The organism is Exiguobacterium sp. s150 (genome assembly GCF_018618435.1).
Taxonomy (GTDB): Bacteria; Bacillota; Bacilli; order Exiguobacteriales; family Exiguobacteriaceae; genus Exiguobacterium; species Exiguobacterium alkaliphilum.
This window is the reverse complement of sequence record NZ_JACSMC010000020.1, coordinates 1-50,351: the sequence shown is the minus strand read 5'-3', so window position 1 is coordinate 50,351 and position 50,351 is coordinate 1. Positions and strand designations below refer to the sequence as shown.

General features: G+C 53.0%; 49 protein-coding genes and 1 pseudogene. 20 read left to right on the top strand and 30 right to left on the bottom strand.

What is annotated here, in order from left to right:
• The first annotated feature begins 147 nt into the window (after window positions 1-147).
• Window positions 148-864: a polysaccharide deacetylase family protein gene (locus tag KNP76_RS10510; protein ID WP_214844496.1), complete on the top strand. Its 717-nt coding sequence runs from the start codon at window positions 148-150 to the stop codon at window positions 862-864.
• A 37-nt stretch (window positions 865-901) separates the two neighbouring features.
• Here the strand turns inward: KNP76_RS10510 and KNP76_RS10505 are convergent, their stop codons facing one another.
• The 5 genes from KNP76_RS10505 to KNP76_RS10485 all read right to left on the bottom strand — a co-directional run bounded on the left by KNP76_RS10505 (window position 902) and on the right by KNP76_RS10485 (window position 5,297).
• The gene (locus KNP76_RS10505) at window positions 902-1,300 is read right to left on the bottom strand and encodes a cytidine deaminase (RefSeq protein ID WP_021066236.1); all 399 of its coding nucleotides are present in this window, start codon (window positions 1,298-1,300) and stop codon (window positions 902-904) included.
• A gap of 160 nt (window positions 1,301-1,460) precedes the next feature.
• The gene (locus KNP76_RS10500; protein ID WP_214844495.1) at window positions 1,461-2,492 is read right to left on the bottom strand and encodes a FecCD family ABC transporter permease; all 1,032 of its coding nucleotides are present in this window, start codon (window positions 2,490-2,492) and stop codon (window positions 1,461-1,463) included.
• Complete coding sequence (locus KNP76_RS10495) at window positions 2,489-3,508, bottom strand: FecCD family ABC transporter permease (protein WP_214844494.1); 1,020 nt, start codon at window positions 3,506-3,508, stop codon at window positions 2,489-2,491. The genes KNP76_RS10500 and KNP76_RS10495 overlap by 4 nt, the downstream gene beginning before the upstream one ends.
• Window positions 3,509-3,512: 4 nt before the next feature.
• Window positions 3,513-4,529 carry an iron-siderophore ABC transporter substrate-binding protein gene (locus tag KNP76_RS10490; RefSeq protein ID WP_214844498.1) on the bottom strand — a complete coding sequence of 339 codons (1,017 nt, stop codon included), beginning with the start codon at window positions 4,527-4,529 and terminating at the stop codon, window positions 3,513-3,515.
• 174 nt (window positions 4,530-4,703) lie between these two features.
• Window positions 4,704-5,297, bottom strand: coding sequence for an FMN-binding negative transcriptional regulator (locus tag KNP76_RS10485; protein WP_214844493.1), 594 nt, complete (start codon window positions 5,295-5,297; stop codon window positions 4,704-4,706).
• An 89-nt stretch (window positions 5,298-5,386) separates the two neighbouring features.
• Between KNP76_RS10485 and KNP76_RS10480 the strand changes: the two genes are divergently transcribed.
• The gene (locus tag KNP76_RS10480) at window positions 5,387-6,073 is read left to right on the top strand and encodes a haloacid dehalogenase type II (RefSeq protein WP_214844492.1); all 687 of its coding nucleotides are present in this window, start codon (window positions 5,387-5,389) and stop codon (window positions 6,071-6,073) included.
• On the opposite strand, the gene paiA is transcribed toward KNP76_RS10480, so the two are convergent.
• Window positions 6,048-6,566, bottom strand: a complete 519-nt coding sequence (gene paiA / locus KNP76_RS10475) for a spermidine/spermine N(1)-acetyltransferase (RefSeq protein ID WP_214844491.1) — start codon at window positions 6,564-6,566, stop codon at window positions 6,048-6,050. The genes KNP76_RS10480 and paiA overlap by 26 nt on opposite strands.
• A gap of 13 nt (window positions 6,567-6,579) precedes the next feature.
• Window positions 6,580-7,032 carry a MarR family transcriptional regulator gene (locus KNP76_RS10470; protein WP_214844490.1) on the bottom strand — a complete coding sequence of 151 codons (453 nt, stop codon included), beginning with the start codon at window positions 7,030-7,032 and terminating at the stop codon, window positions 6,580-6,582.
• Window positions 7,033-7,174: 142 nt separating this feature from the next.
• On the opposite strand from KNP76_RS10470, the gene KNP76_RS10465 reads away from it, so the two are divergent.
• Both KNP76_RS10465 and KNP76_RS10460 read left to right on the top strand, forming a co-directional pair.
• Entirely contained in the window at window positions 7,175-7,531 is a 357-nt protein-coding gene (locus tag KNP76_RS10465; protein ID WP_214844489.1) for a DUF2200 domain-containing protein, read from the top strand.
• Entirely contained in the window at window positions 7,531-7,959 is a 429-nt protein-coding gene (locus KNP76_RS10460) for a DUF1801 domain-containing protein (protein WP_211780511.1), read from the top strand. Before KNP76_RS10465 ends, KNP76_RS10460 begins: the two co-directional genes overlap by 1 nt.
• A gap of 43 nt (window positions 7,960-8,002) precedes the next feature.
• On the opposite strand, the gene gtfA is transcribed toward KNP76_RS10460, so the two are convergent.
• The 10 genes from gtfA to KNP76_RS10410 all read right to left on the bottom strand — a co-directional run bounded on the left by gtfA (window position 8,003) and on the right by KNP76_RS10410 (window position 21,654).
• Window positions 8,003-9,466, bottom strand: a complete 1,464-nt coding sequence (gene gtfA / locus KNP76_RS10455; protein ID WP_214844488.1) for a sucrose phosphorylase — start codon at window positions 9,464-9,466, stop codon at window positions 8,003-8,005.
• A 58-nt stretch (window positions 9,467-9,524) separates the two neighbouring features.
• Window positions 9,525-10,352: a carbohydrate ABC transporter permease gene (locus KNP76_RS10450; protein ID WP_251137439.1), complete on the bottom strand. Its 828-nt coding sequence runs from the start codon at window positions 10,350-10,352 to the stop codon at window positions 9,525-9,527.
• Between the two features lie 11 nt (window positions 10,353-10,363).
• A complete protein-coding gene (locus KNP76_RS10445) occupies window positions 10,364-11,236 on the bottom strand; it encodes a carbohydrate ABC transporter permease (RefSeq protein ID WP_114167080.1) in 873 nt (290 codons plus the stop codon).
• 21 nt (window positions 11,237-11,257) lie between these two features.
• Window positions 11,258-12,505 carry an extracellular solute-binding protein gene (locus KNP76_RS10440; RefSeq protein WP_211780508.1) on the bottom strand — a complete coding sequence of 416 codons (1,248 nt, stop codon included), beginning with the start codon at window positions 12,503-12,505 and terminating at the stop codon, window positions 11,258-11,260.
• Window positions 12,502-14,712, bottom strand: a complete 2,211-nt coding sequence (locus KNP76_RS10435) for an alpha-galactosidase (protein WP_214844487.1) — start codon at window positions 14,710-14,712, stop codon at window positions 12,502-12,504. Before KNP76_RS10435 ends, KNP76_RS10440 begins: the two co-directional genes overlap by 4 nt.
• 110 nt (window positions 14,713-14,822) lie before the next feature.
• The gene (locus tag KNP76_RS10430) at window positions 14,823-15,851 is read right to left on the bottom strand and encodes a LacI family DNA-binding transcriptional regulator (RefSeq protein WP_211780506.1); all 1,029 of its coding nucleotides are present in this window, start codon (window positions 15,849-15,851) and stop codon (window positions 14,823-14,825) included.
• A gap of 102 nt (window positions 15,852-15,953) precedes the next feature.
• Window positions 15,954-17,426, bottom strand: coding sequence for a UDP-glucose--hexose-1-phosphate uridylyltransferase (locus tag KNP76_RS10425; RefSeq protein ID WP_214844486.1), 1,473 nt, complete (start codon window positions 17,424-17,426; stop codon window positions 15,954-15,956).
• A complete protein-coding gene (gene galE, locus KNP76_RS10420; RefSeq protein ID WP_211780504.1) occupies window positions 17,423-18,421 on the bottom strand; it encodes a UDP-glucose 4-epimerase GalE in 999 nt (332 codons plus the stop codon). The genes KNP76_RS10425 and galE overlap by 4 nt, the downstream gene beginning before the upstream one ends.
• Entirely contained in the window at window positions 18,418-19,596 is a 1,179-nt protein-coding gene (locus tag KNP76_RS10415; RefSeq protein ID WP_371816211.1) for a galactokinase, read from the bottom strand. Before KNP76_RS10415 ends, galE begins: the two co-directional genes overlap by 4 nt.
• Before the next feature lie 348 nt (window positions 19,597-19,944).
• Window positions 19,945-21,654: a methyl-accepting chemotaxis protein gene (locus tag KNP76_RS10410; protein WP_214844485.1), complete on the bottom strand. Its 1,710-nt coding sequence runs from the start codon at window positions 21,652-21,654 to the stop codon at window positions 19,945-19,947.
• Window positions 21,655-21,824: 170 nt separating this feature from the next.
• On the opposite strand from KNP76_RS10410, the gene KNP76_RS10405 reads away from it, so the two are divergent.
• On the top strand, window positions 21,825-23,351 hold the full coding sequence (locus KNP76_RS10405) for a methyl-accepting chemotaxis protein (protein WP_214844484.1): 1,527 nt from the start codon (window positions 21,825-21,827) through the stop codon (window positions 23,349-23,351).
• Between the two features lie 39 nt (window positions 23,352-23,390).
• Here KNP76_RS10405 and KNP76_RS10400 read toward each other — a convergent pair whose 3' ends face one another.
• Window positions 23,391-24,251 carry an SDR family oxidoreductase gene (locus tag KNP76_RS10400; protein ID WP_214844483.1) on the bottom strand — a complete coding sequence of 287 codons (861 nt, stop codon included), beginning with the start codon at window positions 24,249-24,251 and terminating at the stop codon, window positions 23,391-23,393.
• Window positions 24,252-24,471: 220 nt separating this feature from the next.
• Between KNP76_RS10400 and KNP76_RS10395 the strand changes: the two genes are divergently transcribed.
• The 5 genes from KNP76_RS10395 (at window position 24,472) to KNP76_RS10375 (ending at window position 27,908) form a co-directional block, all read left to right on the top strand.
• Window positions 24,472-25,095 carry a DedA family protein gene (locus KNP76_RS10395; RefSeq protein WP_114167458.1) on the top strand — a complete coding sequence of 208 codons (624 nt, stop codon included), beginning with the start codon at window positions 24,472-24,474 and terminating at the stop codon, window positions 25,093-25,095.
• Window positions 25,096-25,224: 129 nt separating this feature from the next.
• Window positions 25,225-26,142, top strand: coding sequence for a TerC family protein (locus KNP76_RS10390; protein ID WP_214844482.1), 918 nt, complete (start codon window positions 25,225-25,227; stop codon window positions 26,140-26,142).
• Between the two features lie 102 nt (window positions 26,143-26,244).
• Window positions 26,245-26,406: a hypothetical protein gene (locus KNP76_RS10385; protein WP_198662216.1), complete on the top strand. Its 162-nt coding sequence runs from the start codon at window positions 26,245-26,247 to the stop codon at window positions 26,404-26,406.
• Window positions 26,407-26,466: 60 nt separating this feature from the next.
• The gene (locus KNP76_RS10380) at window positions 26,467-26,670 is read left to right on the top strand and encodes a hypothetical protein (RefSeq protein WP_114165113.1); all 204 of its coding nucleotides are present in this window, start codon (window positions 26,467-26,469) and stop codon (window positions 26,668-26,670) included.
• Between the two features lie 131 nt (window positions 26,671-26,801).
• Window positions 26,802-27,908, top strand: a complete 1,107-nt coding sequence (locus KNP76_RS10375; protein WP_214844481.1) for a sensor histidine kinase — start codon at window positions 26,802-26,804, stop codon at window positions 27,906-27,908.
• Window positions 27,909-27,947: 39 nt separating this feature from the next.
• Here KNP76_RS10375 and KNP76_RS10370 read toward each other — a convergent pair whose 3' ends face one another.
• Window positions 27,948-28,274 carry a winged helix-turn-helix transcriptional regulator gene (locus KNP76_RS10370; protein ID WP_214844480.1) on the bottom strand — a complete coding sequence of 109 codons (327 nt, stop codon included), beginning with the start codon at window positions 28,272-28,274 and terminating at the stop codon, window positions 27,948-27,950.
• A gap of 114 nt (window positions 28,275-28,388) precedes the next feature.
• Here KNP76_RS10370 and KNP76_RS10365 point away from each other — a divergent pair, with 114 nt between their 5' ends.
• Window positions 28,389-29,018 (top strand): NAD(P)-dependent oxidoreductase, encoded by a 630-nt coding sequence (locus tag KNP76_RS10365; RefSeq protein ID WP_214844479.1) that lies wholly within the window; start codon window positions 28,389-28,391, stop codon window positions 29,016-29,018.
• Between the two features lie 14 nt (window positions 29,019-29,032).
• Here the strand turns inward: KNP76_RS10365 and KNP76_RS10360 are convergent, their stop codons facing one another.
• Window positions 29,033-29,536, bottom strand: a complete 504-nt coding sequence (locus KNP76_RS10360) for a DUF305 domain-containing protein (RefSeq protein ID WP_214844478.1) — start codon at window positions 29,534-29,536, stop codon at window positions 29,033-29,035.
• A gap of 175 nt (window positions 29,537-29,711) precedes the next feature.
• Here KNP76_RS10360 and KNP76_RS10355 point away from each other — a divergent pair, with 175 nt between their 5' ends.
• From KNP76_RS10355 to KNP76_RS10345, 3 genes are all read left to right on the top strand, one after another.
• Window positions 29,712-31,154, top strand: a complete 1,443-nt coding sequence (locus tag KNP76_RS10355) for a UDP-N-acetylmuramoyl-L-alanyl-D-glutamate--2,6-diaminopimelate ligase (protein WP_214844477.1) — start codon at window positions 29,712-29,714, stop codon at window positions 31,152-31,154.
• 73 nt (window positions 31,155-31,227) lie between these two features.
• A complete protein-coding gene (locus tag KNP76_RS10350) occupies window positions 31,228-31,905 on the top strand; it encodes a response regulator transcription factor (RefSeq protein WP_198662217.1) in 678 nt (225 codons plus the stop codon).
• Entirely contained in the window at window positions 31,902-33,296 is a 1,395-nt protein-coding gene (locus tag KNP76_RS10345; RefSeq protein ID WP_214844476.1) for a sensor histidine kinase, read from the top strand. The genes KNP76_RS10350 and KNP76_RS10345 overlap by 4 nt, the downstream gene beginning before the upstream one ends.
• A 37-nt stretch (window positions 33,297-33,333) precedes the next feature.
• Here the strand turns inward: KNP76_RS10345 and KNP76_RS10340 are convergent, their stop codons facing one another.
• Complete coding sequence (locus KNP76_RS10340) at window positions 33,334-34,290, bottom strand: F510_1955 family glycosylhydrolase (protein ID WP_214844475.1); 957 nt, start codon at window positions 34,288-34,290, stop codon at window positions 33,334-33,336.
• A 59-nt stretch (window positions 34,291-34,349) separates the two neighbouring features.
• Entirely contained in the window at window positions 34,350-36,380 is a 2,031-nt protein-coding gene (locus tag KNP76_RS10335) for a heavy metal translocating P-type ATPase (RefSeq protein WP_214844474.1), read from the bottom strand.
• 108 nt (window positions 36,381-36,488) lie between these two features.
• Between KNP76_RS10335 and KNP76_RS10330 the strand changes: the two genes are divergently transcribed.
• From KNP76_RS10330 to KNP76_RS10315, 4 genes are all read left to right on the top strand, one after another.
• Window positions 36,489-37,988: a multicopper oxidase family protein gene (locus KNP76_RS10330; protein ID WP_214844473.1), complete on the top strand. Its 1,500-nt coding sequence runs from the start codon at window positions 36,489-36,491 to the stop codon at window positions 37,986-37,988.
• A 26-nt stretch (window positions 37,989-38,014) separates the two neighbouring features.
• Window positions 38,015-38,587: a YdhK family protein gene (locus tag KNP76_RS10325; RefSeq protein ID WP_214844472.1), complete on the top strand. Its 573-nt coding sequence runs from the start codon at window positions 38,015-38,017 to the stop codon at window positions 38,585-38,587.
• Window positions 38,588-38,796: 209 nt separating this feature from the next.
• Window positions 38,797-39,498: a peptidoglycan DD-metalloendopeptidase family protein gene (locus KNP76_RS10320; protein ID WP_235193425.1), complete on the top strand. Its 702-nt coding sequence runs from the start codon at window positions 38,797-38,799 to the stop codon at window positions 39,496-39,498.
• A 199-nt stretch (window positions 39,499-39,697) separates the two neighbouring features.
• Window positions 39,698-40,858: a sensor histidine kinase gene (locus tag KNP76_RS10315; protein WP_214844471.1), complete on the top strand. Its 1,161-nt coding sequence runs from the start codon at window positions 39,698-39,700 to the stop codon at window positions 40,856-40,858.
• A 41-nt stretch (window positions 40,859-40,899) separates the two neighbouring features.
• On the opposite strand, the gene KNP76_RS16070 is transcribed toward KNP76_RS10315, so the two are convergent.
• Window positions 40,900-41,148: a helix-turn-helix transcriptional regulator gene (locus KNP76_RS16070; RefSeq protein WP_371816213.1), complete on the bottom strand. Its 249-nt coding sequence runs from the start codon at window positions 41,146-41,148 to the stop codon at window positions 40,900-40,902.
• Between the two features lie 180 nt (window positions 41,149-41,328).
• Window positions 41,329-41,573 (bottom strand): annotated as a pseudogene (locus tag KNP76_RS16065) (AraC family transcriptional regulator N-terminal domain-containing protein); the annotation flags it as partial.
• 307 nt (window positions 41,574-41,880) lie between these two features.
• Between KNP76_RS16065 and KNP76_RS10305 the strand changes: the two are divergent.
• Window positions 41,881-42,960, top strand: a complete 1,080-nt coding sequence (locus tag KNP76_RS10305) for a sensor histidine kinase (RefSeq protein WP_214844470.1) — start codon at window positions 41,881-41,883, stop codon at window positions 42,958-42,960.
• Window positions 42,961-43,107: 147 nt separating this feature from the next.
• A complete protein-coding gene (locus KNP76_RS10300; protein WP_214844469.1) occupies window positions 43,108-44,190 on the top strand; it encodes a GGDEF domain-containing protein in 1,083 nt (360 codons plus the stop codon).
• A gap of 424 nt (window positions 44,191-44,614) precedes the next feature.
• Here the strand turns inward: KNP76_RS10300 and KNP76_RS10295 are convergent, their stop codons facing one another.
• From KNP76_RS10295 to KNP76_RS10270, 6 genes are read right to left on the bottom strand one after another with little or no spacing between them, the layout of a single operon-like run.
• Entirely contained in the window at window positions 44,615-45,292 is a 678-nt protein-coding gene (locus KNP76_RS10295; protein WP_214844468.1) for a glycerophosphodiester phosphodiesterase, read from the bottom strand.
• A 1-nt stretch (window position 45,293) separates the two neighbouring features.
• On the bottom strand, window positions 45,294-46,601 hold the full coding sequence (locus tag KNP76_RS10290) for an ABC transporter substrate-binding protein (protein ID WP_214844467.1): 1,308 nt from the start codon (window positions 46,599-46,601) through the stop codon (window positions 45,294-45,296).
• 15 nt (window positions 46,602-46,616) lie between these two features.
• The gene (locus KNP76_RS10285) at window positions 46,617-47,426 is read right to left on the bottom strand and encodes a carbohydrate ABC transporter permease (protein WP_034807295.1); all 810 of its coding nucleotides are present in this window, start codon (window positions 47,424-47,426) and stop codon (window positions 46,617-46,619) included.
• Window positions 47,423-48,328: a carbohydrate ABC transporter permease gene (locus KNP76_RS10280; RefSeq protein ID WP_214844466.1), complete on the bottom strand. Its 906-nt coding sequence runs from the start codon at window positions 48,326-48,328 to the stop codon at window positions 47,423-47,425. Before KNP76_RS10280 ends, KNP76_RS10285 begins: the two co-directional genes overlap by 4 nt.
• Window positions 48,325-49,416 (bottom strand): ABC transporter ATP-binding protein, encoded by a 1,092-nt coding sequence (locus KNP76_RS10275; protein ID WP_034814553.1) that lies wholly within the window; start codon window positions 49,414-49,416, stop codon window positions 48,325-48,327. The genes KNP76_RS10280 and KNP76_RS10275 overlap by 4 nt, the downstream gene beginning before the upstream one ends.
• Complete coding sequence (locus KNP76_RS10270; protein ID WP_371816209.1) at window positions 49,413-50,000, bottom strand: glycerol-3-phosphate responsive antiterminator; 588 nt, start codon at window positions 49,998-50,000, stop codon at window positions 49,413-49,415. Before KNP76_RS10270 ends, KNP76_RS10275 begins: the two co-directional genes overlap by 4 nt.
• Window positions 50,001-50,351 lie beyond the last annotated feature (351 nt).

Here is a 50,351-nt window from a genome sequence, read left to right as displayed (position 1 = left end):
GATGTTTTTCACATCCGAACTCACGTTCATCCCATGCCTAAAGGCGGGCTATGCCCGGTATGGGCTTTCCTGCTCGTATAATCTGTAATCTATTCTTCACACCGATACCACGTCACCTGACTTTTGGCTCGAGGGAGTTTTGTTCGGATGAAGAAACGCGTCATATTGCCCATATCCATCTTTTTGTTAATCAGCTCCTTGACCCAGGCGGCGATTCCAAAACCGAAAGCTTATAACGACCGCAGCCTTATCTACTTGACGCTCGATGACGGGCCAAATCGGAAGACGGGAGCGCTACTTGACGTCTTAAAGAAGCATCGGGTGAAGGCGACGTTCTTCATCCTCGGTAAGAATATCAAAGGAAATGAGCATCTGCTCCACCGCATTGTCGCTGAGGGACATCTCATCGCCTTGCATGGGATGACACACGTGCGCGAGGAGTTTTATGCGTCGCCGATGACGGCCGTTCGCCAAATGCAAGAAGTCCAAGCGCTCATCTACGACGTGACCGGCATCCATACGAATATGGCCCGCACGATTTACGGGAGTGACGCCGGGATGACGCCTGCGCACTGGCAAGCGATGAATGAAGCCGGTTTCGAGATATGGGACTGGAACGTCGGCAGTCTCGATCACATCTATAAGAAAGACAACGCGCCAATCGAGCAGCGTGTGTTCAATCGGCTCGAGGCGAATTACGAGATGAATATTGCCTCCATCATCTTGGCGCACGATCACTCGATGACACCGCAAGCGCTCGATACGATTATCCGCTACGCGAAAGAACGCGACTATGAGTTCCGGACGCTAGAAGGGGTGCATCCCACATATAACTTTTTCAATCCGTGGGAACCGAATGAATGAAAAAAATGCTGAGCCCACATGGACTCAGCATTTTTGTTTACATCTCGAGTTCTGTGAACGCGAGCGGGACGAGTTCCTCAAGCGTCACTTCTTTCACGTCGGCGTTGCCGTTCGTGAGCAACACTTTGAAGTCCGGGTCGCCGAACTCGACGAGTACTTGGCGACAGATGCTGCATGGCGGCAAGAAGTCGACCGTGTCGCCTGACACCGCGACGGCTTCGAAGTCGCCTTTTTTATAACCTTGCGCGACTGCTGTGAAGATGGCCGTACGCTCGGCACAGTTCGTCGCGCCGAACGAGACGTTCTCGACGTTGACGCCGTCGATGACCGTACCGTCCTTCATGAGAAGCGCCGCTCCGACGCGGAAGTTTGAATACGGCGAGTAGGCGTTCTCTTTCACTTGGCGGGCACGCTCGACTAATTGTTGTTGGTTCATGGGATCATGTTCCTCTCTGACTCATAATGAACTGATGCCAGTTCCCGGCCTCTCTTTTTGGGCAGGATTTTTAGCATACACCCCCCACGAAGCAAAGTCAACGACTTTTTGATGGCGCTTTCACATGAAAAGAGTCACATCCGTAGACGTGACTCTCCGCTTATAACTCCCCTTTTTTGTTCATCCGAATCAAGAGAAAAATCAAATACGGTGCCCCGACCATACCCGTGATGACCCCGACCGGATAGCGCGCCGTGAAGGCGAACTGGCCGATGAGATCGGCCGCGAGTACTAAGACGACACCGACAAGTCCGGCCGGGATGATCGTCGAGCGCCCGTCCCCGACGAGCCGCTTCGCAATCGGTCCCGCGAGAAAGGCGATGAAGGCGATCGGCCCGGTCGTCGCCGTGGCAAGCGCGAGCATAAGCACCGAGGCGATGATGAGGAGCACCCGCGTCTGGTTCGTCCGAACACCGAGCGACGTCGCCGTCATCTCACCGAGCTCTAAAATCTGGAGCTGACGGCTTAGCCAGATGACGACCGGCAGGCAGAGCGCGACCGTGATCATGAGCGGCGGGAGCGTCTCCATCTTGGCGCCGTTCAAGCTTCCGCTCAACCAACGCATCGCCGTCCCGACATCGTTTTGACGACTGATGAGGAGCAGATAGTTGATGACGGCCGTCAGCATCGCCTGGATGCCAATCCCGACCAAGACGAGGCGCCCAATCGAGAACGCGGCGCTCTTCGACAGGAAGTAGATGGCGAGTACGGTCAAGAGTCCCCCGATGACCGAGATGATAGAAACGAACGTGTTGCTCGCCTGTAACACGACGATACCGAACACGGCCGCCGCACTCGAACCGGTCGTGATGCCGATGACGTTCGGGTTGGCGAGCGGGTTGCGGAGCATCGTCTGGAACACGGTACCGGCGACACCGAACGCGATCCCAGCGAACACGCCGGCGAGCATGCGTGGCAGGCGGATCGTGTTGACCGCGAACGACGCGCCCGGCACGTCCGCGCCGAACAAGACACGGACGACGTCCCCGACCGGATAAATCGTGTTGCCGAGCATGAGCATCGTCACGCTCAAGGCGAGCGCGACGATGCTCAGGACGAGCGTCACGACGACGGTCCGTTGCCGACGCCGTCTGCTGTTTTGAATCATCGGTTGATAAGGTTTTTTCATCATAGGTCACGCACCTTCACTTTCATCGTCAACGCGATCAAAATCGGCGCCCCGATAAAGGCGGTGACGATCCCGACTTCGAGTTCGCCCGGGCTACCGAGTAGCCGTCCTGTCACGTCCGCGAATGTGAGCAGGATTGCCCCGGCGAGCGCTGACATCGGGATGACGAGCCGTTCGTCTGGACCAATCGTCAAGCGAATCAAGTGTGGCGCGAGCAGTCCGATGAAACCGATCGGTCCTGCAAGTGCCGTCGCAGCCCCACATAAAATCACGCCGGCGAACGAGGCAATCAGTTTGAGCGTGCCGATGCGGACCCCGAGTCCTTTAGCGAGCTCTTCCCCGAGCCCTAAAATATTCAACGACGGGGCCGCGAGGATGGCGATGACGATTCCGACGATAAAGAACGGCAAAAACGTCATAATCGAATCCATATTGCCGGCGCCGACGCTGCCGACTTGCCAGAACCGGAACTGGTCCATGACGTTCGAGCGCGGGATCATGATGGCCATGACGAGCGAGGACAAGGCCGCACTCGTCGCCGCCCCGGCGAGGACGAGCTTGAGCGGGGTCGCCCCGCCCCGGCCGAGCGACCCGATGCCGAACACGAACACGGCCGTCAAGAGCGCCCCGACGAGCGCGAACCAAATGTAGTCCGACGACGACGAGATATTAAAGAACGCGATCCCGACGACGACAAAGAGTGCCGCCCCCGTGTTCACCCCGAGGATGCTCGGGTCGGCAATCGGATTTCTCGTCACCGACTGCATCAGTGCGCCCGAGACGCCGAGCGCCGCCCCGCACATGAGACTAAAAATCGTCCGCACGACGCGCTGTCGGATGATGTCCGCTTCATACGACTGAACAGCCGGACGGAATAAACCGTCAAGCAGTTCATCCCATCCGACTGTCCGTGAGCCGAAAGCAAGTGAAGCGAGCATGCAGACGACGAGCAAGACGAGCGCCCCCACCAAGATGAGAGGAAACCGTTTCGGCGAATGCATCTTCTTCAGCTTATTCATTTGTTCACTCGACTTTCTCGAGTGCTTCCGAGACGAGTTTCACGTACTCATCGATCGTGTATTCGATCGAGAGCGGTGACGGTGTCCCGGCTGCCGCGAGCGGCGTGTTGTCTTCGATCAAGACGACCGACCCACGCTCGATGGCCGGTACTTTGCTGTAGAGCGGGTCCGCTTGAAGTTCTTTGAGCGTCTGTTCGTTCCCGTAGACGACGAAGAGGTCAAGGTCGTTCAAGATGTCGGCGTTCTCTGAGCTGAGCTCGAGGTAGAAGCTGCCTTCTTCGAGTTGGTCTTTAATGTTTTGCGGGTATTCCATGCCGAGCTCTTCGATGAAGGCACCGCGCGGGTCACCTGTCGTGTAGATGTAGAACTTCGACAAGTCGCCAGGGCTCAACGCGACGAACGCGCCTTTCTTGCCTGCCATGTCCGGTACTTCCGCCGCTTTATCCGCGATGAGCTGTTCTGTGTCGGCAATCAACTGCTCGCCTTCTGCTTCCATGCCCATCGCCATCGCGTTGTAACGAACCGTGTCTTGCCATGAAGAGACCCAAGGCGTCTCTTGGTACGCGACGACCGGTGCGATTTGTGTCAACGTGTCATAGTCTTCTTGCGTGATGCCTGAGTAAGCCGCCAAGATGACGTCCGGCTGTGAGTCGGCGATCGCTTCAAAGTCGAGGCCGTCTGTGTCTTGATAGACGTTCGGGTTGTCTTCACCGAGTTCTTCTAGCTTTTCTGCTGTCCACGGTAAGACGCCGCTACCGTCTTGAACACCGTAGTTCGCAGCCGAGAAACCGACCGGCACGACGCCGAGCGCGAGTGCGACGTCTTGGTTCGACCAGCCGACCGTCGCGACGCGTTCTGGCTTCTCTTCGATGACCGTCTCACCGAGCGCGTGCTTGATTGTGATTGGGTAGCCTTCTGCTGACTCTTCATTCTCCCCCGTCGTCGCAGGTTCTTCTGTGTTCGAGCCGCAACCGGCGAGCACGAGCATGAACATTGAGACGAACAAGAACATATGTAACATCTTCTTATGCTTTTTCACGTTGTAATCCCCTTTTTCTCTTTTATGACGATGTATCACCGACACTGATAATCATTATCATTTATGAGTATAGGATGAATCCGGGACCGCTGTCAATCTGAACTTCAAGACATTCGACGTGAAACGAAAAACAGCCCATGTCAAATGACACAGGCCTTACCGTTTTTCGCGCATGACGTCCGCCATCGGACAGCCTTCCTGTTCGAGCTCGGAGACGATGCGCGCATAATATTGATCGTTCCGGTTTTGGCTCAGCTTGAACGCCGCCTCGATTTCTGAGACGTCGATTCGAAAGCCGACGACACCGTGTTTTTGACGCTTGACCGGTTCCGACAGCTCTTCCCAGACGACGGCGTCTCCCCGCTTCCCTTCATGGTCCCGGAGCAGACCGGCCAATTCGTCTTCGAGCTCCGCCTCGGTCATGATCGTCGCCTGTCCATACAAATGGACCGCCTGATAGTTCCACGTCGACACGTCCTCGTGGCCGTACCATGATGCCGAGACATAGGCGTCCGGGCCTTGGACGATGACGAGCACCGTCTGTTGTTCAATCGTTCTCCATTGCGGGTTATTTTTAGCGATATGCGTCGTGAACGACAGCTTTCCTTCGGCCTCATGCAGACGGAGCGGCACGTGCGTCGCAATCGGCTTCTGACCGTCAGACGTGACGATGGTGCCGAACGGATGGGCTTTTAGAAAGGCGTGGACTTCCTTCGGGTCGTTCACGGCGTACTGTTTTGGGACGTACATGGAATTCCTCCTATCTAGTTCCCACTCGTCTAAGCCACGTCAACTAGGGTAAAGAGTAGATGACGCTACATGACTTGAGGAGGGATATTATGAAACCACAGATTAAAGCATTCGTGTTCGATGTGTATGGGACCTTGTTCGACGTCCAGTCTGTCAAGGCGGCGTGTGACGAACAATTTCCCGGGAAAGGTGACCAGATCAGCCAGGCGTGGCGGACGAAACAACTCGACTACTTCTTCACCCGTCACATTATGGGGCGCTATGCCGACTTCTCGGTCGTCACGCGCGACGCCTTGCGGTACGCCCTGTCAACGGCCGACGTGACGTGGACGCCTGAAACCGAGGATACGTTGATTGCGAAGTACGCCGAGCTGTCACCGTACGATGAGGTCGCAGGTGTGTTGAACGAACTCCACGGAAAACAGACCGTCGTCCTGTCGAACGGGACGGACGCGATGCTCACGGCGCTCATCCATAACGCCGGGTTCACCGACCTGTTCGACGAACTCGTCAGCGTCGACGGTGTCAAACAAGCGAAACCGTCACCGGCCGCGTATATGCACTGGTTCAAAAATAGCGGACTGAAGCGGGACGAGGTATTGTTTCTATCCTCGAACGGTTGGGATATCGCCGGTGCGAAGAACTTCGGGTTCCACACGGCTTGGATCAACCGCGACGGCAAACCGCTCGACATGCCCGACCTGGCCCCGGACGCCGTCTATGAGGACTTGTCCGGGATACTGGAATGGGTCACGGACGAAGCGGCTTGGCCATAATCAAATCAACTTGGGCGTCATCGCCCATATAAAACGTGTGTGCCCCGGTCTGGACGAAGCCGTGCTTTCGATAGAAGGCGAGCGCCTTATGGTTATGTTCCCACACACCGAGCCAGATTTCACGTTTATTCAACTCGTTCGCGCGTTGGACGGCCTGATTATACAACGCCTTGCCGACGCCACTTCCTTGGAACTTCCGTCGCACATAAATCCGTTCGAGCTCGAACGCCTCCTCGCCCATCGCCTCGGTCTGGGCGTTGTTGGCGTTCACTTTTAAATAGCCGGCCACTTCCCCGTCAAGCATGGCGAAAAAGAACGTCGAATCCGGATTCGCAAGTTCCGCTCTAAGTTGCGGCACGTTGTACGCCCTTTCGAGATACGCCGTGAGATGCGCCGGGTCGTTGTCGGCTTCGAACGTCTCCGTGAACGTCTCGATGCTGATGTCCCGGAGCGTGTCGACGTCCTCGATCGTGCAAGGTTTGATGGTGATCATGTTGCTTCCCCCTTTAGTATTCTCGTTTTTGACCTTTTTTGACAGCATCCCAATCCCCTTCGATATTGTGACGGACCCGCCTCAACAAACGGAGGAGTTGCTCGGCTTCTTGATCCGAGAGACCAGCGAGCGCCACGTCCGTTGAATAGTCATGCTCGCGGAGGATGAGCGGATAGACCGCCTGTCCTTTCTCGGTCGGATGGAGTCGCTTGATCTTCTTGTTGTGCGGGTCGTCGACTCGTCGAATGAACCCTTCCCGCTCAAGCTTTTGAATCGCGCGCGCCGCCGTCGAGCGGTCGACTTTAATGAGTTCGGCCAGCTTTTCTTGGATGATGCCCGGCTCTTCGCAGATTCGGACGACATAAAGATATTGCCCTTTCGTCAGCTCGAGCTCTTTGAACTCGATGTTGCTGATCGAGTCGAGCGCACGGGCAATCATCCCAATCTCTCGTAGATGGTCTCTCATACAATCCTCCCGAATGTTGTATTTACACTACATTATCTTCAGTTTAACTCACTTTATTGCATTTGCAACAAAATTATCTTCGTCTCTTATCGTGCACAATATGAGAAAATAGAGATATCATTCCACGAAACGAGGGGATTTCATGGCACACCGCATTTACACGACGAGCTTCGCGAGCGTCTATCCGCTTTACGTCGCGAAAGCAGAACGGAAAGGCCGAACGAAAGAGGAAGTCGACACGATCATCCGCTGGCTGACCGGCTATGACGAAGCCGGTCTCGAACAGCAACTCGCGTCCGAGGTCGACTTCGACACGTTCTTCGCAGCGGCACCGAAGATGAACGAAGATCGCGCACTCATCAAAGGCGTCGTCTGCGGCGTCCGCGTCGAGAACGTCGAGGAACCGCTCATGCGCGAGATTCGTTATCTGGACAAACTCGTCGATGAGCTCGCCAAAGGCAAGGCGATGGAGAAGATTTTACGAGGAGGGAAACTCTAATGGACTACACGACACTCGTCGACGACAAACGGCTCGACGCCTTCATCCGCTTGATCGACGTCATCGACGCGAATCTGCCCGACGGTTTCGAGAAGACGACCGATGGCAAAGGCGTCCACTACGTCGTCCCGCTGTCGACGTATCCGTCCGGGTATCACGTCACACCGGGCACACCGCTCCCGTTCTTGAGCGTCATCGCCCAGAAGCGGCATGTCGCACTCTATCATATGGGCGTCTATAGTGACCCGGCGCTGCTCCTTTGGTTCGAGGAGGCGTACGCCGCGCAAGTGCCGACGAAGCTCGATATGGGCAAGAGCTGTATCCGGTTCGGCAACGTCAAACATATCCCGTATGAGCTGATCGGTGAGCTCGTCTCGAAGATGACGCCGGCGGAATGGATTTCTGCTTACGAGCATAATCGTCCATAAGCCGACACAAAGCCCACACTCCATCAAGAGTGCGGGCTTTGTGTTAGTTGCTCACTGAAAAAGGTGATTCGTACTCATACAATTTCTCGTCTTCCTTCGTTTCTTGAATCATGAACGCCCTTACCGACAAATCGGCAGATAATTTGGCTTCAACCTCCCCATGTGTCCAGGTGATCTCGAGTGAGTGCTCGGTTGGTTGCCGCACTTCGAACTCCCCATCGAAAGCCGTTGAACGGTTCCGGAATTTGAACAAATCGAACAGTTCCCGCACCACAGACCTTTCAACTTCACTTGCGACCTCTTCTTTTGAGTAATAGTGACGGTTGATGTTCCGCCCTTCTTTCGTCGCCTCTAACAAATTGATATCGTTCTCGCCAGCTAAAAGCCCGACGTAATACACTTGCGGGATTCCTGGGGCGAATAGTTGAATGGCTCGGGCAAGCAAGTATGACGCGTCATCGTTCCCGAGCGCACTATAGTATGTGCAGTTGATTTGATAGATGTCGAGGTTGTTATAAGCTTCCGAGCTATAGATTTTCTTCACGTTCGCTCCTTTGCTGTACAGTGCCTCTCGCGTCATCTCAATCTCATCGTCGGTCAATAGGTCTTTGACGTCGACCACTCCGATACCGTCATGCGTGTCGAGTGTCGTGAACTGATTGCGCGGGCAACGTTCCATCCAGTTAATCAGCCGCTCCGACCGTCCGCTGTATAAACCGTGAAGGACGAGCATCGGCAAAGCAAAATCATAGACATAATACCCTTCTTTGGCGATTCGTTCTTGAATCGAATGATGTTCGTGGATTTCAGGCAGGACCGTCGCGCCTTTGTCGGCGACGATTTCTTCACAATACTCGAGCATCTCCCAAATGTCCGGTTCGACGAAGAAACAATTCGTCCCAATCTTTTTATTGGCGTAAGCGAACGCGTCCAGACGAATGATTGATGCCCCTTTTCCTACAAGAAATTCAAGTTGCTGCTTAATGAACGACCGCGTAGCAGCCTTCGTGACATCCAAATCAATTTGTTCTTCATCGAACGTACACCATACCTTCTCCGTCGTCCCATCGGCGAACGTGACTTCTACATAAGGCGCTCTCGGTTTCCGTTTATAAATCAAATCAACTTGTTCAGAAGTAGGACCCCCTTCAGGCCAAAACTCGCTATATCGAATGAATAAATCTTTGTAGGCTGATTCGTCTTTCTTCTCCAAGAAATCCTGGAAATAAGGCGATTGACGCGATATATGATTCACCATGAAGTCCATCATGAAATCAAATCGTTCACTGAGGCGTTGCACGTCCTCCCATGTTCCGAACGCTTCGTCCACTTTCGTATAATCCATCGGCGCAAACCCGCGATCACCTGACGAAGGATAGAACGGTAACAAATGAATTCCGCCGATTACTCCATCGAGATGCGTACGAGTGATTTCATCGAGTTCTTTCAAATTTTTACCGAGACTATCTGCATAGGTGATCAACATCACTTCATTTTTCAATTTCATGTTCATTCTCCTTTTAAAAAGCTCCTACCCGTCTTGTCTTCACGTGTAGGAGCTTCGCTTATTTGACAGATCCGTTAGCCATCCCATCGATGATATGGCGCTGGAAGAACAAATATACGATGAGAATCGATACAATCCCGACGACATACGATGCGAAGGAAGGTCCGAAATCACTGAAATACTGTCCTTGATAGTTGAATTGGAACAACGGGAGCGTCCATGTCGATTCATCGCGGTTGAGCAGAAGCAACGGAAGCAAGAAATCGTTCCAAATCCAGAGCGCGTTCAAGATGAGGACCGTCGCATGCATCGGCTTCATCATCGGGAAGATGATTTTAAAATACGTGTTGAACTTCCCGCTACCGTCGATGGCAGCGGCCTCATCCAACTCTTTCGGGATCACGGTCTTGACATATCCCGCGTACAAGAAAAGTGACTGCGGGACCGCATACGTCAGATACAAGATGATCAATCCGAGTTTACTCGACAACCCCAAATCCGACATCATCGACGTGATTGGAATCATGATGACTTGGAACGGGACGAATATCCCGATGATCAACATGATGTAAATTCCTTGGAAAACACGATTACGTGGCATCGTCCGAGCGAGCGCATATGCTGCCATCGGGACAATCAAGATGATGAGCGCAATCGACGAGATGGTGATCGTCATCGAGTTCGCAAAGTATTGGACGACCCCGTCGTCTAAGAGACGCTGAAAGTTATCGAGTGTAAACGGGTCCGGCAATTCGAAGAAGCCGCCGGTGATTTGCCGTGTCTCTTTGAACGAGTTCAAGACGGTCAAATACATCGGAAGGGCGATCAAGACGAGCCCTACTGTCAGAAACACATACGTCGGGATATGAATTTTGTCCTTTTTCATGATGCCCCTCCTTACACTTCAAATTTTTTCGAAGAATTGATTTGGATGACCGAGACGATGGCGATGATGATGAAGAGGACGATCGCGATTGCACTGGCGTATCCGAATTGGTTGTTTTTGAACGCATAGTTGTATACGAGTAGTCCGAGTGACGTCGTCGACCCGCTCGGTCCCCCGCCCGTCAAGGCGTAGATGAGGTCGAACGCCGTCAATCCCGCCTTCATCGCCAAGATGAGGACGATGCTGATGGCTGGTGATAAGAACGGCAATTCGATGCTCTTGAACGTTTGCCACCGGTTCGCCCCGTCGATTGATGCCGCTTCCCGAATCTCGTTCGGGATGCTTTGTAAGTTCGCCAAGAAGATGACGACCGGAATGGCGACCCCTTGCCAGAGGGCGACAAAGAGGAGGCCCCAGAACGCCGTCCCTTCGTTCGCGATTAGACTTTGCGAGAGCCATTCGATGCCTAAAAATTCACCGAGTGGCGCCAGCCCGTAATTGAAGAACTGTTTAAAGATCAAACCGAGTGTGACGGTGCTGATGACCGCAGGGAAGAAGTAGGCGGTCCGGAACAGCCCGACCCCTTTGATTTTTTGATTCAATAGCAGTGCGATCGCAATCCCTAACACGATTTGTCCAACGACGAGGCCGATCGTGAAGAGTAACGTGAAGCCGATACTCGATAAGAATTTCGCATCTGAGAAGATGGCCAGATAATTATCGATTCCGATGAAATTGTACGAACTTGTTAGCCCTGTCCAGTCCGTGAAACTGTAGATCACACCTTGTGCGAGCGGTATGAAGAAGAACACGATTTGAAGCAAGAGCGGCACAAGAATGAACAGGTACGGCCAGTAGCGGTTGACAAACCCTTTCTCTCTCATGGTGCAACTCCTTTAATGTTTTTATTTCATACCGTTGAAGAAGGCGTTCAAATCCTTGGCGAGTTGGTCTTTATCTTCTTTGTTCATATAATCGACCGTGAGGTGCCAGAACTCTTCTTCCGATGGCCATTCAGAATGGAGCCAGATGATTTGTTTGTCTGTGAACACGAGGTCCGAAACAGCTTTCGTCTCTTCGAACGCGCCATCTGTATCGACTGCCTCGACCGATGTCGGAGAACCGTCCTTGTCATAGTATTTCTGCATGACTTCTCCCTCAGTCATATATGCGAGCAGTTTTTTCGATGCTTCTTGTTCCGCTTCCGATCCAGCGCTCGACACAGAGAGCGCCAAGTCAGCCGCACCGACCGTCATCTCTTGGCCTGCTTCTTGGCCTGGGAAGGCAAACATGCTCACTTCGAAATCAGGCTGCTGATCACGGATGACCGGGAGCGCCCAAATGCCGTTCGGGAAAATCAACGCTTCTTCCCTTGCGAAGAGTGCGACCGCATCGCTGTAAGATGCCCCGTTCGCATTCTTTTGCGTGTTACCGCTGACGAGGCTTAACTCATCTGCCACAGTCTCAAAATCTTCGTTACCGACTTTGATGCCATCTTTCGGGCTGTTTTTCAATGCGTCTTGCGTTTGGTCGAAACCGCCTGTCGTTGTCGCCCAAGCCAATTGGTGATAACCGTTCATCGTCCATGAGTCGTCAGTCGTGAGTGCTGCCGCGAACGGTGTCTCGCCAGCATCTTTGATCTCTTTGACGACGTCTTCAAACTCGGACCATGTTTTCGGCGCCTCCAGTCCTAGCTCTTCAAATTTTGTCTTGTTATAGAAGAAGCCCCACGCGTTCGAGTTGAGCGGGAGTGAGTAAATCCCTCCGTCGACCGCGTACGATTCAGCCGCCCCTTGCTTCAAGTTGCTCAAGAAATCTTCGTTAGACAGGTCGAGGAACTTCCCGTCAGCCGCCCATCCTTTAAAGTCTGGGTTTTGCGGGTATGTGTGCACGATATCCGGGATGTCCCCGCCGGCGATCCGCGTTTTCAATACGGTCCCGGCATTGCTGACGCTCGTCAATTTGACGTCGATATCAGGATTCTCTTTTTCAAAATCAGCGATGATCTCATCGAGCGTCCCCTTCATTTCGACTTTTTGGGAGAAGAATTCGATTTCTGTCTTGTCCGACTCCGCTCCGCCCGAGCAACCAGCTGCGAGTACGAGAGATGATGCGACGAGCCCTACCATGCCTAGTTTCATTGTCTTGTTCATTTTGATTGGCCTCCTGAAAGTTCGTTTACTTTTTTCAGTACGTACAACTTACTTACAAAATCACCTTTGACAATCGGCTCGATGTAAAGCCCGACGTGCATGAGCTCATCACCGCCGTAATGCTGGCCTTCTACTTCATAGACGGCTGTTGTGTCCAATCCTCTCAATTTCAACAAACGGATGAGCGGTGCGGTTTCGCTGAGCACGCTATAGTCACAGACGATGACTTCCTCTTCCGATACGAACATCCAAGAAGGATGATTGCTGTCGAATGCGCTCTCTAGCCGGTAGAACGTCCCATATTGGAACGTACGACGATGCTCCTGATAGAATGCGACTTGCTGTTTGACGATCGCCTTCTCGTCTTCTGACATCTCAGTCACATCGAGCTCATAACCGAACACGCCAGCCATCGCGACGTTCCCCCGCATCTCGAGACTCGTCTCACGGTGTGTCTGGTGGTTTGGCACAGCCGAGACGTGTGCGCCCATCGAGGAGATGGGATACACCATGCTCGTCCCATGTTGAATTTTCAAACGCGCGATGGCGTCCGTGTTGTCACTCGTCCACGTTTGAGGCATGTAGTACAACATGCCTGGATCGAACCGACCGCCGCCGCCGGAGCAGCTCTCGAACAAGATGTTCGGATAGCGTGAGGTGATCGTCTCGAGCACTTCATATAGTCCAAGGACATAGCGGTGTAACACTTCTCCTTGACGGTCACTCGGTAGTGACGTCGAGAATACCTCGGTCACGTTACGGTTGAAGTCCCATTTGAGATAATCGATTGGGACGCGGTCCAACACCTCGGTCATCTGCTGCACGATGTTATCTCGTACTTCTTTCCGACTGAAATCGAGTACATATTGATCTCGTCCTTTGGATAGACCGCGTCCCGGGATTTGAATCGCCCAGTCCGGATGCTGTTTGAAGAGTTCGCTCTCTCTCGAAATCATCTCCGGTTCGAACCATAGACCGAATTTCATGCCTTTGGTGTGAATGTAGTCTGCGAGTCCTTTCAATCCGTTCGGAATCTTTTGCTCATATTCGAACCAGTCGCCTAGTGACGTGTAATCATCATCGCGACGTCCGAACCAGCCATCGTCCAGCACGAACAACTCGATTCCGAGCGCGGCACTTTCATCGACGATCGATTTGATTTTGGCTTCGTCGAAGTCGAAATAAGTCGCTTCCCAGTTGTTGATCAAAATTGGTCGGTCTGCGTCACGGAAGGTTCCGCGTGCGAGCCGTTCACGATACAAGGCGTGGAATGCTTGTGACATTTCCATCGTCCCGTTTGCACTATAGACGATGTTCACTTCCGGCGTTTGGAAACATGCGCCTGGATCCAAGCGCCACTCGAATCCAAATTCGTTGATGCCGAGTTGCACACGGGTCTGTCCGTATGGGTCTCGTTCGAGCAACATTTGATGACTTCCGCTATAGACAAGGCTGAAGCCGACTGCTTCTCCCGCATACTCCGTCGTCTCGGGTGAAACGAGTGCGAGAAACGGGTTCATTTGGTGACTACTCGAGCCACGTTTGCTGTCGAATACTTTCACGCCACGTTTTACTGGTTCACGCTCCATCATTCGTTCTCGGCCCCACATCCCGTTCAGCGTGATGACCTCGAGCTCTTGAAGCGGAAGGTCCAATGAGAGGCTCGCTGCTTTTTGAAGGTAATGGGTCTCCGCTCCTTCATTTTCAATTCGAGCGGATCGTGCCAACACCGGACGGTCACGATACACGGTATAGGCGAGACGAGCAGTCAGTCGCTCTTTCGGATCTTCGAGTGTGATGATCAGCGTCTCTGCTTCTTCATCCTGTTCGACATACGTCGAAGGCATGCCATCAAGACGCGGTTTTCCTGTCACAATCTCATAGGACTTGTAACGGAAATCCGTGACAGTCGATCCGTCTTCGTGGCGGATGACTTGGGCCGGCGTCCGATAATCTCCCGTCCCGTAACCTGGATATTCTTGCAAGATCGTATCGAGGGAATAAAGGCGATCCGTCGCCTCCGGAAAGTTCGGGGAAAAGGAACGGTCGACGCGAGGATACTTCCGTCCACCGCGATATGCCGAAATCGCCTGACCAAAATATTCGTTGGTCAACACGTTGCCTTCTTCGACACGGAGCACATAGCTAAATACTGCATTAGACAAATGGAATACTCTCTCTGTTTCGTTAACATGAATCAACTTCATGGCTCAACCTCCCAATAGTGGTTGCGCTTTCATTAAAAACTAAAATGAAAGCGTTTACTAAACACATCTATAATTTAACGTTTAGTAAACACTTTGTCAATCGCTTTTATTCAATTTTTATAATGGACACTTTCTCGTTTGATCAGTTTGGCCGGAATCATGACTCGCACGGGAATATCTCGTTCTTCGCGGATCCGTTCCAACGCCAACTTGACGGCAAATTTCCCAAGTTCTTCGGTCTCTACCTTCACGGTCGTCAACGAAGGTGTCAGGAATTCAGCGATTTCAATGTCGTCGAAACTAGAGATCGAGATGTCCTCTGGGATGCTATATCCTTGTTTTTGAAAAGCGCGATACACACCGACGGCCATCGGGTCACTCGCGACCAACACCGCTGTCGTGTCGCCACGCTCCGTCAACTGTTCACCTAAACGCAGTCCTTCCAACGTGCTCCATCCCCCTAATAGCCCATAGCGGAGATGCTGCAACCCTTTGTCGTTCATCCAAGATACATAGGTCTGATACCGATCCTCGTCCTCATTGAAATAGACGTCACCCTCTTGGTTCATGACGACACGCTGCCCTCCGATATAGGCGATGTTGCGATGTCCGTTTTCGTATAGATGTTCTAGACTCGCTATGGTCGCGCTTTTGAAATCAGAATATACGGCGTCAAACCGTGCGTCGGCATGCGAGTCATCGATGACGACAATATTAGGATTCTCGTTATAGAGCGACTCCAATGTTTTCGGGTCGACCGTACCGAGGACGAGGATTCCTCCGAGATGGTTCAATCCTTCCCAGTCCGCTTTTTTATCAGACAGACGGATCACCCGGTTGACACTCACCCTCAGCCGTTCGGCTTCTTGTTCAATACCGCGTCGAATCGCTCGGAAATATGGATCATCAATCTCTTGAATCTCATTGACCGTGGTCACGAGCCCAACTGTCGCGATCCGGTTCTTATGCGTTTTCTTCTCTCGTGGGCTGTATTTTAATTGTTTCGCTGTTTGCAACACTTTATCACGTGTTTCTTGACTGACGGATAACTTCTCATCCGAATTCAATACGCGGGATACAGTCGCAATCGAAACGCCCGCCTTCTTCGCCACTTCACGAATGCTTGTCAAAGTAATCATGCCTCCAATATTGGGTAAAATGTGATTTAATTTTACTAAACAGAAGGATTTGTTTCAACCGTAAAGTAAAAGGCAGACAAGTCTTCACCTGTCCGCCTCCCTTTAGTCCCGTGATTGAATTACTTGAATAAAGCGCTGAAGTCCTCGTTGTCCATTTTCGTCCAACTTAAAGACGCCGCAGTCCTCAAGTCCCTTAACAAATTTTTCGGCTACGGCCATTTCGATGAAACGTTCGATATTCTCCCTTCCATCGTATGCCCGTTTCAATTCGCAAGCCCAATCTTGATGGAGATCTTGTACGTTGTCCGTTTCTCCTACAATAAATCTCTTAACTTCGTCCATCTCAGCTTGGAGCCTCGCCGGGAGCACGGCAAGCCCCATCACCTCGATCAATCCGATATTTTCTCGTTTGATATGGTGAACATCTGCATGGGGATGGAAGAGTCCGAGTGGATGTTCCGATGTCGTCCGGTTGTTTCGAAGAACGAGATCCAACTCGAAGAACTCACCTTTTTTTCGTGCGATTGGTGTGATTGTATTATGCGGGGCGTCCGTGTGGGCCAAGATGTGACATGCTTCGTCCGAATAGTTGCGCCAAGTCGACAAGACACGATCCGCGCACGCGACGAGGCTGTTTTGATTTTGGCTACGCAACCGAATGACCGACAACGGCCAAAGCAACGTGTGTCCGCTCACATCTCGGAATTCCTCAAAAGAGAATCGGCCTGTCTCGCGCGCCTCCGCCATCGCAAACGTGTATCGTCCTGCTTGGTAATGGTCGTGCGATAAAATCGAGCCGCCCACAATCGGCAGGTCGGCATTCGATCCCGCGAAGTAATGCGGAAATTTCTCTACAAAGTCGAGCAGACGGACGAACGACGAACGGTCGATCCGCATATCTCGATGCTCACCCGACAATAAGATGCAGTGTTCGTCGTAATAGACGTAAGGCGAGTACTGCATATACCATTCCTCGCCTCCGAGTTCGAGCGGCACAAGCCGATGATTGGCTCGCGCCGGATGATCTAAGCGCCCTTCGTACCCTTCATTTTCCACACAGAGGAGACACTTCGGGTACGGGGTCCCCTCTTTCTTCACGCTCTTCTGTTGTGCAATCTCTTTCGGATCTTTCTCTGGCTTCGACACGTTGATCGTGATGTCGACCATTCCATATCTTGTATCTACTTGATAAGAGATATTCTGTTTCGTTCGCTCTGTCTGAATATAGTTCGAGTCCGTCGACAACCGGTAAAAGTAATCCGTCGCCATGACCGGGTCCGTCGCGTACTTGTCGTAAAACACCCGTTCTACTTCCGAGGGGCGTGGCATGAATTGGTTCATCATGTCTGCCGCAAACCGATCCCGCTGTGACCGGCCGTCCTCAGTCAAACCGTTCCGCACCGCCTCGTCCACCAATCGGTCGACGAGCTCCGGGATTCGACCGTTCGTCGTCTCATCGCTCGGTGTCGCCCCCGTCATGGCGAGCAACCGGTTCTTCACGTAGATGACATCCCGCTCCTGGATGAGTCCACTTTTTAGCGTTGCCGCCACGAGTCCATTCACAAGCGCACTCATCGTCCCACCTCACGATATCCGTCAGGGTGGGCGGCATGCCATGCCCATGCATCTGCGATGATACGGGTGATATCGGTTCTTTCAGGAGCCCACCCCAGTACTCGCTTCGCTTTTTCCGCAGAGGCAATGAGACGTGCGGGGTCGCCAGCTCTGCGTGTCGTCGCCTGAGCAGGAATCGCGTGTCCCGTCACTTGACGGGCCGCCTGAATCATCTCATTGACAGAGAAGCCCGTATTCGATCCCAAATTGAACACGTCACTCTTCTGACCGTCACGCAAATAGTGGAGGGCACGCACATGTGCATCTACCAAGTCTTCGACGTGGATATAGTCACGGATGCATGTCCCGTCTTCTGTCGGGTAATCCGTTCCGTAGATGGAGATGTGGTCCCGTTTCCCGTTCGCCACTTCCAAAATGAGCGGAATGAGATGTGTCTCGGGATGATGGTCCTCACCAATCTCTCCTCCCGACCTTGCCCCTGCCACATTGAAATAGCGCAGAGCCACATAGCGCAGTCCATGGGCATTCCCGATCCACCCCATCATCTTCTCCATCGCGAGCTTCGTTTCACCATACGTCGACGTCGGATGTGTCAGGGCCGACTCGGCAATCGGCATGATTTCCTGATCGCCATACGTCGCTGCCGTCGAAGAGAAAACGATCTCAAGCACACCGTGTCTCACCATCGTCTCTAACAACACCTGGGTCCCATAGACGTTGTTGTCATAATAATCGAGCGGTTTCTCCATCGACTCGCCGACGAGCGAATTTGCCGCAAAGTGGATCACTTGGTCAAACTGCTCTTGAGAGAACACCTTGTCTAAAAAGGCTTTATCTCGGATATCCCCCTCATAAAACGTCGCATTCGGATGCAACGCTCGGCGATGTCCCGTCGACAAATTATCCACGACGACGACATCTTCGCCTCGATCAATCAGTTGATAGACCGCATGAGAGCCGATGTAACCGGCTCCCCCTACAACGAGAATACTCATGAGATGCTCCCTCCTTTGATTTCATGGGCTCCTTCCCCGATAGAAGCGACGTAGCAAGTCGGCGCATATCCGATTTGGCGTTCATAGTCCGCAGTCACTTCGTCGATGAAACGAGCACTCTCATGTTCCCGTACTAAAGCGATGGCACAACCTCCAAAACCAGCGCCCGTCATGCGCGCCCCAATCGCCCCATGTCTCCATGCGCTCTCGACCAATGTGTTCAACTCGACACCGGTCACGTCATAATCCTTATCCAACGAGCGATGAGAGGCATCCATCAGTTCTCCGAAGCGATGGACGTCACCGGCCTGAAGAGCGTGGAGCGCCTCACGTGTGCGCTCATTTTCACTGACGACGTGTCTTGCCCGGCGATAGATGGTCTCATCTTCAAATCGATCTTGTCTTTCTTCTAGTGTGGCACTATCCAAATCACAGAGCGCACGAATATTCAATTCTTGATTGAGAACTTTTAGTGCCGTGTCACACTCTTGTCGCCGCTCGTTGTATTTAGAGTCGGCCAGTTCACGCCGCTTATTCGTATTCATGATGACGACCAATACATCCTCAAACTCAAACGGCGCATACGTACATTCAAGCGTATCGCAATCGAGTAACATCGCTTGATTTTTCTTGCCCATCCCAACCGCATATTGGTCCATGATCCCGCTGTTGACCCCGATGTATTCATTTTCGGCGCGTTGTCCGAATTTGACGAGATCAAGTTGATCAAAGTTCAAATCATACACCGCATTCAGAGCGACCGCCGTCACCAACTCAATCGAAGCCGACGAAGACAAGCCCGCACCGTTAGGGATATCGCCAAAATACAGAAAGTCCAACCCGAACGACGGTTCACGTCCATCAAGCATGTAACGGAGCATCGCTTTCGGATAATTCACCCACCCGTGCGCGTCTTGGTAATCAAGCTCACCTAACGGGACAGTGACCACTCCAGCTTCCGGAAAATTCATCGAGTAAAAACGGCACTGTCGATCGGTACGACGTCGTACCAACGCATATGTCCCGAACGTCAACGCCGCAGGAAAGACGTGTCCCCCATTATAGTCGATATGCTCTCCAATCAAATTGATTCTGCCAGGGGCAAAAAATACCCGTTCGAAGTCCTTCTGAAAAGTGTTTGTAAATGCTTCAGACAATTTCAGCATGTCTTTCATAGTCATTCCCTCCTTATCAGTTTCACCACACTCTGATTCTAACGCATTAAATCTATAAAATAAACAATGTTTAGTAAACAAAATTCATTTTTTTGTTTTTTATATCATCAATTAAATTAAGTTGATAAGTTATGATTTTATTTTTGTTCAGTTAACAAAAATAACGTAAGATTTAATTATAAAACCCGCACTGGCAAACCAGTGCGGGTTTTATATGACGCGTACACGTATATCGAAATAGAGACTCTACTCGTTTAAACGGTGACGTTTCATCGACTACATGAGAACATACGAAAAAACATTATCAACATCTTAATCTATTTATCTTTTCGAACTTATTTTGCCACGTCAGACAATAAATTTCTTCGTCATCTTGCGCATCTCGATGGCCATGTTGGACAGTTCTTGGGCCGACGCCGTGATCTCTTCCATCGACGCCATCTGTTCTTCCGTTGCCGCCGACGTGTTCTCGGTTTCGGTCGCGGTCGCCTCGGTGATTCCTTGAATCTCGCTGACGGACGTCAAAATCTCAGTCGCCCCGGCCGCCATCTCTTGGACGGCACCGGACACTTCTTCGACTTTATGCGCGACTTCTTCAATCGCTTCTTGAATCTCATCGAACGCCTCGCCTGTCTGTTTGACGTGGTGGACGCTGTTCGACACGTCACGTTCGACGATATGCATCGTCTCGACCGCGTCTTTCGTCTCCGCCTGTGTGTTTGCGATCAAGGCGGCGATTTGTTTCGTCGCTACGGCCGACTCCTCGGCAAGCTTGCGCACCTCTGAGGCGACGACGGCGAAGCCGCGCCCTTGGTCGCCCGCTCGTGCCGCCTCGATGGCTGCGTTCAAGGCGAGCAAGTTCGTCTGTTCGGCAATGCCCGTGATGGCCCCGGTAATCGTTCCGATCTCGTTTGATCTCATATTGAGCTGAGCGATCACTTGTTGGAGCTGTTTCATCTTTTCATTCGTCTCATCGAGTTGGTGCTCGAGCGTCTCAATCAATTCGTTCCCGCTCGCCACTTTTTGAAGTGTCGTTTCCGACAGTTCGGTCATGTGCTGTGCGTTCGTCGACACGTGATGGATGCCATTCGTCAAATCCGTCAACGTTTCGTTAGACGCTTTGACGCGCGTGAGCTGACGCATCGAACCTGACGCGATCTCTTCCATCGTCATCGCGACCATTTCCGTCGCTTTCGTCGTCTCCTCGACGTTATTCTTTAAGTCATCTGACGAGACGGCGACGCGGTCGGACGTCGCGGTCACTTGTTCGATCAAGTGACGTAAATTATCTTTCATCGCATTGAACGCTTGTACGAGCAACCCGATCTCGTCACGCGACGCGTATGTCCCGTGCACCGTCAAATCACCTTCGCCTGCCCGCTCCATCAGAAGGCTCAACTGTTTGATCGGCCGCAAAATCAGACGGGCGATATAGACCCCAAGAGCGATCGATGTCAAAAAGGCGAGGGCCGCGGTAACCCAAAAGACAACGATGGCGTTGCCGAGACTCTGTTGAATCTCCTCGTTGGAGGTTTCAGCCTCTTGTTTAATGCCTTCCATGAGTGAGGCCGCCGAGTCGACCAATTCGAGACGGGTCGGACGTAAATCAGACAAGTATGTTCGGTATGCTGCCGCATTCTCTTCCCGGAGCGCCGGTCGCAAGACGAGGTCGACTCCTTCTAGATAAGCCGTCACTCCTGTTGTAACATCCTCCATGTGCGCTTTCATCGTCTCATCTTTCGGGTCGAACATGTCGTTTAATGCCTTGAGATTAGACGATATACTCGCTCTCCGTTCGGCGATATCTGCTTCTAGCTCCTCGTTTCGTTCCGTCTCTGTAGACAGAATGAGCTCGAGTAGATATCCGTCAATCGCTCGCTCATCCGTCCGGATTTGCCCAAGATATTGCATCGGTAGCAAATCGTTTCGATACAGTTCTTCGCCCGCATCGGCCATTTGCCCGATATAGAGTCGACCCACGATGGCGATGACAATCATCGACAACAACGGAACCGCGAGCAAAATCATTATTTTCTTTGATAGTGACATTTGTTTCATTTTCATCCCTCCATTCTCTTTATCGGAGCGAATCATTTATTTTCAAACGAAAAAATCTTCAGGGTGAAATAATTTTTTCACTGAATATTCAAATCAAGTAAAACATTGTGATATTTGTCCGATAATAAGATAGCCAAATCGAACTACTATTCAGAATGTGAGGAAATTATATGAGTGCTACGAAACGTAATCAGTTGATGCTCGTCACCACGTTCGTCATCGTCTTGACGTCCGTCATTGTCCACTTGCTCCACCGCTTCACCGATTTCGCCTATACATACACCGTGCTCCGTAACGGGACCGTCGGCTATGCGTACCCGGTCGCGACATGGGTATTGTTTGCCGTTCCGATCGTGCTGTTCCTGTTTATGGTCGTCAGCCGTCGCACGAAACCCGAGCTATTCCCGTATTTGATGATGCTCACGCTGACGTTCACGAGCATCTCGACCGTCGCCGGCGGCCAAGGACTCGTCGAGTATCACTTCTCGATTTTCGTCGTCTTGGCGATTTTGTCGTTCATGCGCCGCATCGACTTGATCCTCTATAGCACCGTCATCTTCGCGGTACAACACTTGGCCGGCTATTTCTTGTTCCCGGAGATCATCTGCGGAACGGCCGACTATCCGTTCAGCCTGCTCCTCGTCCATGCGATTTATCTCATCTTGTTGAGCGCGGTGCTCATCGTCCAGATCCACTTCCGTAACCTCGAGTCGTCACGCGTCAAAGCGCAAGAGGACGAGACACGCCGCTTATTGAGACAGGCCGTCACCGACGCGAGCCAACTCGTCATGACCTTGAAGACACATGCGACCGAGCTCGAGACGGCCGCCAATCAGTCGCTCGCGTCCGGGGAACAAATCGCCGTCACGGTCGATCCGATCGTCGCGCACGCGACCGAACAAGAGACGTCGATGAATCACGGGGCCGATGAGATTCAATCGATTCGCGCGCTCACCGCCCTCATTCAGGAGCGGATGGCCCAGACCGCCGCCGCCTCGTCCCGGATCGCGGCCGATGCGATTGAAGGGAAAGATGACATGCAGCGGATGGAAGCGAAAGTCGAAGAGATTATCCATGAGTCCGAGCGGCTCGAACGCGTCGTCACGACGATGTCGAACCGCTCGACCGAGATTCAAGCCATCCTGCAACACGTCGAGACAATCAGCGGCCAGACGAACATGCTCGCCTTGAACGCCTCGATTGAGGCGGCACGGGCCGGTGACGCCGGACGGGGCTTCGCCGTCGTCGCTTCAGAGGTCGGCAAACTCGCCGTCCAGTCCCGTGATTACGCGGCCGAGATGACACGCGTCCTCGGTGGCCTCATGGAGGATACGACGGTCGTCCGGGAATCGGCGCAGTTGTTCAAACAAGCGACCGAGAACTGTCAAACCGTCTCGGCCGATATGACCGCCGTCTTCCACCGCTTGACCGAGGATGTCTCCGAGATTGACGGGCAAATCAATTCGATTCAAGCGACGCGTCAAAGTGTGACGTCGCAGATGGAGACGCTCGAGATGCGCCTCGCGACAACGAAACACGCGGCGAGCGAGTTGCAGCAACAGATTCAACACGTCGCCGCCGCGACCGAGGAACAAGTCGCCATCCAAAAAGAGTTGAGTTGTATGTCCGACCGCCTCGCCTCGACCGCGAGCACGTTAGAAGACGTGACCGGTCAGCTTGAGTCCCGGGCCAACTAAAAAACCAGACCGCGAATGTTGGATTCGCGGTCTGGTTTTTTATAATGTGGCAATCAGTTTGTCGAGCGCCTCACGAAGTGGCGTCACCGGACGGCCGAGCACCAACTCGAAATCGTTCGACTCGACTTCGAGCGAGCCGTTGCGGATGCTGTCTTGAATGCCGACGACGATCGGAATCGCTTCTTCCGGCACCCCGGCGCCGCGCATGACGTCAGCGTATGCCTCGGCACTCACCTCCTGGAGGGCGACTTCACGTCCAAGCACGTCACTGAGCACCTCGACGAGCTCGGCTTGAGTATGGAGCGGACCCGATAGTTCGAAGATATCTTGTTCGAAATCGTCCGCTAGGAGGACGTTTGCGATCGCTTCGGCGTAGTCTTCCTGCAATGCCCAACCGACTTTCCCGTCCCGGGCTGCCGTCACCCAAGGTGCGCCGGCGAGCACGCCTTGAATGTTGCCAAGTTCATTCTCTAAATACCAGTTGTTGCGCAAGAACGCGTGCGGGATACCAGTCCGCTCGATCGCGCCTTCGGTTTCGACGTGCGGCGGTGCCATGAGGTTTTGACTATCGGTCGCATCAGCGAGACTCGTGTAGGCGATGAACGACACGCCGGCTCGTTCGGCCGCTTCGACCGCGTTCGCATGTTGCCGGATGCGTGTCTCGTTATCCCCGTCCGTCGAGATGATGAGCAGTCGTTCGACATCCTTAAACGCTTCATCGAGCGTCTCTGGCTTGTCGAAGTCGCCGTGACGCACGTCGACCCCTTTCGATTTCAGAGCTTCCGCTTTTTCAAGGTTGCGGACACTGACTGCGAGTTCGCTTGCCGGGACCGATTTGAGTAACTCATCGACAATTTTCGAACCGAGTTTCCCGGTCGCACCTGTGACTAAGTATTTCATCTGTTCATGCCTCCTTTTGAGTTCAATCAAGTTGATTCATTCTTTTTCCCCTTATAGAAGGGTAGCAAATCAAAAAATGAGACATTTTCTCCAACTACGAATGTGCCATTAATGTTTCGCACATTTATGGTCAACAAATTCAATCTCCAGTTGTATGGGCGTGCTCTTTGCTATCGGGTAAAGTAAACAGAAATGTCATATACGCAAGGAGAAACGATTCATGGAACAATGGATTCAACAAATGATTGAGCAGTTCGGCTATTTCGGCGTCCTTTTCCTCATCTTCATCGAGAATGTCTTCCCGCCCATCCCGTCCGAGCTCATTTTAATATTCGCTGGCTTCTTCACGACGACGACCGCACTCTCACCCGTCTGGATGATTCTCGCTGCGACGGTCGGGGCGGTCATCGGAGCCATCGTCTTATATAGCGTCGGCCTGTTCTTCGACAGGGAGCGCCTCGAGGCTTGGGTCGGACGTTATGGCAAGCGCCTCTATATGAAAGTTGATGACGTCCGTATGGCCGATCGTTGGTTCGACCGCTTTGGACCGAAACTCGTTTTTTTCGGTCGATTCGTCCCTGTCGTCCGCAGTCTCATCTCGATTCCGGCCGGCATGTCGAACATGCCGTTCATCAAATTCTTGACGTTAACGACACTCGGGACGTTGATTTGGAACACAGTGCTCATCTTTGTCGGCGTATATGTCGGGGAGAATTGGCAAGTGTGGCTCGGCCATATCGAGACGTATTCGCATGTCATGTATGGTGTCCTCGCCGTCATCCTGCTCGGACTAGGGGCTTTCATCGTACGTGTCATCTGGTCACGCCGCTCTGAACAGCGTTAAGTTTGCACACTCCGAATTGACTTCGGAGTGTTTTTTCATGAATTCACATATTTATGCTTGACTTTAAGTTCTTATGACCTTAAATTAATCATATAGAGTTCATTTGAACTTAAAAAGGAGGAATTGTTGTTGACCCTGCTCATCGCCTTTTTGGCGCTCGTCATCTTCATGCTCGCACTTGACCTCGGGGTGTTCCACCGCAAGGCACACGAAGTCTCGCTCCGTGAGGCATGGACATGGACGTTCGTCTGGATTGGGATTGCTCTCGCGTTCGGTGGATGGTTGTTTTACTCACAAGGTGGCACGGCCGCGACCGAATATGCGAGCGTCTACTTCATCGAGAAAGCACTCGCCATCGATAACGTGTTCGTCTTCTCGCTCGTATTCGCCTACTTCGCGATTCCGCTCAAGTATCAGCACAAAGTATTATTCTGGGGCATTCTCGGAGCAATCTTCTTCCGGGCCGTCTTCATCGTTGCCGGGGTATCCCTGTTGGAGAATTTCGGTTGGGTCTACTACGTGTTCGGTGCCTTCCTCGTCTACACAGGTTGGATGATGTTCAAGAATATCGGCAAAGACGAGTCGCTCGAAGAGAACAAGACGATTCGTTGGCTCGAGCGCCGCTTGCCGATCACGCAAGACATCTCGTCTGGTAAGTTCACGAAACGTATCAACGGCAAACTGTTTTTCACACCGCTCTTCATCGCGCTCATCTTTATCGAAATTTCAGATATCGTCTTCGCCGTCGACTCGGTCGCGGCCAGTTTTGCCTACTCGCGTGACCCGTATATCATCTTCTATGCGAACATCATGGCGATTCTTGGACTCCGTAGCCTCTACTTCGTCCTTGCTAACTTGATTGACCGCTTCTATTACTTGAAGCACGGGCTCAGCTTCATGCTCGTCTTCATCGGGACAAAGATGATTTTCGGCGACGTGTACAAGATGCCGATTTGGATGTCGCTTGGCGCCATCGTCCTCGTCATCTTGATCAGCGTCGTCTATAGTTTCTACAAAACGAAACCAAATCAACAGACGAACGTATAACAAAAGGGAGACGTGCTAGCCTCCCAGGTGGATCACTTCTCAATTGTGGGTAAACCTTTAGTCTAGCAAACACAGAAAAGGTGGTTATGCATGTTTGACCGTATGGGTGATGTGAGTATTGGACTCGTCTTCGGGATCGTGTTGATGCTTCTGTTCAACAGTCCGTGGGGACTTGGCGTCGGCGTGATGTTAGGAATCTTTTTCCTCGTCGCACCGCGCTCGACAAACCGCCGTACTAGAAACTATATACCGCAGACAGACTAAACCGGGGCACATGCTTCGGTTTTTCTTCTGTATACTGGAGAAAACCCTTTAGGAGGAGCCATGAATTATTCAATGACGGAACTGACGGAGGCGAAGCGGCAAATCGATTCGATTCTCCAAAAACTGAACGAGACGGTGAGGACGCTCGAGGCGAAAGACTCCCCTGAGCGATACAAATCGCAGGTGACACTGGCGAAACGACGGATTGATGCCCTCACGTTAGCGTTATATCTGATCGAAGAGAAGCTTCACAAGGACTTGTGAGAAATTTGGTTCAAATTCAAGAATTTTGCACATTTTGCACATTGTCGCATAGGCATTGCATACACGTTGCTTTACAATTTCACTTGAAGGCGTTTTAGGAATGTTTCAGCAGAAGATAGGGGGCGACACCGATGACACACAACCTTGAACCGATTGCTTCGTCTTCTTTTGAAGCGCACGACGACACTCGACCTGATCCGACCGAGCGAGACTGGACGAAACCGGATGGATTTGTCCAATCCTTGCTCGACAAGTCGCAGGCGATGGTCTGCTTTTATGAACCCGCGACGAATACGTTCTTAATGAATGAGAATTTGGCTCGACGCTTCGAGGTTTCGAAATCAAGCACGCTCGAGTCTTTTCTCGCGCGATGCCGGCAAATAGAAGTCGTACCGCGTGAACAGTTTGAGGCTTTCTTCCGCTCGATTTGCTCATCTGAGCCGGTCTCGACGCTCGAATGCTCGTTCGATACACATCTTTTTCAAGTCGTCCCATACTTTATCAATAACCCGGACAGCGTGTTCCTCACATGGTACGACCATACCGAGACACTTGAGTTATCTTTACGGAAAGAAGTGTTCCTCGCCGAGTTGTCACACGAGATTCGCACACCGTTGACGGCCATCAAAGGATTCACCGAACTGTTATTGCATCAACCGCTCACGCGTGAGAAGCAAGCGAATATGTTACGGCTGATTCAACAAGAGACTGAACGGCTCGAGCGGCTCGCCGATCATTATTTGGATTTTCAACGCCATGATGCGGTCGTGCTGAACGGACACATGGACGACGTGTCCGTCTCCCACATGTTAGATGAAATTCTTGCGACATTTCACGCGACGACCGCAACCCATACCATTTCCATACAGATCGAGCCAGAAAACATGACCATCGTCGCTCATGCGGATCGGGTCAGACAATGTCTGCAAAATCTTATTCATAATGCGATCAAGTATTCACCGCAAGGCGGCAATGTGTCTATATCGGCGTTTGAAGAGGCACATGAGATAGTCATTCAAATCCGTGATGAAGGCATCGGCATCCCAGCAGACGCGTTGCCTAAATTGTTTGAACGTTACTATCGAGTCGAATCGGAGGCTCACCGTGCCATCAAAGGGACCGGGCTCGGACTTCAAATTTGTAAACAATGCATGGACGCCCACGGCGGGAGTATCCACGTTGAATCGGTCGCTGGCATCGGATCCACGTTCACCTTGCGTTTTCCACGACGCTTCTAAAAAAGAGAAGGATTTGGTCATGCGACCAAATCCTTCTCTTTATGAGCGAGCGGATGCTTGCGTCTGTCCGCTTCTTTCGTATTCCCACCGTGCCAACTGTTCTAAAATCGGATAAAGGGACTCCCCTTCCTCTGATAATCGATATTCGACCCGGGGCGGAATCTCTGAGTAGACGGTACGGATGATCAATCCGTCTTGTTCGAGCTCCCGCAACTGACGGGTCAATGTTCGCGGGGTCGCTTGCGGGAACAGGCGGCAGATTTCATTGAACCGCTTCACGCCGAGCGTGCCGAGCCGATGCAGAATCAACATCTTATATTTCCCGGAAAATTTTTGGACAATCGTTTCGACAGGACACGTTTCCATGGAACCACTCCTTCAGTATCTTTGAGGATAGTATACGTCAAATTTGTGCGTACTTCTATTCTTGTACATAAACAAGTACGCTAGAGATATCTACTAGACAAAGGAGTGAATGTGATGCATATCGCAGTATTCGGAGGCAGCGGACGGACGGGGCGTGAATTGATCACTCAGGCTCTCGCCCATGGTCATCATGTCAAAGCGCTAGTCAGAAGTCCGGAAAAACTTGATTTGACTCATGACCGGTTGACGATTGTGAAAGGAGACGCCGAAAACCGGGATGATGTTTTCCGGACCGTTGAAGGAACGGATGCGGTCCTGATGGCTCTCGGCCACACGAAGACATCGAACAAGGACGTATTGGAACAAGCGACATCCCATGTCGTTGCCGCCATGCATGCGTACAACGCGACACGCGTCGTCAATTTGACAGGTGCGACGGTCAAAGTACCGAAAGACGTCAAACAGAAACTCATCAGCCGGTTCGCCGAGACGCTCATGAAGACGTTCGCGGGCGATTTACTGCGCGACAGTTACATCCAAAAAGGGATTCTCGAGGCAAGCGGTCTCGAATGGACGATTGTCCGTGGCCCCCTCTTATTAGAAGGACCTATGACCGGAACGTATCGGACCGGTTATTTCGCGTTTGACAAGCCGATGATTGACCGGGCCGACGTCGCCCATTTCATGTTGCGCGAACTTGAAGAGCGTCAATACGTGCACGAATATCCGCTAATCGGAAACTAACAGACGTGGCCGCATTATTCGGCCACGTCTGTTTTCGCTTCAGATTCCACGTTCGCTTTCGCTTCTTTCTCTTCTTTCTCCAACTCTTCAATCAATCGCTTCATCTCAGCGATTTCCCGTTCTTGCGCTTTGATGATCTCTTCTGACAACTGTTTCACGCGTGGGTCCTCGATCTCCGCCCGTTCGCTCGTCAAGATGGCGATCGAGTGGTGCGGGATCATCGCTTTCATCCAACTGACGTCATCGACCGTCGTCTGACTGCGGACGAGCCATAGCGAGAGTCCGAACACGAGCGCGCTCGCTCCCAAGATGACGGCGTTCAACTTCTTGTTCTTGTACATGCCCCACATGAACAGCAACATGACGAACGCCATGACCGAACCCATGATGAGCGCCATGTACAGACGCGTCTGACTGAAGAAGATGTGGTCGAATTGGAACACGTTCAAATACATGAGCCAATACATAAGAAACGTCGACACAAGAATCATCAAGCCGAATTTTGCGTAAGGTTTCATTTGTCTCTCCTGCCTTTCTATTCATTTGCTGCTATGTATTCCTTTGCCTATTCTTTTTTCGTTAAAACCCCATGGTCCATCTCGTCGAGCGAGCATGTCTATCATTTCACTTCTTTTTCACAAACAGGGGCTATACTATCAAAATGGACTTTGCCGACAAAGGAGAAATCAAGACGTGTTAAAAAACCTGCAAGACCTGTTGACAGAGCTGAAACAGCTCGTGACATGGACGTATTTAGATCACCCTGCCGAAACGACGATTGAGGGCATTTCCATCTCCTCAAAAGAAATTAAACAAAATTTTTTATTCGTCTGCATCTCGGGCTATCGCCATGACGGCCATGACTACGTGGACGAGGCGATCCATAACGGAGCGATCGCCATCATCGCCGAACGTCCGATCGAGGCCCGGGTGCCTGTCATCTATTGTAAAGATACGAAACTTGCTTTAGCTGAACTCGCCAGTGCGTTCTATGATTATCCGTCGACGCAACTGCGTCTGCATGGTGTCACCGGGACGAACGGAAAAACGACGACGACCGCGCTCGCGCATCAATTGTTCGACCGACTCGGCAGGTCAATCGGTTTGATCGGCACACTCGGTATCACGTATGCCGGTCAGACGTTCGAGACGCCGAACACGACACCCGATTCGTTGACGATCCACCGCCACCTCCACGCCATGGTCAAGGCCGGCGTGACGGATTGCCTAATTGAAGTCTCGTCCCAAGCCATCGCGGAGGGACGCATCTTCAGTCTCTCCTTCGACACGACCTCATTTCTCAATCTGTCGCACGACCATTTGGACTATCACGGTACGATGGAGACGTATGCGCACACGAAAGCTCAATTGTTCGCGCAATTGTCAGATTCGGGTTGCGGCATCTTCAACGGTGACGACCCGTATCATGCGCTCATGCGGTCCGTCGCACCCCCTCACGCGAGGCGGTTCATGTTCAGCCGCCATTCGTCCGCAGCCGATTTATTCGGTCAGACGGAAGATGACCGGCTTATCGTTCGTATGGACGGAGAGACGGCGTCATCTGCGCTCCCGTTCCAAGAAGGCTATAACCTTGATAACATGTTGTGTGCGATCAGTATCATCCATCAGTCGGGAATCCCCTTACAAAAAATTACCCCTCACCTCTCGAATTTGAGCTTACCGAGCGGTCGACTCGAGAAAGTGACGGGCATCTCGACACCAATCTATATCGACTACGGGCACACCCCGGATGCCATTGAAAAAGTCGTGACGTCGCTAACGGCCCGTCATTCTCGCGTGCTCGTGTTGCTCAGTGCCGCCGGTGAGCGTGACCGGACGAAACGTCGGATGATGACCGATGTGGTCGCTGTTTCAGGCGCCGATTTCATCTTGACGGTCCATGACCCGCGTCATGAGGACCCCCAGCAAATCCTTGACGACTTAGCGGATGGTCAGTCTGCCGAACTCGCCCGTTTTGACGAGCGCGAAGAAGCCATCCGTTTCTTCTGCGAGCGGATGGTAGACTATGACTGTGGGGTTCTGTTCGGAAAAGGACATGACCGTGTCGAGCGCATACAAGACGAGCTTGTGCCGTTCGACGAAGCCGGACTTGTCCGACGATTCTTTCGCCCTTGAACGACAAGGAGAACATAATCGGAGTCTCGAAATTGTTAGGAGTGATGAATCTATGAAGAAAGGGGGGCAACCGATGAACATCCTGATTGTCGATGACGAAGCAAAAATGAGGCGGCTCCTCCGTCTATTTCTCGAAGGGGACGGCTACACCTGCATCGAGGCCGCAGACGGACAAGAAGCGATGGAGCTGCTTTCTGAGCGTCCGGACTTGGTCATGTTAGACATCATGATGCCCGGTGTCGACGGGATCACATTGTGTCGCCAAATCAAAGCGCTCGACGCGGAACTTCCTGTCGTCTTATTAACGGCTCGCTCAGACAGCGAGACGACGATTCGTGGGTTGGACGCGGGAGCCGACGATTATGTCACGAAACCGTTCGAAGGAAATGTACTCCTAGCCCGAATTCGTGCGGTGTTGCGACGGAGCCGCGTCACGAATGTGAATTATGGACAATTGCGTTATGAAGAAACGAGCGGGCGCATCCTCTATCAAGAACAAGAAGTCGTCATGACGCCGAAAGCGACGGCCATCTTAAAGTTGTTTCTGCAACATCCGAACCGGTTGTACAACCGGATGGATTTATACGACTTGGTGTGGCCATATTCGTCCGAGTCGGATCCGCGAACGGTCGATGCTCATATCCGCATGATTCGCGACAAGCTCGGCGAGGCTGGCTTCCCGATCGACGATTATTTGAAGACGGTGTGGGGACGCGGTTATCGCTGGAGCGAGGAGCGGGCGGACTCATGACGTTTCGACGCAACAGCCTCCCGTTCCGGATCAGCCTGATTTTCTTATTGACGACGCTGTTGATTGAAGGCGTCTTGTTTTTATTGCTGTATCACACGCTCCTCGGTGAACGCGTCGTCGAAGAAATCGATCGGCTCGAGTCGCGGGCCGAGAGTCATGCGAGCGTACTCTCGATGAGCTTTGATGATGAGACGATTGGTCACGTCGCGACGATGGAAAGTGAGACCGACACGAAAGTCGCCATCACCGCTCCCGATCATTCGATGTTACAGACGTCCAATCGATTCCCCGATCCGCTCGCGACGCTCGTTCAAAATGAAGCGAGTCGCGAAGACGTGAATGAAACGATCGTTCTCGAAAATGACTGGGAGAACGAACCGTATCTCGCCGTGCTGGCCCCGATTGACGCCATGGAGAGCGCGACACGCTACGGGTACGTGTACATGTTTCTCCCGACTGAGATCATTCATGAGATCAGTCATCGCCTTCAACTCCGGTTTCTTTACATCACTGGGATTGCGCTCGTCATCACCGTTTTGACGTTCGTTTTGCTGAGCCGTTTGATTTCAAATCCGATTCAGTTGTTGCGCCGAGCGACCGAGGATGTGTTGACGAATCCTGAGACGTTGACGCTCCCGACGAATCGAGAAGACGAGATTGGGGAACTCGCCCGCTCGATTGAAGCGATGTCGCTCGAACTGGCTCGCCTCCGCAAAGAACGGAACCAATTTTTATCTGATCTCGCCCATGAGATTAAGACACCGCTCACGTATCTGCAAGGGTATGCCGAGATCGCGTCAAAACCGCAAACGCCAGAGCCTTTAAAAAAGCAGTCGATCCAAACCATTCTTGAGGAGAGCCAAGCGCTGACCGAACTCGTCGAGAACGCGTTCCAGCTCGCCCAATTGGACGAGAACACGTTCACGTTGCATCGTGAAACTGTGCCTGCAAGTGAGTTATGCGAAGATTTACGCAGAGTGCTCGATACGATGTTCCGGGTGACGCCAATCGCTTTCAAAGCTCGGACCGATTGCGGCGCGACAGACGTCGCCCTTCAGTTAGATCGAAGCCGGATTTTGCAAGTGTTCCGTTCCATCGCCCACAATGCGATTGAACACAGCGAGGCAGGCCACGTCCAATTCGATATGCAGCTTGCGGATGAGGCGCTTCACTTCACCATCCAAGACGACGGGAAAGGCATCCCACAAGAGGACCTGCCTCACATCTTTGATCGTCTCTATCGGGTCGAAAAATCACGTTCCCGTCGGACAGGAGGCAGCGGACTCGGACTCGCCATCGCCCATCAAATCATTCGTCTGCATGACGGTACGTTGACCGTCGCCTCCGACCAATCCGGGACGACGTTTACAATCACGCTTCCGCTCCACTAAAAATGACCGGCCCCTGACTCAGGCGCCGGCCATTTTTTTAGTTTATCTTTCCTGCTTTCAACAGTTGCGTCCATTTTTCGCCGTCGAAGACGTACACACTGTTGTCCGATGTCGCCAGCAATAGCCGACCTTCTTGTATGAACAGTTCAATTGGGACGCTTTCCGCGTTCATCGATGGCAACTCAACGGTCGTCTCCGTCTCCTCAATCAAATCCGAGACCATAAGGTCGAACGAGGTACCTGTTTTAGCGATGTACGCCAGTTGTCCTTTTGCCGCGGCCATGGTGACGATATTCCTTTGATCATTGAACGGCTCGAACGTATCTCCCCCGTCGTCTGAGACGAGGATGCCGTCCGGGCCATAGACGAAGACGCGTTCCGGTTCGCTTGCATCGGCCATGATACCGGCGATGCCACGACCTTCAATCCCGTCCATCTTCATCGGCTCAAACGAGACACCGCCGTCGAGCGAACGATAAAATCCTGGTGCGAGCTCTTTTGTCGCTTGTTCTAAATACACGTAAAGGCTCTCGGATTCGAAGCCCGCACTCATATAGTGAAAATCGGCCTCGCCCTCTAGCGAACGAATTTCGAGCGTCTCGCCTTTCTCGGTTCCACGAACGACGCCGAGCGGATTCTTATACGGCGAATCCTGCGCCGGGTGACCGCTCGCGTAAAAGCCGTCCGCGACGAGCTCAAAGCCCATATAGTCATGCCGGTTCGACGACAACTCGTACCAACCGTCTTCCCTAAATTCCATCAGTCCTGTATGCGTCGCGATGACCGGGCGGCCGTCTTGCCAAAAACCGGCACCGTGAATATGGGAAACTTCGGTGTCTGCTGCTGTCGCTTCCCAGCGGTCTGGCACCTGTTCGGTTGTCGATTCCTCTTTCTCGACAACCGGCGCAGCAGTCTGATTCTCTGTTGGTTCCGTCCCGCACGAGGCAAGGAAGACAGTCGTCATTAACATCGGTACGAATAGCTTTCGTTTCATTCTCGTTCCCTCCATCTTTAGCATCTTCCCCAGTATAGATACTAAATGTGAAGAACTTGTTAAAGCTTGAGCGTTCGGGCGTTGAGCGCGACGATGACCGTACTGAGACTCATGAGCACTGCACCGACGGCCGGAGACAAGATGATGCCAATCGGTGCCAACACACCTGCCGCGAGCGGGATGGCAACGATGTTGTAACCGGCGGCCCACCATAGATTCTGAATCATCTTGTTGTACGTGTTGCGAGACAAGTCGAGAATCGACAGCACGTCTTTCGGGTTGCTCCGGACGAGGACGATATCGGCCGTTTCGACGGCGACGTCGGTCCCGCTTCCGATGGCGATGCCGACGTCCGCTTGGGCCAAAGCCGGCGCATCATTGATGCCGTCCCCAACCATCGCCACTTTGCTGCCGTCGGCTTGGACGGTTTGCACTTGCCGGGATTTATCGTCTGGTAGCACTTCGGCGTAAACTTCCTTGATATGAAGTTGCGACGCGACCCAATCGGCCACTTTCCGGTTGTCCCCAGTCAGCATAATCGAGCGGACGCCCCGATCTTTCAAGGCACGGACCGTCTCTTTCGCTTCATCGCGGACCATGTCCGCCAAAGCGATCATACCGACCAAGTCCCCGTCGCGAATCGTGAAGACGACGGTTTTGCCGGCTGCGGATAACCGATTGAACGCCGCTTCGTCGATCGAGAGCTCGTGCTCCCGAATATAGCGGGGACTGACCACTTGGACGTGTGCTCCGTCCACGCGACCTTCCAGTCCGACGCCCGTGATCGAGGCGAAATCGACGACTTCCGGCAACGTCAACTCGCGTGCTTCCGCTTCCCGAAGAATGCCCCGAGCGAGCGGATGTTGCGAGGCCGTCTCGACCGCGGCGGCCAGACGTAACACGTCCTCTTCTGTATAAGCGGACGTGGCTTCAATGTCCGTCACCCCGAAGTCGCCTTGTGTCAACGTGCCCGTCTTATCAAAGATGACTGCATCGAGGTGACGCGCCTCCTCGAACTGAGTCCGGTTTCGAATCAATAGCCCGCGCTTTGCCGACAAGGACGTCGAGACCGCCACGACGAGCGGAGACGCGAGGCCGAGGGCATGGGGACATGAGATGACCATGACGGTAACCATTCGTTCGACGGCCGTACTGACTGGATAACCAAGGGCGACCCAAATGACGAACGTCAGCACACCCGCTCCGATTGCCACATAAAACAATAGCTTGGCGGCCCGGTTGGCTAAGTTTTGCGTTTTCGATTTAGATTCCTGCGCCTGTTTGACCAAATCGATGACTTTCGCCAAATACGTGCTCTCTCCCGTGTTCGTAGTGGAAATCGTCATACTACCTTCTTGGTTGATCGACCCTGCAATGACGACGTCCCCCGTCTCTTTTTCGACAGGCATCGACTCCCCGGTCAACATCGACTCATCGACCGTCGTCCGCCCGTTCAGCAGTTCTCCGTCGACAGGAATCTGTTCACCTGGTTTGACGAGAATCATATCTCCAGTAGCGATTGCTGACACCGGAACGTCTTCAATGTCGTTCCCGCTGATGCGGTGCGCCACGCTCGGTAACAAACGAACGAGCTGTTGCAATGCGTTCGACGCGCCCATAATGGAGCGCATCTCAATCCAATGGCCGAGCAACATGATGACGATTAACGTCGCCAACTCCCAAAAGAAGTCATGTCCATGCCCATATCCGAACACGATGGCGACACTATAGAAGTACGCGACGCTGATGGCAAGCCCGATCAGTAGCATCATCCCCGGATTCCGTTGACGCAACTCGTCGATGCTGCCTTTCAAAAACAGCCATCCTCCATAGACGTACACGATTGTCGCCAACACGAATAACGTCTCCTTTTCATAAGGAAACGTGAGTTCGAAACCGGCCCACTCTTGAATCATATCTGACAAGATGAGAATCGGGATCGTCAGCCCTAACGAGACGAAAAATCGACGCTTATACGCTTCAATCATCCCTTCATGTCCGCCGGTATGCGCGTGATGCGTTTCTCCGTGTTCATGATGAGATGATGCGTGGTGTGAATGTTCCACGTTACCACCTCCTATGTATACCATATACCCCTATGTAGTATATAAAAACTTATTTTCTCATTTAACAAAAATTTCATAACTTGTTGGTATAACGGAGTAGGCGCTCATTTTTAGGTGAAAGGGTGATGCCATATGAACCGTTTAATAAAATGGATTATTGGGACGGGCATCATAAGTATCGTGATTGGGCTGACCTTCCTTTTGTTCACGTTTGCCCCGGGTCGCGGGATGATGGGTGACGGCTCATTCATGGGCGGGTGGAACGACGGCGGCATGATGCACGACAACGGCAGCATGGGACGCGGGAACACCGTCGATCTCGTCGCGTCGAACGAGCCGACTCAACCGCTGCCGATCCCGACACGACTGCAACCCGACCGCGTCACGGACGAGGCGCTCTATTACACGGTTCGTGCCGAACGCGGCGAGCACCGATTCTTCAATCAGGGCGTCAGTAGCGAGACACTTGGTTACAACGGGAGTTTGCTCGGACCGATGATTGAGTTGCCTACAGGAAAGACAGTTTATATCGATACAATCAATCAACTCGATGAACCGACCTCTTTCCATTGGCACGGTCTCGTCATTCCTGGTGAAGAAGACGGCGGTCCACATCAATTGATGGCCCCGGGCGAGCAAAAGCGAGCTCGTCTCGATATTGACCAACAACCAGGCACGCTTTGGTTCCACCCACATCCGATGGGTGCAACGGCTGAACAAGTATACCTCGGTCTGGCCGGACTTCTTTATGTAACGGATGACATGTCTTCCAGTCTGCCGAACGAATATGGCGTCGACGACATCCCGCTCATCGTCCAAGATCGTCTTTTCACAGACGACGGTCAACTCGATTACGATCGCCAGATGAACATCGATGGCACGATTGGAGATACGCTGATCGCGAACGGTGCGATCAATACGACGTTCGATGTGACGACGAAGACGTTGCGCGTCCGCCTCGTCAACGGGTCCAACGCACGGAACCTCGACTTCTCATTATCGAATGGAGCGTCGTTCACTCAAATCGCGACCGATGGCGGCTTAATCGACCAACCCGTTTCACTTGAGACGTTGAAGCTCACACCGAGCGAACGCGCCGAGATTTTAATCGATTTTTCAGACCTTTCGCTCGGAGACGAGCTCGCCCTTGAGGCGGACGGGATTTCGTTCACGACATTCACGGTGCGCAGCAAAATCGTACAGAACAGGGACTGGACCGATGCTTTCAGGGAAGCTCCGGTCGCTAACGAATCGAGCGAAGCTGACCGCCGCCTTACTTTATTCGGGGTGAGCCACATGGTGACGATTGACGGCAAGCAGTTCGACCCGGACCGAATCGACATCAATGTGCAACAAGGTACGACCGAGGTGTGGGAGATTTATAATCGAGATGACATGATGGGCGGAATGACCCATCCGTTCCACATCCACGGTGTCCAGTTCCGGATTCTCGAACGGGACGGCAAGCCGCCGCCCAATAACGAACACGGCTGGAAAGACACGGTCGCCGTCGCACCAGGAGAGCGCGTCAAAATCAAAATGACGTTCAGAGAGTCAGGGACGTTCATGTATCATTGCCACATCCTCGAACATGAAGAAAATGGGATGATGGGACAATTGAACGTGAAATAATCATATTTTACTTGGAGGGAACAGCGATGAAATGGAATAAGAAACTTGGCGTAATGACGATGGCACTTTCACTCAGCGGTTTGCTCGTCGCTTGCGGTGAAGACGACACGACGGATAACAACACGCACATGAATGATCAGATGGAAGAGACGATGGACCACGGGGATATGGACATGTCCGGTTCTGGTGACGTGCCGGCAGGACTTCAAGATGCCGAGAATCCGACGTTCAATATCGGAGATCAAGCCGTCATCACCGAAGCCCACATGCCCGGAATGGAAGGGGCCGAGGCGACCATCGTCGGCGCCTATGACACGGTCGTCTATAGCATCTCGTACGACCCGATGCATGGGGGCGAACGCGTGCGTGACCACAAGTGGATCATTCACGAAGAAATTGTCGATGCAAAAGCTGACGCTTATGAGCCGGGTGATGAAGTAACAGTCGATGCCGAGCATATGAACGGCATGGGCGGCGCGACCGCAACGATCGACTCCGCTGAGGAGACGACGGTTTACATGGTCGATTTCGAACTGGACAACGGAGAACGTGTCACAAACCACAAATGGGTGACCGAAGACGAACTGTCCGCGGAATGAAGAAACAACAACCTTCATATGGAACGCTCACAGCGAGCTTGCCCGATTTGGGCCGGCTCGCTTTTTAGAATGTCAATATATTTTTTTGAAATATAAATGTAATATTAAAATATATTTTTGATGATAAAATTTAAATTATCAGGTTCATTATATCGCACATACCACTTTCTCACATCGAAGGGATTTACATAAAAATGAAAAAGAAATTAATGACAATTGTATTAAGCGCACTACTCACCGTCGGCCTTCTCACCCCTGTCTCGACACCGGTCGAAGCGTCGACGTATTACAAAGCCGAAGTGACGACGAACATCTTGAACGTCCGATCTGGCCCGAGTACGGCGTATCCGATCGTCGGCACGGCCAAGCTCGGTCAGACGTTTTCGGCGCAACACACGACGGCCTCGTGGACGAAAATCAACTTCAACGGCACGTCCCGCTACGTCTCGAGTGCATTCATCAAGCCGTACGCGAGCACGACGCTTCAAACGTCGTCGACGACGAAGCTCCTCATGCCGACGAAAGGCACGTTGACGCAAAAGTATGGTCCGGCGAGCGGCATTTACGGCTACACGTTCCATAATGGGATTGACCTCGCAGCAGCGAAAGGCACTCCGGTCATCGCCGCGTCTGGCGGACAAGTCATCGTCGCCCGCAACGCCGGCGCCTACGGGAACCACATCATGATCACGCATCAATTGAACGGCCAGTCGTACACGACTGTTTACGCCCACCTCGATCGCTTGAACGTCGTCCAAGGCCAGACGGTGTTACGCGGCGCGACCATCGGCACGGTCGGCAACACCGGCAACTCGTTTGGTAACCATCTTCACTTCGAAGTACATAAATCGCCATACGTCTACAGCAGTAGCGCACCGGCGAGTAGCCTCAATCCGTATAACTTCTTTTGACACCTCCCCTCCATCCCGCATCGGATGGAGGGTTTTTCAATTCGTCCCGGATTGAAGCCGAAATTGATTGGTACTTTATTGTGACTATTGGTTTTGGCTTCATTGACGTATAATGGAAATCAAAAGATAACTATTTTCAAACGGACGTTTCGTCTTCATATATGTGACAGAGTTAACAAGAGTGAAAGGAGGTTCGCTTATGGAACGTAAGCAGTTCTATCCGTCGCGTCGGCACCATCACCGAAATGGAGGAAAACGACCACTCTCCGCCAAACGCACCCGGTCGCCCCACAGTTTCCCGATCGCTTCGATCGTCGAAGAGGCGCAAGACGCGATCTGTTATATCGACTTCACCCGCAACCACCTCTATTCGAACGAAGAGTTGCGCGCGATGTGCCCAGCGATGGTCACCCGCCGTTTCGAGGACGTTACGGCGCTCACCGCCTTCTTTTTCGCGCGCTTCGAAGAGAACGGGGCTGACCTTGACGCAATCGCCCCGGTCTGGCAAGAGATGCTCGACAACCGCTTCCTCGGTTGCCCGAACATGGACGCCCACCGCCTTCATCTTGGGGAACGGGTGATTCAACTCATCTTCAACTTCACGAACACGCCGCGCGGTGTCTTCATCATGTGGCGTGACGAGACGGAGACGATTCTGTTCGAGGAACAAAAGGACGCCTTCCTCGCCGAGCTGTCACACGACTTCCGGACGCCGCTCACGGCCATCAACGGCTACGCTGAGCTGCTCATGTATCGGCACACCGACGACGAGAAGACGCACGCCATGCTCACGCTCGTGAAACAAGAGGCCGAGCGGCTCGAACGGCTCGTCGACAACTTCCTTGACTATCAGCGCGTCTCGTATTCCGAAGAACTGTTGACGCGGCAACCGATTGATTTGTCGCGACTGCTCGAATCCGTCGTCTCGAGCTATGACGCGACGTCGGCCAACCATCGTGTGACACTGTCGACGCCTGAGTCGGCCACGATCGAGGCCGACCAAGACAAGCTGCTCCAACTCGTCCACAATTTGGTCGGCAACGCCATCAAATATTCCCCGGACGGTGGGACGATTGACGTCTCGGTCACCGATGAGGACGGGACGCTCGTCTTATCCGTTAAAGATTCTGGTATCGGCATCCCGGAGGAGGCGCTGCCGTATATCTTTGACGAGTATTACCGCGTCGACTCCGACGCCCACCGTCCGATTAAAGGGACCGGGCTCGGCCTGCGCATCTGTAAGCGGATCGCCGAGGCGCACGGTTGGGGCATCCATGCCGATTCGGTTTACGGGGAAGGGACGACGTTCGCGATTTACCTGTATTCGCCCATTGCGACGAATCAACCAGTGCACGACTAAAGGGATGCGGCGCGGCCACATCCCTTTCCTGTGTCTTCCTTTTATTCGCTCGATGTCCCCGTACGTTGGTGATGGATGTCCGCACGCGGCGACATTCCGAACAAGCGGGCGTATTCTCGGCTGAATTGCGACGGACTTTCACAGCCGACTTGAAACGCCGCTTCTCCGATATCGGCCGACTGCATCAAGAGCAAGCGCCGCGCTTCTTGCAGACGCAGCTGCTTTTGATACTGGAGCGGACTTAACGTCGTCACTTCTTTGAAGTGCCGATGGAGAGACGAGACGCTCATGTTTCCAACTTGGGCGAGCTCTTCATTGCGCAATACTTTGGTGAAGTTGCCCATGATGTAGTCAATCACACCCTTGATTTGGAACGCTCGACTGCCTTCAGACGATAGATGCGTCAACACATCGCCGAACGGGCCTTGTGCCAATAAATAGAGCAGCTCTTTTTTATAGAGCGGGGCGAGTGTGGCAATATGCTCAGGTTGCTCGACGAGTTTCGTCAATCGCAGCGTCACATCACGCAATGCGTCATCACTCTCACCGACGAACAATCCTCGACGCTGTTCCCCCCTTGGTATATCAGTTTCTCATCACCGAGCAACACTTCTTTCTCACCTTGGAGCACGAGACAGTAGGACGGTTTGTTCACCCGAGAGATGGGGTCAGACACGACAGACTGATGGATAAAATATAATGACGGTACTTCCATATGATGAATCCCATCACCTGCGATCCCGCGCTGGACGATATCAATCATTTCTTGAATTGACGGTTCGATGAACGTCACGCTCCCTTACATCATTTTTATTAGTATACTGCATCGTTCATAGATGTGGACATTCTTCACGAACACGTTGAGCGGATTAGGCAAGTATCCGATTGAATCGAACTAACATGACGTTAGGACTAGACGCTATAATGAATAAACCTGATGTGCCTACACATAAAGACAGAAACCGACCGACCTGAACCACGTCATGTCTCACCTACATATTTGATGGAAAGGAGACTGCACGATGACCGAACATCGCCCTACCTCACACGATCGGCACCAAAATGCCGAAACGACCAGGCCATCTCCCATATTTCCTTTCATCAATCAAGCAATCGATGCGATTTGTTATATCGACTTGGTCGAGTTTCACTTTTATGCGAACGACCGCTTGCACCAACTTTATCCCGCGCTCGAATCCACTGCATTCCCGACTCATACGGCACTCGCCGACTACATTCAATCAGCATTGTTACGGTCCGGCTGTTCGAGTGAACAGGCGATCTCGTTTTGGGACTTGACGTGCTTGACGTCTGCCGATGATGGCGAACAGACCTTGCCAATCGACGGCCGCGCCATCACACTCTCGTTCCACCTCGTCCATCCACGTTCCGGCGTCTTTATCGTCTGGCGCGACATGACGAATGAAGTGACTGAAAAAGAACAACACGATGCGTTTTTGACAGGTTTTTCACGCGAAGTGCAACATCCGATTACACTCATTTCTAGCTATACGGAGCGGCTATCACGCAATCGTGACCTCGACCCTGTCTCAAAAGATTTGTTGCATGTCGTTCGCCTGGAAGCGGAACGGTTGGAGCATCTGCTCACGAGCTTCCTCGCTTATCAACAGCAAGCCAGGCATGACGACTTGACGGTGAAGACGTTTTTGCTCGACCCGATTCTCCAAAAGATGTGCGCCCACTATAAAACCATCTCACCGTTTCACGAGATTGCACTGTCGATTGCCGAGCCGCTTGTGATCAAAGCAGATGAGCAGCGCCTCTTGCAGCTACTGCATAACTTGATCGGCAACGCTATCCGCCACTCGCCGGAAGGGGGCACGATTCGACTCGGTTTGACGCGAGTGGAAGGAACAGCTGTCCTCAGCATCCATGATTCGGGCCTCGGCATTCCGTCCCACTTGTTGCCCCACCTCCTTGACAGTCGCGGGTCTGACGATTTTGACCTCGGTCTCTTGTTTTGCAAACAAATCGTCGAAGCGCACGGTTGGAGCATCCATGTCGAATCGGTTTATGGAGAAGGAACGACTTGCTTCATCGAACTGCATACGCTTGATGTGGAAGCGATGAACGAGAAATAAATTGTAGAGAATATTTTCTACTGAATCCGAGACAGGTGCGTCATCCGTGTGATGACGCACCTGTTTTCGTTATTTCGGATTAAGAATTGACATTTTTTAACGGTCTGTTACGTTTTAAGTATAGTGTTTTTCAAAGGAAGTGACATTTTGCCGTTTACCGCTCTTTTATTGAACGCCTCCGTGGCGTTCACAGGCTTCTACTTGATTTCAAAACTGTATCATTCCGATCGCTTTGGGTCCTTTCGATTCCGGGGCTTCTTAATCGGACTAATGACCGGGGGACTCGGGCTGTTCCTCATGATGAACGCGGTCCAAGCGAACGAGGAAGTACGCGTCGACTTGCGCTATTTGCCGCTCGTCCTGCTCGCCTTTTACGGGGCCCGCTTCCCGCTCTTAATCGCGACCGTCATCATCGCAAGCACCCGCTTTCTGTTCGGACTGACCGACCAGGCCGTCGTCGCATTCATCGCCACCTTCGTCATCGGCGTCGGCATGTGGTGGATTCATCGGCACGTCCATCGCCTATTGTTGCAAAGCATGCTGTTACACGTCTGGGCGCTCGTCATCACCTCGATCTCGATTCTCATTAACCTCGGATGGAACACCGCTTACGTCGAAATTGTCTTGACGTTCTGGGTCGTCGGACTGCTCGTCGGGACACTCGCGAGCCTGCTCGCCATCGACTTAGAACAAATGACGCGACGTTCCAAGGAGTATAAACATTCAGCCGAACGCGACCATTTGACCGGTTTGTTCAATCGCCGGATGTGGGAGGAGCGGACGACATCGCTCGTGTCCGAGAGACGAGCGTATAACGTGCTCGCCCTCGATATCGACCACTTTAAACACGTGAACGATACATACGGTCATCCGAACGGCGACCTCGTCTTGAAACGGTTCGCCGAACTGTTGAAGGTTGAGACACGGGCCCATGACGTGGTCGCACGAATCGGTGGCGAAGAGTTCGTCATCCTCATCTATGACTTGTCTCCCGAGAAAGTGGTCAAAGTCGCCGAGCGGATTCGGGAACGAATCGCGGCCGAGGCGTTCATTCTGTCGGACGGGACGTCGATTCGAATCAGCACCTCGATCGGCATCGCCCACGGGAGCGCCTTGCCGGTCGAGTCGATGAGCAGCCTCGCCGACACGGCGCTCTATGAAGCAAAAGACCAAGGACGAAACCGGACGGTGGTGCGACATGCCAACGCACACATGCTTGTTCCGAACTAAAACAGGAGGGTTAGTGTAGATGACGTCCAAAAGACCTCTCCCCACGTTTCAGATTACTTTTGCTTTATTGATGTTAGGAGCGGTCGTGTTTTTGCTCCATAAGATCCATCAACGAGAAGCGTTTTTGAAGGAAAACTTATATAATCAGTTTTCAATTGAGAGGAACGATTATGACGTCGAGTTCGATTTAACTCAGTTTGGCTACTTGTATCGATTGGAGTTCGAGGACGAAACGAGAGTAGACTATGAATTCTTCGTCAAATCCAATCAAGGTGCGTACGTCGTCACCTACTATGGTCATAACTCATATGGCGATTCACCTTTGAGAGAAGACGAATTCATGACTTTGAACGAAGGCTATTGATTATGAAAAAGAGGCCACTTGATGCGAACAAATCGCACCAAGTGGCCTCTTTCTGAACTTTCATTGCTGGCGCAACAACTCGACTTCATCCGTCATGACCGCGTCGACATGCGTCGTGTCCGGGAGCTCGTTCGGATCATTGATCGTATAGAGCCGCGTCACGATCCCGTTTTCGCTTAATTTCACCGCGTCCGCTGTCCCGACGAACGCGGGCTGGGCGTGGACGGCCTCGGCTTGAATGCGTTCGACGAATTCAATTAATTCGGGATGCCCGTCCTGCGTCAAGACGGCGATTCTCGCTTCAGGCGCGACGTCACGCAGTCGGACGAGCGTGTACGGATTGAATGACGAGAAGACGACACGGTCTTCGAGTCCGAACTCTTCCGTTGCGAGCCACGCGAGCCGTTCGATACCAGCATAGTCGAACTGGTCCGTTTTCAACTCGACGTTCACCGTGACGTCATGTGGTGCGACAAGGGCGTACACTTCCTCGAGTGTCGGAATACGTTCCCCATCGGCCTTGAGTTGGCGAATTTGTTTGAGCGTCATGTCTTTCACATAACCGCTCCCGTCCGTCGTCCGGTCGACCGTCTCGTCATGGATGACGACGAGGCGGCCGTCTTTCGTCCGTTGCACGTCGAGCTCGATGCCGTCGACGTAAGGAAGCGCCGCCTCGAACGCGCGGAGCGTATTTTCCGGATGCTTGGCGCTATACCCGCGATGAGCGTAAAGCTGCATCTTATTGCCCCAAGGTGGAAGTCGTCTCGTCGGCTGCGCGCTTCAACGCGTCCTCGACCGACACGCCTTGATACAAGCTCTCCATCGCGTTGACGACGCTTTGACGTGACTGCGGGAACGACGAGATGAGGGCGCCTTGCGTTGCCGGTGACGTCTTCGTCTCGCTCAACTGATCGACCGTCACTTTCAGCTGCGGGTACTCGGCCCACACGTCTTCGACAATCGGCTCGTTGTAGGCGTCCGGGTTGATGGCGAAGTAGCCGGTCTCGACGTGCCATTTCGCCTGCGCTTCTTTCGAGGCGGCAAATTTCATGAACTCCCACGCGCCTTGTTTCGTCTCGTCGGCGATGCCGTCACCCATCCAGAGCGAGGCGCCCCCGATGACGACACCTTCGCGGTCCGCCTCATTCGGTACCGGCAAGTATGACACGCCGACGTCAAACGGTGCGTTGTCGACGACCGTCCTTACACCGGCCGACGAGTCGAGGTACATGGCGACGTTGCCCGACTGGAAGGCGGCACGCATGTCGTCCCAGTTTTGACCGACGTTCAAGAACGTCTTCTCGTCGTACATGTCTTTAATCAAATTGAAGGCGTTCTGTCCCTCTTCCCCGTCAAACACCGCTTTCGTCGGAGTACCGCTGCGACCGTTGTCGTTGTCGACGTAAAGCCCGCCCTGTGCGGCGACGAGCTGTTCGAAGAACCAGCCGTAGTTGAGGATTGTGAAGCCGGTCTGGCCGTCACCCGTCAGTGCTTTCGCCGCCTGTTTCAATTCGTCATACGTGCGCGGCGCTTTCTCTGGGTCGAGCCCGGCTTGTTTGAACGCGTCCTTGTTGTAGATGAGCACCGGCGTCGACGAGTTGAACGGCATCGAGTACTGCTTGCCGTCGACTTGATAATAGCTCAAGATGTTCTCTTCCCAAACGCTCGTGTCGAAGTTCTCTTTATCGATGAACTCTTGGACCGGTGTGATTTTGTTCGTGTCGATCATATACTTCGTTCCGACCTCGAACGTCTGCATGATCGCCGGGGCGTCCGCCGAACCGGCGACGGCGTTGAACTTCGTGAGCGCCTCTTCATACGTCCCTTGGAAGATCGGTTTCACTTCATAGTCGTCTTGTGAGGTGTTGAAGTCGTCGACTTGGTTGTTGAGCGCGGTCTCTAAGTCCCCGCTCATCGCATGCCAAAACACGACTTCCGTCTTCCCGTCTGCGGTCGCCGAGGCTTCCGGCGCCGCCTCCTCGCTGCCACACGCCCCGAGCAATAACACCGAACTGGCCAACCCTGCGAATAATGCTTTTTTCTTCATGTAAACTTCCTCCTTTTATTTGATTGCGCCTTGCGTCAAACCTTCTTGCAGTTGCTTTTGTCCTGCGAAGAGTAAGAGTAGTGTCGGGATGATGATCATGACGACGGCCGCCATGACGACGCCCCAGTCCGAGGCGATCTCGTTCGACTGCATCTGTTTGATCCCGATTTGCACCGTTCGCGCCTGCTCCGTGTTCGTCACGAGGAGCGGCCATAAGTACATGTTCCATGTCGTCAAGAAGCTATACACCGACAACGTGACGAGCGGCGTCTTCGAAACCGGTAAGACGACGTTCCAAAAGAAACGGAAGCGGCTGATGCCAGCGATTTGGGACGCCTCGTACATCTCGTACGGAATCGTCTTGAACTGTTGTCGAAGTAGGAACGTCCCGAACGCGAGCGCGAAGAACGGAACCGACAACCCCCACACCGAGTTGAGCCAGCCGAGCGACTGCACGGTCAAGAAGTTCGGTACCATCGTCGCTTCCCACGGCACCATCATCGTCGCGAGGAACAGCATGAAGATGAGCGCTTTCCCTTTGAAGTCGATGAAGACGAACGCGAACGCGGCGAGGCTCGACAAGACGACTTGCCCGACCATGACGAGGAGCGCGACGACGAGACTGTTCACGAGATACGTCAATAGCGGGATCCGGTCGAACGCGGCGACGTAGTTCGCGAGCGATGGTTCTTGTGGGATGAGATTGCCTTTTAACACCTCGCTCCCGTCCATGAGGCTGATGGAGAACGCATACCCGATCGGGAACAGCATGACCGCCGCGCTCAAGACGAGCAGCGTGTATACGAGTGCATTTCGCATCGTCATTGGTAATGCACCTTCCTTTCGACGAGCTTGAACTGGAGCCACGTCAACAGGAGCACCGTCACGAATAAGAGCACGGCCTGCGCACTCGCCCCGCCGACGTTGTAGTTGATGAACGCGTCCTTATAGATGGCGTAGACGATGACGTTCGTTGAATTCGTCGGACCGCCTTTCGTCAGCAAGTCGATTTGCCCGAACGTCTGGAAGGCGTTGATGAGCGAGATGATGCCGACGAAGAAGAGTGTCGGCGACAGCATCGGAATCGTGATGGCCCGAAGTTGGGTCCAGTAGTTCGTCCCGGCGATGTCCGCACTCTCATAGAGCGTCCGGTCGATATTTTGCAGGCCGCCGAGGAGAATGAGGAACGTGAACCCGACGTTCATCCAGACGGTCGCGAGCGACACGGACAGGAGCGCATATTGCGGGTCGAGGAGCCACTGGACCCCGCTCGCCCCGACCGCTTCTAAAAAGCGGTTGAAGATACCGATCGACGGGTTATACATGAACATCCAAATGACCGATGACGCGGCGACACTCATCCCCATCGTCGCCGAGAACGTCGTCCGAAAGAATCCGATGCCGCGCAGTTTCTCGTTGGCAAGTAAGGCGAGGCCGAGCGCGATGAGGATCGTGAGCGGCACGGTCAACGCGACGAACCCGACCGTCGCCTGGACGCTCTGCCAAAACGTCGCGCTCGTGAAGAGCCGGGCGTAGTGCCCGATTCCGACGAATTCGAGCGGCGTCCCTTGCGTGTCCGTCCGGAAGAAGCTCAAGTAAATCGTCCGGAGAAGCGGATAGACGAGGAAAATCCCGAACAGCGCAATCGACGGCGACAAGTACAACAGCCCGCTCACCGCGTCCGAAATCCGTGTCTTGACGCGTTGTCTCGGCAATGCGACCGTCATTGGAACACCTCCAGCGCCTCGAATAGTTTCGGCTGACGCGGTTCGATGCGGTCACCGCTCGCGTCAAAGAGCGACATCTGTTTCGGGTCGACGTAACAGGCGACCTTCTCCCCAATCGAGAGCGGCCACTGCCCCGACCATTTGGCGAGCCATTCCGTCCCACCGACGTCAAAGGCGAGAATCGTCTCCGTGCCGAGCACCTCGATGTTTTTCAACTCGGCGTAGAACGTGACCTCGTCATGGGCCGGTAAAATCTGCTCCGGACGGACGCCGAGCGTCGCCGTTTCTTCTGTCGTCATCACGTTCGGCTGGAACTGACGCCCATCCGCGGCGACGAAGCCTTTGTCGCTTCGTTTCACCGGCACCAAGTTCATCGGCGGCGAGCCGATGAACGAAGCGACGAACGTGTTCGCCGGCTTGTTGTACAAATCGAGCGGCTTCCCGACTTGTTGAACTTCCCCTTCGTTCAACAGCATCATCCGATCGGCCATCGTCATCGCCTCGACTTGGTCGTGCGTGACGTAAATCATCGTCAAGTTCAGCTTGCGTTGCAGCTGCCGAATCTCCGAGCGCATCTTGGCACGGAGCTTGGCGTCAAGGTTCGAGAGCGGCTCGTCCATGAGACAAATCGGCGCCTCGGTGACGATGGCCCGGGCCAGGGCGACCCGTTGCCGTTGTCCGCCCGACAGCTCGCGCGGCTTTCGCTTCAAATAGTCGGTCAACCCGAGCGTCTCGGCGGCCGCATGGCACCGTTCGCGCTGCTCGAGTTTCGTCAGCCCTTTCGTATGTAGGCCGAACGTGATGTTCTTCTCGACGGTCATATGCGGATAGAGCGCATAGTTTTGGAACACCATCGACAGTTGGCGCTCGCTCGGTTTGAGCTCGTTCGCGGCGACACCGTCAATCCGGAGCGTCCCCGCCGTGATCGACTCAAGCCCGGCGATCATCCGGAGCATCGTGCTCTTGCCGCAGCCGGACGGTCCAACGAGCGCGAAGAACTCGCCCGCCTCGATCGTGACGTCGATGCCGCGGATGACCTCGGTGTCACCATACGACTTTTTGATTTGTTGCAATTGAATCGACTTCATATGATGTCCTCCTTCATTCCTTGTGACGCCCAGAGCCGCTCGTCTCCCGTCGATACGGCAAGCGCACCGTGCGATAGCGCTTGATGCACCTCGATCGGCTTACGAATCATGCCGCCCGTCACGATTGGGAACTGCACGCTCCCGGCGACGTGCTCGATGACGTTCGGGATGAGACCTGGCATGAGTTCGAGCGCGTCCGGCTCGTGGTCGTTCGCCATCTTGATGCCCGACGTGACGGCGTCCGAGTCGACTAAAAATAAGCGCTGTACCGTCATGAGCCCGGCGCGTTTCGCGTGCTGGATGACCGACGCCTTCGTCGTGACGATGCCGTCGGCGCCGACGCGTTTCGCCAAATAGTCGATGCCATCCCGGTCGAGGCTGATGCCATTGATACGCTCGGCATGCAAGAAGACGGTCTTGTTCTCCCGTTTCAGATGTGACACGTAGCGGTCGAGCATGCTGAGTGTGCCCATCATGAGGAACGTCGTCGTGACGTCCGATTGAAGGAACTTTTCGAATTGTTTCGGCGACTTGATGGAGGCGATCATCTTCTCCTCGCCGATCGTGCGAAGTGTTTCATTCACTTGACTCACCCTTTCCTAGAAAAAAGGACCAACAGAAACTAGACGTCAATGACGTAGTGGCTTCTGTTGGTCTCTCGAATGTTCTACCGATTGCTATTCACTTGGCATGAGGGGTCTCACAAGTCCTATCGTAACGGACGAATGTAAAGCATCTGTGAAGCGTGTGCAAAAGTTTGTGAAGCGTACGTAAAAAAATCGACTCACAAGGAGTCGATTCATCCATAATCAATCTCAATCGATAGCGCCAATCCTTCACCAGCACAATTACAGATTATACGAGCAGGAAAGCCCATACCGGGCATAGCCCGCCTTTAGGCATGGGATGAACGTGAGTTCGGATGTGAAAAACAT

Coding starts and splice junctions, on each gene's coding strand:
- KNP76_RS10510 (WP_214844496.1), top strand. CDS start 148: ATGAAGAAACGCGTCATATTGCCCATATCCATCTTTTTGTTAATCAGC.
- KNP76_RS10505 (WP_021066236.1), bottom strand. CDS start 1,300: ATGAACCAACAACAATTAGTCGAGCGTGCCCGCCAAGTGAAAGAGAAC.
- KNP76_RS10500 (WP_214844495.1), bottom strand. CDS start 2,492: ATGATGAAAAAACCTTATCAACCGATGATTCAAAACAGCAGACGGCGT.
- KNP76_RS10495 (WP_214844494.1), bottom strand. CDS start 3,508: ATGAATAAGCTGAAGAAGATGCATTCGCCGAAACGGTTTCCTCTCATC.
- KNP76_RS10490 (WP_214844498.1), bottom strand. CDS start 4,529: ATGTTACATATGTTCTTGTTCGTCTCAATGTTCATGCTCGTGCTCGCC.
- KNP76_RS10485 (WP_214844493.1), bottom strand. CDS start 5,297: ATGTACGTCCCAAAACAGTACGCCGTGAACGACCCGAAGGAAGTCCAC.
- KNP76_RS10480 (WP_214844492.1), top strand. CDS start 5,387: ATGAAACCACAGATTAAAGCATTCGTGTTCGATGTGTATGGGACCTTG.
- paiA (WP_214844491.1), bottom strand. CDS start 6,566: ATGATCACCATCAAACCTTGCACGATCGAGGACGTCGACACGCTCCGG.
- KNP76_RS10470 (WP_214844490.1), bottom strand. CDS start 7,032: ATGAGAGACCATCTACGAGAGATTGGGATGATTGCCCGTGCGCTCGAC.
- KNP76_RS10465 (WP_214844489.1), top strand. CDS start 7,175: ATGGCACACCGCATTTACACGACGAGCTTCGCGAGCGTCTATCCGCTT.
- KNP76_RS10460 (WP_211780511.1), top strand. CDS start 7,531: ATGGACTACACGACACTCGTCGACGACAAACGGCTCGACGCCTTCATC.
- gtfA (WP_214844488.1), bottom strand. CDS start 9,466: ATGAAATTGAAAAATGAAGTGATGTTGATCACCTATGCAGATAGTCTC.
- KNP76_RS10450 (WP_251137439.1), bottom strand. CDS start 10,352: ATGAAAAAGGACAAAATTCATATCCCGACGTATGTGTTTCTGACAGTA.
- KNP76_RS10445 (WP_114167080.1), bottom strand. CDS start 11,236: ATGAGAGAGAAAGGGTTTGTCAACCGCTACTGGCCGTACCTGTTCATT.
- KNP76_RS10440 (WP_211780508.1), bottom strand. CDS start 12,505: ATGAACAAGACAATGAAACTAGGCATGGTAGGGCTCGTCGCATCATCT.
- KNP76_RS10435 (WP_214844487.1), bottom strand. CDS start 14,712: ATGAAGTTGATTCATGTTAACGAAACAGAGAGAGTATTCCATTTGTCT.
- KNP76_RS10430 (WP_211780506.1), bottom strand. CDS start 15,851: ATGATTACTTTGACAAGCATTCGTGAAGTGGCGAAGAAGGCGGGCGTT.
- KNP76_RS10425 (WP_214844486.1), bottom strand. CDS start 17,426: ATGAGTGCGCTTGTGAATGGACTCGTGGCGGCAACGCTAAAAAGTGGA.
- galE (WP_211780504.1), bottom strand. CDS start 18,421: ATGAGTATTCTCGTTGTAGGGGGAGCCGGTTACATCGGCTCTCATGCG.
- KNP76_RS10415 (WP_371816211.1), bottom strand. CDS start 19,596: ATGAAAGACATGCTGAAATTGTCTGAAGCATTTACAAACACTTTTCAG.
- KNP76_RS10410 (WP_214844485.1), bottom strand. CDS start 21,654: ATGAAACAAATGTCACTATCAAAGAAAATAATGATTTTGCTCGCGGTT.
- KNP76_RS10405 (WP_214844484.1), top strand. CDS start 21,825: ATGAGTGCTACGAAACGTAATCAGTTGATGCTCGTCACCACGTTCGTC.
- KNP76_RS10400 (WP_214844483.1), bottom strand. CDS start 24,251: ATGAAATACTTAGTCACAGGTGCGACCGGGAAACTCGGTTCGAAAATT.
- KNP76_RS10395 (WP_114167458.1), top strand. CDS start 24,472: ATGGAACAATGGATTCAACAAATGATTGAGCAGTTCGGCTATTTCGGC.
- KNP76_RS10385 (WP_198662216.1), top strand. CDS start 26,245: ATGGGTGATGTGAGTATTGGACTCGTCTTCGGGATCGTGTTGATGCTT.
- KNP76_RS10380 (WP_114165113.1), top strand. CDS start 26,467: ATGAATTATTCAATGACGGAACTGACGGAGGCGAAGCGGCAAATCGAT.
- KNP76_RS10375 (WP_214844481.1), top strand. CDS start 26,802: ATGACACACAACCTTGAACCGATTGCTTCGTCTTCTTTTGAAGCGCAC.
- KNP76_RS10370 (WP_214844480.1), bottom strand. CDS start 28,274: ATGGAAACGTGTCCTGTCGAAACGATTGTCCAAAAATTTTCCGGGAAA.
- KNP76_RS10365 (WP_214844479.1), top strand. CDS start 28,389: ATGCATATCGCAGTATTCGGAGGCAGCGGACGGACGGGGCGTGAATTG.
- KNP76_RS10360 (WP_214844478.1), bottom strand. CDS start 29,536: ATGAAACCTTACGCAAAATTCGGCTTGATGATTCTTGTGTCGACGTTT.
- KNP76_RS10350 (WP_198662217.1), top strand. CDS start 31,228: ATGAACATCCTGATTGTCGATGACGAAGCAAAAATGAGGCGGCTCCTC.
- KNP76_RS10345 (WP_214844476.1), top strand. CDS start 31,902: ATGACGTTTCGACGCAACAGCCTCCCGTTCCGGATCAGCCTGATTTTC.
- KNP76_RS10340 (WP_214844475.1), bottom strand. CDS start 34,290: ATGAAACGAAAGCTATTCGTACCGATGTTAATGACGACTGTCTTCCTT.
- KNP76_RS10335 (WP_214844474.1), bottom strand. CDS start 36,380: ATGGTATACATAGGAGGTGGTAACGTGGAACATTCACACCACGCATCA.
- KNP76_RS10330 (WP_214844473.1), top strand. CDS start 36,489: ATGAACCGTTTAATAAAATGGATTATTGGGACGGGCATCATAAGTATC.
- KNP76_RS10325 (WP_214844472.1), top strand. CDS start 38,015: ATGAAATGGAATAAGAAACTTGGCGTAATGACGATGGCACTTTCACTC.
- KNP76_RS10320 (WP_235193425.1), top strand. CDS start 38,797: ATGACAATTGTATTAAGCGCACTACTCACCGTCGGCCTTCTCACCCCT.
- KNP76_RS10315 (WP_214844471.1), top strand. CDS start 39,698: ATGGAACGTAAGCAGTTCTATCCGTCGCGTCGGCACCATCACCGAAAT.
- KNP76_RS16070 (WP_371816213.1), bottom strand. CDS start 41,148: ATGAGCGTCTCGTCTCTCCATCGGCACTTCAAAGAAGTGACGACGTTA.
- KNP76_RS10305 (WP_214844470.1), top strand. CDS start 41,881: ATGACCGAACATCGCCCTACCTCACACGATCGGCACCAAAATGCCGAA.
- KNP76_RS10295 (WP_214844468.1), bottom strand. CDS start 45,292: ATGCAGCTTTACGCTCATCGCGGGTATAGCGCCAAGCATCCGGAAAAT.
- KNP76_RS10290 (WP_214844467.1), bottom strand. CDS start 46,601: ATGAAGAAAAAAGCATTATTCGCAGGGTTGGCCAGTTCGGTGTTATTG.
- KNP76_RS10285 (WP_034807295.1), bottom strand. CDS start 47,426: ATGACGATGCGAAATGCACTCGTATACACGCTGCTCGTCTTGAGCGCG.
- KNP76_RS10280 (WP_214844466.1), bottom strand. CDS start 48,328: ATGACGGTCGCATTGCCGAGACAACGCGTCAAGACACGGATTTCGGAC.
- KNP76_RS10275 (WP_034814553.1), bottom strand. CDS start 49,416: ATGAAGTCGATTCAATTGCAACAAATCAAAAAGTCGTATGGTGACACC.